A 57,671-nucleotide genomic window follows, 5' to 3' on the forward strand; every position below is an offset into this window, starting at 1 on the left:
ATGCTCGGCAGAGGCTTTACCGGTAACGCCCCAGCCGAGCATGGCTCGGCACTACAGGTATCGTTCGCCACCTGCAGCAACGCCTTTGCAGCATCCCGGGGCGATAATGGGCGCCTGCCCATTGTCGTCGAGGATTCCATGCGCCCATCCCTGCTGACCGCTCTGCTGCTGGCCTGCGCGCCATTCGCCGCCAGTGCCTCCTGCGTCAACGGAGCGGTATTCCTCGACAGCAACGGCAATGGCCAACAAGACGCCGGCGAGAAGCCGCTGGCAGGCATCCGTGTCTCCGATGGCGAGCATATCGTCAGCACCGGCAAGGACGGCCGCTACCAGCTGCCAGCATCCAGCCAGCCCAACATCTTCATCATCAAGCCTGCCGGTTACAGTGCCGCCAAACGTGCAGATGGCCTGCCGGATATCTGGCGGCCACAGGCAGGCGAGGGTGACGCGCAGTGCCGCCCGTTCGCACTGAAGCCGGAAAAGAACGCGCCCAGCAGCTTCCAGGCCCTGTTGCTGGCCGACAGCCAGACCAGCACCGCGCTGGACGTCGGCTACTTCGAGCGCGACATCATCGAGCCGCTGCGTGGCAAGCATCAGGCACGTCTGGGCATGACCCTGGGCGACATCACCAATGACGACCCCAGCCTCTACCCGGCGCTGACCAGGGCGGTCACCTCGCTCGGCGTGCCGTGGCTGCACGTCCCCGGAAACCACGACATGGACCTTGGCGCGAGCAGCGACGCCGACTCGCTGGCCAGCTTCCATCGCCAGCTCGGCCCGGACACCTACGCCTGGGAAGAGGCCTCGATGGTGTTCATCGGCATGGACGACATCATCGCCCAGCCCGGCCAGAAGCCGGCTTATGTCGGCGGCCTGCGTGAGGATCAGTTCGCCTTCCTTGAGGCCTACTTGCCGACCATCCCGAAGGACAAGCTGGTGGTACTGGGCTTCCATATCCCGCTGTTCGACCACGTCTATCGTGCTGGAGACCGTGCGCGCCTGTTCAAGTTGCTGGAACAGGTGCCGCACCCGCTGATCGTCAGTGGCCACACCCACAACCAGAGCCAGGTGTTCTGGGGAGCCGAGCAGGGTTGGAACGGTGTCAAGCCGCTGCACGAATACAACGTCGGCGCCGCGTGTGGTGCGTTCTGGTCGGGGGTGAAGGATGCGCAGGGCATTCCCGATACCACCATGGCCGACGGTACCCCGAACGGCTACGGCCTGCTCAATGTCCGTCCGCAAGGCCAGTACAGCGTTGAATACCGTGTTGCCCGAGCGCCGGCCGATCAACAGATCGCCTTGCATGCGCCGAAGGTGCTGCGGCAAGGCGCGTATCCGGCCTGGGGCATCTACGCCAATGTGTTCATGGGCTACGACGGCCTGCCGGTGGAATTCCGCGTCGACGGCGGCGAATGGCAGCTGATGAAGCAGGTCAAGCAGGCGGATCCGCGCTTGTTGGTGGAGAACATTGCCGACGATCTTGCCGGTGAGTTGCGTGGCTATGACCGTTCGCCTGAAGCCGTGCCATCCAGCCATCTGTGGCGTGCTGCATTGCCGACCAAATTGGCCGAAGGTGAGCACGCGGTCGAGGTGCGCACCACGTTGAATGGTGTGGAATACCGCAGCCAGGCCAGCTACAGGCTGCAGACCGCACAGCCGTAACAGCAAGGGCAGTTGTGGAGCGGCGTGAGCCGCGAAGCAGGTGATGCGTCCCGGCAGGAAATCTCCGGAATCTGATGATGTGCGAGCTTCGCGGCTTACGCCGCTCCCACAAGCCGGTGTACCCGCGGCCGGGGCCTTTGTAGGAGCGGCGTGAGCCGCGAAGCAGACAGTACTTCGCTGTCAGGAATTTCCGCAATCTGACAATGCGCCAGCTTCGCGGCTTACGCCGCTCCTACAAACGACAAAAAGAGGCCTCCCTGTTTCCAGGGAGGCCTCTTTGTATCAATGTGAAGCGATCTCAGGCTTCCGGCTTGGCGTCCCGCAGTTCGCGGCGCAGGATCTTGCCGACGTTGGTCTTGGGCAGCTCCTTGCGGAACTCGACGATGCGCGGGTGCTTGTAGCCGGTCAGGTTGGCGCGGGCGAATTCCTTCACCTGCTCCTCGGTGAGGTTGGGGTCCTTCTTGACGATGACCACCTTCACCACTTCGCCCGACTTCTCGTTGGGGGCACCAACGGCAGCCACTTCCAGAATGCCCGGCATCATTGCCAACACGTCTTCGATTTCATTCGGGTAGACGTTGAAGCCGGACACCAGAATCATGTCCTTCTTGCGATCGACGATGTAGAAGAAACCGTTCTCGTCCATGCGCGCCATGTCGCCGGTATGCAACCAGCCATCGGCGTCCATGACCTTGTCGGTTTCATCCTGACGGTGCCAGTAGCCCTTCATCACCTGCGGGCCACGGACGCACAGTTCGCCGACTTCGCCCGTCGGTACCATCTGCCCATCGTCGGTCTTGACGCAGGCTTCGGTGGACGGGATCGGCAGGCCGATGGCGCCGTTGTATTCCTTCAGATCCAGCGGGTTGATACAGGCAGCCGGTGAAGTTTCGGTCAGGCCGTAGGCTTCCACCAGGGTGACGCCGGTGACCTTCTTCCACTTGTCGGCCACGGCGCGCTGTACCGCCATGCCGCCACCGAGGGCGAACTTCAGATTGGAGAAGTCGACTTCGTCGAAGCCTTCGGTGTTGAGCAGGCCGTTGAACAGCGTGTTGACACCGGTGATGGCAGTGAAACGGTTGTTCTTCAGCTCCTTGATGAAGCCCTTCATGTCACGCGGATTGGTGATCAGGTAGTTCAAACCGCCGAGCTTCATGAAGACCAGGCCGTTCGCCGTCAACGCGAAGATGTGGTACAGCGGGAGCGCGGTGATGATCACTTCTTCGCCCGGCTTGACGCCCGAGGCGCTGATCCAGGCCGAGGCCTGCTGCATGTTGGCGATCAGGTTGCGGTGGGTCAGCATCGCACCCTTGGCTACACCGGTGGTGCCGCCGGTGTACTGCAGGAAGGCGATGTCGTCATGGTCGACCTCGACCACCGGCATGCTGTGGCGCTTGCCCAGCTTCAGCGCATCCTTGAAGCGGATGGCCTTGGGCAGGTCGTAATCCGGCACCATCTTCTTAACGTACTTAAGCACGAAGTTGACGATGGGGCCCTTGGGGAAGCCGAGCATGTCGCCCAGGCCGGTGGTGATGACCTGCTTGACCTGCGTATCGGCGATGACCTGTTGCACGGTATCGCCGAAGTTGTCGACGACCAGCAACACCGAGACACCGGCATCGACCAGCTGGTGCTTGAGCTCGCGTGCGGTGTACAGCGGGTTGACGTTCACCACGGTCAGGCCAGCGCGCAGGATGCCGAAGATGGCGATCGGGTACTGCAGGCAGTTGGGCATCATGATCGCAACGCGATCGCCCTTTTTCAGCTGCAGCTCGCCGAGCAGGTAGGCGGCGAACTGGGTAACCAGAACGTCCGCTTCGCCATAGGTCAGGACCTTGCCGAAGTTGGAATACGCCGGGCGATCACGGAACTTGGCAACCGAGGCATTGAAGACATCGGCGACGGAGTGGAATTCGTTGACGTCGATTTCAGCCGGTACACCAGCCGGGTAGCTCTGCAGCCAAGGACGTTCTTGCGTCATCTTCCCCTCCAGGAAATGGAATGATCTAGTTATCAGGCCCGATCATCGGGCACCGGCGTTATTGTTGCCAGCATACCGTTCCGAATTGAAAAGGCGAAGGGATAGATGATGCGATCAGTCTTCAACTGCATGCTTTGTGCGGCGATCATGCTTTTGCTGGCCGCTTGTGGCCGGGAACCACCGGAGCAACGCCTGCGCGAAAGTTTTGCTGCAATGCAAAAAAGCGTGGAGGCCGGCAAGCCCGGTGGCTTCATGGATGCGGTGGCCGAAGACTTCGTTGGCAACGAAGGTTTGGATCGTGCTGGGATGGATCGATTGCTGCGCGGACAGTTGCTGCTCAACGCCAAGGTTGGCATCCAAACCGGGCCGTTGCGGGTGGAGATGGGCGAGGGCGGAACCGCGACGGTGCGCTTCACTGTACTGCTGACTGGTGGCGGCCAAGGGCTGCTGCCCGAGCGCGGGCAGATGCAGGAAGTGGTTACCGGCTGGCGCGAGCAGGATGGTGAGTGGCAGGTGTACAGCGCGGATTGGGAGCCGGTGGGTGGGGAAGGCTGACCTGCTGGGTTTGCTGGAAGGTTGAAGATTTTGAAGCTCTAGAGCGTAAAGGCACCCCTCCCCAGCCCTCCCCTTGGCTGCGCCAAAGGGAGGGAGGCAAGCGAGGGCTGCTGCTCTGCCCCCTCCCTTTGGCGCAGCCAAGGGGAGGGTTGGGGAGGGGTGCTCTTGCTTCGGCTGCAAAACGTCAGTCAAAAAGAACGCCCCAAAAGGGGCGTTCTTTCCACTCAACAATCAACGCAGCAAATCAAGCAGCCTTCTTGCTCGCCAGCTGCCGCAATACATACTGCAGCAAGCCACCATTGCGGAAGTACTCCACTTCCTTCGGCGTCAGCAGCAGCACTTTGGCGGTGAAGCTCTTCTTGCTGCCATCAGCCTTGGTCGCGGTAACCGTGGCGGTCTTGGCCTTGCCATCCTCCAGGCCGGTCACATCAAACACTTCCGAGCCATCCAGTCCCAGCGTCTGCGCGTTCTCGCCGTCGTGGAACTGCAATGGCAGCACGCCCATGCCAACCAGGTTGGAACGGTGGATGCGCTCGAAGCTCTCGGCGATCACCGCTTTTACGCCCAGCAGGTTTGTGCCCTTGGCCGCCCAGTCGCGCGAGGAGCCGGTGCCGTATTCCTTGCCGGCCAGCACCACCAGCGGCACGCCGTCCGCCTTGTACTTCATTGCCGCGTCGTAGATGGCCAGCTTCTCGCCGGTGTTGCTGCCCGGTGCGTAGTACAGCGTGTTGCCGCCTTCTTCACCGCCGAACACCAGGTTCTTGATGCGGATGTTGGCGAAGGTGCCACGCACCATCACGTCATCATTGCCGCGGCGGCTGCCGTAGCTGTTGAAGTCGGCCGGCTGCACGCCACGCGACTGCAGGAAGCGGCCGGCTGGTGAGTCCTTCTTGATGTTGCCGGCCGGGGAGATATGGTCGGTGGTGATCGAGTCACCAAACAGGCCCATCACCCGTGCGCCATGGATGTCGCTGATGCTGCCGACCTGCATGGTCATGCCATCGAAGTAGGGCGGATTCTTGATATACGTCGAATCGCTGTTCCATTCGTAGGCTTGGCCCTCCGGTGATTCGATCTGCGCCCAGCGGGTGTCGCCCTTGAATACGTCGGCGTAGTTCTGCTTGAACATCTCCGGGCCGACAGTGGCGGCGATGGTGTCACCGATTTCCTTGTTGCTCGGCCAGATGTCGCGCAGATAGACGTCCTGGCCATCGCTGCCCTTGCCCAGCGGCTCCTTGCTCAGGTCGATGCGCACGGTGCCGGCAATGGCATAAGCGACCACCAATGGCGGCGAAGCCAGGTAGTTGGCCTTCACTTCCGGATGCACGCGGCCCTCGAAGTTGCGGTTGCCCGACAGCACCGAGGCTACAACCAGGTCGCCTGCAGCAATGCCCGCGCTGACTTCAGTAGGCAGCGGGCCGGAGTTGCCGATGCAGGTGGTGCAGCCGTAACCGACCACGAAGAAGCCGAGCTTCTCCAGTTCGGTCAGCACGCCGGCCTTTTCCAGATAGTCGGTGACCACGCGCGAGCCCGGTCCAAGCGAGGTCTTTACCCATGGCTTGGCCTTGAGCCCGACCCGTGCGGCGTTGCGCGCGAGCAGGCCGGCGCCCAGCATCACCGCCGGGTTGGAGGTGTTGGTGCAGGAGGTGATGGCGGCGATGACCACCGCGCCATCCTTCAGTCGCATCGCTTGTTGGTTGATCACGATGTCGGCATGGCCTTTGGCCAGCTGCTCGTTGCCAACTGCGGCACCGCCGCCTTCGTTGATGAAGTCTGCAACGTCGCCATTGCGCTGTTCGCGGTGGCTGGTGAGGCCCTTCAGCGCCTCGCTGAAGTTGCTGTGCACGTCTTCCAGTAGCACGCGATCCTGTGGACGCTTTGGACCGGCCATCGACGGCTTGACGTCGGCCATGTCCAGCTCCAGCGTGGCGCTGTACTGCGCATGCGGGCTGTTGGCGTCGTGCCACAGGCCCTGTGCCTTTGCGTAGGCTTCGACTAGGTTGATCTGCGCATCGCTGCGGCCGGACAGACGCAGGTAGTTCAGCGACTCCGCATCGATCGGGAAGATGCCGCAGGTGGCGCCGTATTCCGGCGCCATGTTGGCGATGGTGGCGCGGTCGGCCAGCGGCAGGTGCTGCAGCCCTTCGCCGTAGAACTCGACGAACTTGCCGACCACGCCGAGCTTGCGCAGCATCTGGGTGACTGTCAGCACCAGGTCGGTGGCGGTGGTGCCTTCAGGCAGCTTGCCGGTCAGCTTGAAGCCGACCACCTGCGGGATCAGCATCGACGAGGGCTGGCCCAACATCGCCGCCTCGGCCTCGATACCGCCGACACCCCAGCCCAGCACGCCGATGCCATTGATCATGGTGGTGTGCGAGTCGGTACCGAATACGGTATCCGGGAAGGCCCAGTTGCTGCCGTCGATCTGCCGTTCCATCACCACGCGGGCGAGGTTTTCCAGGTTGACCTGGTGGACGATGCCGGTGTTCGGCGGCACCACCTTGAAGTTCTCGAAGGCTTTCTGGCCCCAGCGCAGGAAGCTGTAGCGTTCCTGGTTGCGCTCGAATTCGATCTTGCCGTTGAGGTCCAGTGCGTCCGGGCGGCCGAATACATCGACCTGTACCGAGTGATCGATGACCAGCTCTGAGGGAATCAGCGGGTTGATCTGCTCGGCATTGCCGCCGAGCTTGGTGACTGCATCGCGCATCGCGGCGAGGTCGACAACGCAGGGTACGCCGGTGAAGTCCTGCAGCACCACACGCGCCGGCATGAAGGCGATTTCGGTATCGGGCTCGGCCTTGGGGTTCCAGCGGGCGACGGCTTCGATGTGGTCCGGGCCGACGGTCTGGCCGCCGTCCTCGTGCCGGAGCAGGTTCTCCAGCAGGATCTTCATCGAGTAGGGAAGGTGGGAGATGTCGAACTTCTGACCGAGCTTGGGAAGGCTGCAGTAGGTGTACTGCTGGCCGCCAACCTCCAGTTGGCTACGGGTGGAGAATGTATCGCTCATACCGCTGACTCCTCTTAGTACAGATGGCTTGCGGCGGCGCCGGGGCGCTGCGCGGGCTTTTCAGAGCCAAGGGCTCTGTCTATGAATGCCAGTCCGAGTATGGACGAAGCACCCTGCATTCGGTTCATGTTTGCTGGCACCAGTTTAGGCAACGGCTTGTTGCGCGCATGTAACGGTTCCGAGGCGCGAGAGTGTGCGCACAGCGCACAGCGCGCTGCACGCTGCACCTGTAGTGCCGAGCCACGCTCGGCAGGGGCGTTACCAGCAGATCCCAGTCGAACAAGGGAATCGGGTCTGTAGGGGCGGCGTAAGCCGCGAAGCCACTGCACCGTCGGCCGGCAAAGAGCTACCCCTCCCCAGCCCTCCCCTTGGCTACGCCAAAGGGAGGGGGTGTAGCGCCGAGCCATGCCCGGCTTAGGCCTTCGCGGTAGAGCCGCTGCCGAGCATGGCGCGGCACTACACGCGTGGCCGGGTTTTGGGTATGTCGGCCGAAGTATGTATAATTCGTACATACTTCATTGGAGGTCCCATGGAAGCCACCGTAGCCGAACGCGGGCAGATCACCTTGCCCAAGGCCGTACGTGATGCGCTGGGCCTGACCAAGGGCACCCAGCTCAAGGTTGAGCTGGATGGCAGCCGTATCATCCTGCGCAAGAGCGTGGACGATGCCATCTCGCGCGCCCGCGGCAAGTTCGCTCTGGACGGGTTTGAGTCGGCCGAGCAGGCCGTGCGTACCGTCCGTGACGAGACCGGCGAGGCATGATGATCGCCGTCGATTCTCCTGTCCTGATCGAACTGCTCAGCGACGGCCCGCGTGCCGACGCAGTGGAAGCCTGCCTGCGGCAGGCGCTGGTCGGCGGCCGGGTGGTCATCTGCGGGACAACCCTGGCCGAGATCTGCGCATCACTGCGCGGCGGCGCCGAGGTGCAGGGCGCGCTGGAAGAAATGGGCGTCCATTTCAATCCGCTGGAAGCCAAATCCGCGCTGCGTGCCGGCGAGATGCATCGCCGCCACCGCCAGCGCAGCGGCGACAATCGCCGCATCGACGATTTCATGATCGGCGCCCACGCACTGCTGCAGTGCGACGGCCTGATCACCTGGAACGACACGTTTTATCGCGACTACTTCAAGGGCCTGAAGCTGATCGTGCCGCAAGCCTGAGAGCCCATCCATTCTTTAACCGTTACACCCGGGAGTTGTCATGTTGGAAGCCTACCGCCACCACGTAGCTGAGCGCGCCGCGCTTGGCATCCCGCCGTTGCCGCTCACTGCACAGCAGACGGCCGACGTCATCGAGCTGCTGAAGAACCCGCCGGCTGGCGAAGCCGAGTTCCTGGTCGATCTGATCACCAACCGCGTGCCGGCCGGTGTCGATGACGCGGCCAAGGTCAAGGCCTCGTACCTGGCCGCCATCGCCTTCGGCAGCGAGAAGAACGCGCTGATCAGCCGTGCGCGCGCCACCGAACTGCTGGGCACCATGCTCGGCGGCTATAACGTCGCGCCGCTGATCCAGCTGCTGGACGACGCCGAAGTCGGCGCCATCGCCGCTGAAGGCCTGAAGCACACCTTGCTGGTGTTCGATGCATTCCACGACGTGCAGGAAAAGGCCAAGGCCGGCAACGCCAATGCACAGGGCGTGCTGCAGAGCTGGGCCGATGCTGAGTGGTTCACCAGCAAGCCGGAAGTGCCGCAGAGCCTGACCATCACCGTGTTCAAGGTGCCGGGCGAAACCAACACCGACGACCTGTCGCCGGCACCGGACGCCACCACCCGTCCTGACATCCCGCTGCACGCCTTGGCGATGCTGAAGAACAAGCGTCCCGACGCGCCGTTCGTGCCGGAAGAAGACGGCAAGCGTGGTCCGATCCAGGAAATCCTGTCGCTGAAGGACAAGGGCCATCTGGTTGCCTACGTCGGCGACGTGGTCGGTACCGGCTCCAGCCGCAAGTCCGCCACCAACTCGGTGCTGTGGTTCACCGGTGAAGACATTCCCTTCATTCCGAACAAGCGTTTCGGCGGCGTGTGCCTGGGTTCCAAGATCGCCCCGATCTTCTACAACACCATGGAAGACGCCGGCGCACTGCCGATCGAGCTGGACGTGTCGCAGATGGAGCACGGCGATGTCGTCGAGCTGCGTCCGTACGACGGCAAGGCACTGAAGAACGGCGAAGTCATCGCCGAATTCCAGGTCAAGAGCGAAGTGCTGTTCGACGAAGTGCGCGCCGGTGGCCGTATTCCGTTGATCATCGGCCGCGGCCTGACCGCCAAGGCGCGTGAAGCGCTGGGTCTGCCGGTCACCGATCTGTTCCGCCTGCCGGTGCAGCCGGCCGATACCGGCAAGGGTTACTCGCTGGCGCAGAAGATGGTTGGCCGCGCCTGTGGCCTGCCGGAAGGGAAGGGCATGCGCCCGGGCACCTACTGCGAACCGAAGATGACCTCGGTGGGCTCGCAGGACACCACCGGTCCGATGACCCGTGACGAGCTGAAGGACCTGGCTTGCCTGGGCTTCTCGGCCGACCTGGTGATGCAGTCGTTCTGCCACACCGCTGCCTACCCGAAGCCGGTGGACGTCAAGACCCACCACACCCTGCCGGAGTTCATCTCCACCCGTGGCGGCGTCTCGCTGCGTCCGGGCGACGGCGTGATCCACAGCTGGCTCAACCGCATGCTGCTGCCGGACACCGTCGGTACCGGTGGTGACTCGCACACCCGTTTCCCGGTCGGCATCTCGTTCCCGGCCGGTTCCGGCCTGGTCGCCTTCGCCGCTGCTACCGGCGTCATGCCGCTGGACATGCCGGAGTCGGTGCTGGTGCGCTTCAAGGGCAAGATGCAGCCGGGCGTGACCCTGCGTGACCTGGTCAACGCGATTCCGCTGTACGCGATCAAGTCCGGTCTGCTGACCGTGGCCAAGGCTGGCAAGAAGAACATCTTCTCCGGCCGCATCCTGGAAATCGAAGGTCTGCCGGATCTGAAGGTCGAGCAGGCGTTCGAACTGTCCGATGCCTCGGCTGAGCGTTCGGCCGCTGGTTGCTCGGTGCACCTGAACAAGGAGCCGATCATCGAGTACCTCACCAGCAACATCACCCTGCTGAAGTGGATGATTGCCGAGGGTTACCAGGACGCCCGTTCGCTGGCCCGCCGCATCGAGAAGATGGAAGCATGGCTGGCCAACCCGGAGCTGCTGCAGGGTGATGCCGACGCTGAGTACGCCGCCGTCATCGAGATCGACCTGGCCGACATCCACGAGCCGATCGTGGCCTGCCCGAACGACCCGGACGACGTGAAGACCCTGTCCGAAGTTGCTGGTGCCAAGATCGACGAAGTGTTCATCGGTTCGTGCATGACCAACATCGGTCACTTCCGTGCTGCTGCCAAGCTGCTGGAAGGCAAGCGCGACATCCCGACCCGTCTGTGGGTTGCACCGCCGACCAAGATGGACGCTTCCGAGCTGACCAAGGAAGGCGTGTACGGCACCTTCGGCGCCGCTGGCGCACGTATGGAAATGCCGGGCTGCTCGCTGTGCATGGGCAACCAGGCGCAGATCCGCGAAGGCTCCACCGCGATGTCGACTTCGACCCGTAACTTCCCGAATCGTCTGGGCCGCAACACCAACGTGTACCTGGGTTCGGCCGAACTGGCTGCGATCTGCTCGCGTCTGGGCCGCATCCCGACCAAGGAAGAGTACATGGCCGACGTTGGTGTGCTGGATTCGGCAGGCAGCGAGATCTACCGCTACATGAACTTCGACCAGATCAGCGATTACAAGGACGTGGCCGATTCGGTCAACGCCTGAGTTGTAGCTGAGTAGTACAGGTTGAACGAGAACCCCGGCGCAAGCCGGGGTTTTTCGTTGCCTGTGAATGCCGGCGTTTGTTGTTGTGGGAGCGGCGTGAGCCGCGAAGCTGATGCGTTGCCAGATTGCAGGATGTGCGGCGTTTCGATGGTCCCGGCTTCGCGGCTTACGCTGCTCCTACAAAATGCTGGGCTGCGTTCGCTCTTGTGGGAGCGGCGTAAGCCGCGAAGCTCCAGTATTCTCAGATTGCAGGATGTGCGGCTTTTCGTTGATCCTGGCTTCGCGGCTTATGCAGCTCCCACAAATGCAAATACCTTGCGTGGCCCGGGCAAGCACAGCGCGGCTGGGAGGTACCGTTCTTGGCGGAAAGTACCTGGGGAGCCCCAGCCGCGCTGCGCTTGCCCGGACCACGCAAGGTGGCACCGGCATTCAATGATCAACGTTGCAGCAATTACCGCTCGCGGAATGCTTCGCGTGCCTTCAGTACGGGTTTGAGCAGATACTCCAGTACGGTCTTCTCACCGGTACGGATTTCCACCGAGGCGATCATGCCCGGGATGATCGGGAGCTCTTTGCCACCGGCTTCCAGAGCGCTCTTGTCGGTGAGCACGGTAACCCGATAATAGGTGCTGTCCGGGCGACCAGCGCCGCCTTTCTCTTCGTCCTTCAAGGTATCTGGACTGATCAGCTCCACCGTGCCGTTCAGGCCACCGTAGATGCCGTAATCATAGGCAGTGATTTTCACCGTTGCCGGCAGGCCGGGCCGCAGGAAGGCGACATCGGACGGGCGGATCTTGCCTTCCACCAGTAGCTGGTCTTCCAGTGGAACGATCTCCAGGATGTGCTCGCCGGGCTGGATGACGCCACCCACGGTATTGACCCGTACGTTCTTTACCGTGCCGCGTACGGGCGCGGTGATGGTGGTGCGCTCAACCACGTCGGCACGGCCGACAAGGTTCTCGCTGGTCTGCGAAAGCTCCATTTCCAGCTTGACCAACTCAGAGTTGGCATCGGAACGGTAACGGTTGCGGCGTTCAACAATCTGCGAGCGGATGTCGTTGGCCTGCCTGCGCATGCGTAGCAGTTCCACATCCGATAGCAGACCCTTGGCAGCCAGCGGCTGGGCAAGGTTGATCTCACGCATGGAAAGCGCATAGCTTTGTTCAAGCGAGGCCACGCCTTCCTCGAGAGCACGACGACGCGCGTTGAACGCCCTGGTCTCGCTGGCAACTTCATCTTCAAACTCACGCACCTGGTCATCGAATACCAGTGCTTCGCCATAGGCTTCGGCGCGAAGACGGACGATCGTGGCCTTGAGCGAGATGACCTTGCTCAAGGCTTCCCGGTAGCTGGCATTGGCGCGGGTAGGGTCAATCTTAAGCAGCACCTGGCCACTCTCGACGACATCACCTTCGTGCACCGACATTTCTGCCAGGATGCCGCCTTCCAGACTCTGGATGACCTGCTCGCGGCTCTTGGAGACGATCTTGGCTTCGCCCTTGGTGATCTCCTCAACACGGGCAAAGTGCGCCCAGGTGATGCCGACCACCATGACCAGCAGCACCATGTAGGTGACGATCCGCGAGCCCGGTGTGGTCTGGGCAAGCAGTGATTCGGAGACATCGTCCATGAAGGCCGCGTCGGCGGCGCTGATGGATGCTGCTTCTTTCTTGGATTTCTTCCAAGGGAACATCACTGAGCCTCCTGCTGTTGCGGTCTGGTTTGGCGCACACGCGTGGGTGCGGACTGAATGGTTGGTGCGGGCGGGGATGTGGAGGCATCGCCGTTTGCAGCTGCGCGGGCAGCCGCGGCTGCAACAGCAGCTGGGCCAGGGGGAGTTGCAACGGCAGTTCCCGGCGCACCGGTGGGTGCCGGTGCCGCAGTTGCCGCCCGAGCCTCGCCATTGGCGTTTGCACCCAGGGCGGTGAGCACGTTGGCCTTGGGGCCATCTGCGACGACGCGGCCGTTGTCCATCACGATCACCCGGTCCACCAGGTTGAGCAGGGAGGGGCGGTGGGTGACCACCACCAGCGTCTGGCCCTGCGTTGCACGATGCAGATGCTCAAGGAACTGTGCTTCGGTCTGTGCGTCCATCGCACTGGTGGGCTCATCCATCAGCAACAGGCGCGGGCGGGCAAGCAGGGTACGGGCCAGCGAAATCAGCTGGCGCTGACCGCCGGACACACCATCACCGTTCTCGCCGATGGGCAGATTGACGCCGCGCGGATGCGAAGCAGCAAACTGGTCCAGGCCGGTCAGGCGCAGCACACGCACAAACTCATCAACGCTGGCATCCGGGCAACCCAGCATCACGTTCTCACGCAGGGTGCCGTGGAACAGACGTGCTTCCTGGTTGACGAAACCAACCGCCTTGCGCCAATCGGCGGGGTCGATCTGGTTGACGTCCAGGCCATCGGTGAAAATCTGCCCCTCTGTCGGTGAGTACAGGCGCGACATCACCCGCAGCAGGGTCGACTTGCCGCTGCCAATGCGGCCCAGAATGGCGATGCGCTCACCCGGTGCGACGGACAGGTTGATATCCGACAGCACCGGCGGATTGGGCTGCATCGGTGGTGCCGGGTAAGCGAAGCCGATCTTTTTCAGCGCAATCTGGCCGCTGAGATTCGGTACCGGCAGGTAATCCTGCTCCGGATCGCGGTCCTGCGGCATTGCCATCAGCTTGTTCAGCGATTCCAGTGCAGCCTTTGCCTGCTGGAAGCGTACGGCAAGACCAATCACCTGACCCAGCGGTGCGGTTGCGCGGCCGGCCAGCATCACGGTGCCGATCAGGGCGCCCATGCTGAGCGTGCCGGCGGTGATCAGATAGACACCAGTGATGACCAGCACCACCGTCTGCAGCTGCTGCAGCAGGGTAACAGTACCTGTGGCAATGCTGGACAGGCGCCGCGACTTCATCGACGTCGCCGATTGCAAGGCACTGAAGTGCTGCCAGCGACGCTGCATGTTGGCGGTACCGCCGGTGGATTTCAGCGTCTCCATGCCCTCGATGGATTCGATCAGCACGCCTTGCTTGAGCGAGGATTCACGCAGGTTCTCCTTCATCACCCGGGCCAGTGGCCACTGGATGCTGACCGAGATGATGATGATCAACGGCAGGATCATCAGTGGGATCCAACCCAGTGGGCCACCAATGGCAAAGATCACGCCGACGAACATCAGCACGAAGGGCAGGTCGGAGATGGCTGCCAAGGTTGCTGAGGTGGCGAAGTCGCGGACCGACTCGAACTCACGCAGCTGGTTGGCGAAACTGCCGGACGAGGCCGGCTTGTGCTCCATCTTCACCGACAATGCCTGCCGGAACAGCATGGCGCCCAGCACCAGGTCGGCCTTCTTTGCGGCAACGTCCAACAGATGTGCACGCACAAAGCGGATGACCGCTTCGAACACCATGGCGATGATCACGCCGATGCCCAACGACCACAGCGTAACGAAGGCCTGGTTGGGCACCACGCGGTCATAGACGTTCATGGTGAAGAAGATGCTCGCCAATGCCAGCACGTTCGCCAGCACCGCGGCAATGGCGGCACTACGGTAGTAGCGGCGGTAGCGCCACAGGGTGCTGAACAGCCAGTGTCCCTTGGCCTGCGGCAGCGCCTCGCCAGCGCGGTTGTCCACATGGGCGCGTGGCTTCACCAGAATGGCGTGGCCGGAATACATTGCGTCCAGGTCTTCGTGCGACAGATCCACCGGCTCTGCTGAAACTTCCGGAAGAATCACCGAGAAGCGCAGATGGCGCTTGTTCTCTTCGTCGCGCACTTCGCGGCGTTCGAGCAGGATGCAGCCGCCTTGACCCTTGCGCAGCAGTATGATAGGCATCACCTGCGCAGGCAGCTGCGCCAGCACCCGCTTGATCACGCCGCCGGTCAGGCCAACATTGCTCAGTGCCTTCAGTGCAAGTGAAGGGGATAGCGTGCCAGTCCACGGCAAACCAGCAACCAGTGCGGCGGGGCTGCGACTCATGTCGTAGTGGTCACACATCCAGGACACGCTTTGCAGCAGCGTGTCTTCGATGCTGGTCTGGTCTTTTGTCATCGCAATGGCTTCGTCAGCCGGTGCAGTTTGGTTGGTCATGGCAGTTCCAGATTGAGCCGCCTGCAACGGCAGGTGGGTTTTTATCCGGGAGTGCAAAGTGCCAACTGCTCCCGACGAGGAGCGGAAGTCTGGGGTCGGCCGGGGGAATGGCGAATAGGATTCGTCCCAAATATGTCGTGTTTGTTTTGGTTTTGCCTTTAATGCCGCCGTTTATGCCTTATGCGGCGCAGAAATGCCCGTCAAGCCGTACAGGGGTTTTGGAAGCGCAAGCTGCGCTGGTGCCGGGTAGCCGGGGCAGATCCTGCTGCGGGGCTGGCGAATCGAGTTTGGTGCGTGCAGACGAATCCATGATTTTCGCTGTTCCCGGGAAAACATAGATGGCAACAGTACGCGTGGTTCGAGTTGGCTTCCACGGCGCTTCCGATCTTTAAGACTATCCCTATGTAAGGTCGCGGGCCTGATGCCTACTGTTATCACATATGAAACCAGTTGCCATTAGCGCAGCGGGTGGCGCCAGTGCGCCTTCCGCAGAGACGTCGCGTCTGGCTGGGTGGAGTGGAGTAGGTGGCGAGTCCCTTTCCGGTTCCCTGAGTGGAACCTCGAGAGCTCGTTGGCCAAGCATCGTGACGCGTAGGGAAATTCTTTTCAGATAGCGGCCAGCCATGCCGGATCGAGAAATTTCCACCAAATCAACAATAACGAGTGAACTGTAATGACGGCAATGGTATCGGTAGTGAGCGGCGGCGCTGTGGTGAATTCCCAGCAGCTCGCGGATGCGAAGAGCGGCAAGGCGGTACGTATCAGCGCGGTCAACGGCGCGCGTTATGTGCTGGCGGAAATGAGCGGCAGCGTTGCTGCGGGCGATATCGCGGTCAAGCGTGTCGGCAAGAATCTGATCATTGAGCAGAACGTTGACGGCGCTGAGCCGGCGTCGCTGATCATCGAAGATTTCTACGGCAGCGAAGGGCAGCTGGTTGGCCTGGGCGCCGATGGTGAGTACCTGGAGTACCTGGCCGCTACCGAAAACGGCGCTACCGATGCGGCGGCAATGGGCGATGGCGCCGCATCGCTGCTTACCTTGGCCGCTGGCCAGCCTGCAGCCATGCCGAGCAGCTTCCAGTTTGCAGAAGGCGGCTCGTCGGTGTTCAGTGGCGCACTGGCCGGTGTGGCAGCGGTTGCCGGTGGCTTTGCGTTGAGCAACAACAATAGCGGCGGCAGCAAGGCGCAGCCTGCGCCGGTCGCTAGTGGCTTCATGCTGGAGGATCAGGCTGCAGGGGCTTCGGTGGTCGAGCCGTCGCCGAGCGCCGTTGAGCCACCCGCATCGGCCGTGGCAGATGAGGTCATCGGCGCGGAACCTGAGCGGTCGCTGCCGAACGATGCCGCTATCAATGATGTGGCTATCAATGCCGACGTTGTGGGCGTAGTTGCTGAAGCTGGCGACGCGGCACTTGACGAGAATGTTGTTCCCGAATCTTCGGTTGTTGCAGAAAACAACCTTGATGTCGAGCTTGCACCTGAAGCAGGCGACAGCAAGAATCGGGTTCGTCCCAGCTCCATGTTGACGGACGGTGCAGTCAAGGCCGCCGGCGCAGTCGCAGCCTACTCCATGGATGCGGTGCCCGTCATTGATGCCATCGTCGACAACTACGGCGTGATCCAGGGCGTTATTGAAAATGGCGGCTACACCGACGATGGCTACCCGACCATCATCGGCAGGGCCGAGCCCGGCGTTAAGGTGCACGTCTATCTTGGTATATACCAGCAGGGTTTCACCGTCGCTGACGCCAATGGCCAGTGGTCATTCAAACCAACGTCCCCGTTCACCACCGGTACGCATACGATCACCATCATTCACGAGTATCCGAACACCGATATCAGTGAAGTGTCCGCACCGTACGTGATCACGGTAGACAAGATCGCCCCGGGTATTCCGCAGATCATCGGCATCCTGGACGATGAAGGCCGTATCACCGGTGCAATCACCGACCAGACCATCACCGATGACAATCGCCCGACCATCACCGGTACGGCGGAAGCCAATGCCAAGCTGATCGTCTATGACAAGGGCAAGGAGATCGGCAGCACCACGGTTGGTGCTGACGGCACGTGGAGCTTCACCCCGGAGGCGCCATTGGCTGATGGCCTGCATATGCTGAGCTACTCGGCAATGGATCGTGCCGGCAACAGCGGTCAGCAGACGGCTGTTACCGAGTTCTTTGTCGATACGCGCCCAGAGAAGGTCAATATTTACCTGGCCGATGACAACGAGGGTAGCATCCAGGGCGAGATGTTCAATGGCAGTGTGACTGATGACAGTACGCCGACGCTGATTGGCAGTGCCACTGCCGGCGGTATCGTCAAGATCTACGAAGGCAACGTTCTGCTGGGCGAGACTATCGCCGACGTCGATGGTACTTGGCAGTTCACCGCGCCGGCATTGAGTGAGGGCGCGCACAGCTTCCACGCCACGGTAACTTTGGTCGCCAAGGGCGAGAGCAATCGCAGCAAGCCGTTCACCCTGAACGTGGACACCGCGCCGCCGGCAAAACCCACCATAGACCAGGTGTTGGACAACGTGGGCGCAGTGCAAGGCCCACTGCAAGACGGCCAAGGCACCGATGACAACACTCCTACTCTGGTGGGCAAAGCCGAAGCCGGCAGCACGGTGAAAATTCACAATGGAAATGATTTGCTTGCCAGCGTGGTGGCCGACGCCAGCGGCAACTGGAGCTTCACTCCAAACGCTTCGCTGAACGACGGCAATTACATCTTCACAGTGATCGCGACGGACAGGGCCGGAAATGCGAGTGTGCCCTCGGACCCGTTCGAGATCACCATCGACACTCTGGCACCAGCCAAGCCGACCATCGATAGCGTGATCGACGATGTCGGGGCTCAGACGGGCGCGATCGCCAATGGCGGCACGACCGATGATGCGCGCCCAGAGATCAGCGGCAGGGCAGAGGCCGGCAGCACCGTGATCATCAAGGACGATGGCGCGGAAATCGGCCGCACGCAAGCCAATTCGGAAGGTGAGTGGACGTTCGTTCCGTCCAAGGGCTTTGTGGACGGTGACCACAAATTGACCGTGGAAGCCGTGGATGCGATGGGCCACATCAGCGAACCGTCCGACCGCTTCGACTTCACTGTCGACACTTATCTTCCAACCGCGATCGTCACGCAGGTGGGCAAGGACAGTGGCTTTGACGGTAAGGACTTCCTGACCAATGACGGCTCCGCCGGACGCCTTATCAAGGGCGTGCTCAGCGATGTGCTGAAGGGCGACCAGAGGATCGAGATCTCCACGGACGGTGGAAAGACATGGTCCGGCGTTGTGATGCGTGATGACCTCGGCTGGATGTTCGTCGATTTCGGCAGTCACGCTGAGAGCTGGGAAGTTCTCACCCGGGTCGCCTCGGACACCGGCTTGACCGGCGAGGCCACGTCGCAGCGGGTGAACATGGACGTTGTGGCTCCGGGGGCACCGACCGCCGTCGCGGTCCATGGTGCTGTCGTGACCGTGACTTTCGAATCGGCCGAAGTAGCTGCGGGAGATCGGATTTACCTCAACCAGGGAACCAGCTACTTCGAGTACCGATTGACCGCGGCTGATGTGGTTGCGGGAACGGCGACGATCACACCCGGATTCCAAGCCTCCAGCCTGACGAAGGCTGCCATCGTCGACCAGGCCGGGAATATCTCGAAGTTCCGGACCACCCTCTCCGAGGGGACGGTTCGCGAGGATTTCTCGAATACCACCGACACGAAGGTCTATACGACGGGCCAGACGCTCGTGCTGGATTCTATGAACGTGAAGGTCCTCCAGGGTCAGACCTTCATTGACAACTACGACGATACTATTGGGTATGGAGAAGGGAATCGCCTCTATTTTGGTTACAGCGGAAAGAGTGGCGATCGTCTTGAGATTTCTTTCGAAGGGGCGTCGAAAGTTACGTTCACAACAGACTACGTCCACGATCCCGCGACGTACGCGTTCTATGACATTCACGGAAATCTTCTCAAGACGCAAAGCTTTGGAGGTGCGCCGGGGGGCTATCGCGTGACCTACACCGCTGACCCGGGCATTCTCATTGGGTCGGTGGTTGCGTACACGACCGAATGGGGCTTTCTCGACAACTTCGAGTTCACCCGATCCGGAGGATCTTCGGTGCTGACCGAGGATGCCCAGACAAAGTATGTGGACAACTCGCGCTTCAGCTACCAGGGCGATGGGCGCGACGAGACGTTTGTGGTTTCGGGCGCTTCCACCAATTCGGCGGCAAGCATCAATGGTAATGGCGGTATCGACACCCTGAGGCTTGTCGGCACGGGGCAGGTCCTGGATATGAAGTTGTGGGGCGACCGGATCAAGTCCATCGAGATCATTGACATGACCCAGGGCTCCAACAATGTCCTCAAGCTGTCCCTGGCGGAGGTCCTGGAGAACGGCGCCGTCAACGGTTTCGTCAGCGACGGCCGTGTACAGATGAAAGTGATGGGCAACGCCGGCGACGTCGTCGAACTGGGCGATGCGCTGGACGGTGCGGGCCTGGGCTTGTGGATCATGCAGGGGCAGGTGACGCTCCAGGGTGTGGTCTATGACGTCTATCAGCACAATGGCCTCCAGGCGGAAATCTTCGTGAAGTCCGGTGTGACGGTGAACATCGGCCTGGGGACCGGTGTCATCGTCGACAGCGTGGGCGGGCACAGCGCCGGCTCGGGCCTGGAGATTAGGGATGGCGCAGCAGGCCAGGTCGTGCTTGGAAAACTCAGTGGCGCACTGGCTTCCGGGATGTACCTGCAAGTCTCGGTCGACGATGGCCAGACCTGGCAGAACGCCGTGGTGCACGGGAAGGGCTGGGCCTTCATCGACACATCGAGCCATGCCGGAAGCTGGACGATCCAGACGCGGATCAGCGATGGTGTGAACCACGTCGTTTCGCCGGTGACGCAGGCCGTGACCCTGGTCGAAGGCCCCGCCGCGCCGACCATCGTGAGCATCCCGGAAGCCGCGAACATCTACACCGCCACGCTGGCGCAGAACGGCTCGGAGATGACGGTTTCGCTCGCGGGCACTGGGGCCAAGGTGGGCGACAAGGTGCACATCCAGTGGGGCACCAGCACCTACGACCAAGTTCTGACGCAGGTGAACATCACCACCGGGTCCGTCACGCTCAACGTGCCGGCGGCAGTGACCTACTCGACGGCCAGCTACAACTACGACTTTGTGGTGACCGCGCAGATCGTCGGCCAGGACGGCGCGATCGGTCCGGCCTCCAAGCCGTACGATGTGGTGGGCACCTACACCCGGGCGCTGGTGAGCGACAACCTGCAACTGGCCCCGGCGAACAACGTGTACACCGGCAGCGGCGTCACGGTGACGACGACGGGCACGATGGCCAAGACGACCCAGACCGCGAACAGCGCGGCGGGCCTGACCTTGAGCGACAGCCTGCAGGCCAATGCGATGTTCACGCTGACCAAACCGGCTGACCAGATCACGCTACGCCTTAGCGGCGCCGACAACGCGCTGGGTGCGAAGATCCGCGTGTACGACGTCAACGGCAACCTGATGCACGAGCAGACGGTTTTCGGCGATGCAACGGCGTACCACTTGTCGACTTTCAGCTGGACCAAGACCGGGCTGATGGATATAGGCTCGTTCACGGTGACGGCGATGAGCGCCAAGGTTACGCTGGATATGTTCAGCCAATACGTAGTGACGCACACCAAGGACACGCGCGATGCGAACCTGATCGATGTGCTTGCCGAGACCTTCTACGGCTCAGGCGGCAGTGACGTGGTGTCAATGTCGCAGTATGCGCAGACCTACTTCGCCCAGGCGACGGCAGCCGTTCACGGCGGCAGCGGCATCGACACACTCAAGCTCTTAGGCGCAGGCCATGCGCTCAACCTGACGACGGCGGGCAGCAAGATCAGCTCGATGGAAGTCATCGACCTCACCGGCAGTGGCAACAACGTGCTGACACTGAATCTGTCGGACGTGTTGCGCAACGGTGGTATCGATTTGTTCTACACCGGTGACAAGAGTCGTGTGCAGATGATGATCACGGGTAACGCCGGAGACAGCGTCAACTTGAGCGACCTGATGACCGGCGGTGTCGATCACGGTGACTGGGTGCTGAAGCCGGTGATCGTGATCGATGGTGTGAACTACAACTCGTACCAGCATTCGTCGCTGGCTGTGGAACTGCTTGTGAAGAAGGCGCTGACCGTCACGGTGACGAACTCGAAGTTGGTAGGGGTTGAGAATGCGCTTGGAACGGAGGGGGGTGCTCATCTGCTGGAAAGTGCTGGAGCGGACCTGTTTGCCTCCGACACGCATGCGCTTGCTGCTGCGGCCGGACAGGAATATGTCAGCTACCAGCAACACAGCTATTCTTCGGAGGTGCTGAGTCTGCAGGAGATCAGGCTGGAAGCTTATTGATCCGACTTGCGGTTGTGCTGGGAGTTTCCGCCATAATCATATTTCATGGTTCTTCTCCCCTCAGGTGCGAGAAGAACCTGTTCTGTACGAATAGATCGCGCATTCTTTCCGAAGTTACCGTCGGTGAAAACAGTTTTGCTGCAGCCTATTTACAAGGGCCGGCATGAGAATTAGCTGGCCCAGGCTGTGCGAACGGCGGCATCGGTAGTGAATCTTGCTGGGAATATATTTCCACTTTTTCTTGCTTCCTGTGCGTCTTGCGTACGTTCTAGTCACAGCCTTACAGGCAACGTCGGGATGCACTTTGCCGCGAAATTTTGTTCGACTGCAGGATATACATCGCTGAAGTATGTCGATCGTTTGTTAGTCATCGTTTCATGTGGTGCGGATATGCGTGGCAGATATTCAAGGATTTCCGTGTGCGAGAGGCGCAAGTTTTTTCTGGCGGTTTTCTGATCATGTCGCTGATGTTTGTGCGTATTTATTGGTTAAAGTGCTGTTCGCGCAGATACTGAATTTCTAGTTTCTAAAAACTCCCTGTCTGCTTGGCTATGCCATACGGACGGGATTTCCTTGTTCAATCAAATCATCCAGGTAGGCAGGTAATGGCAGTGATCATATCGGTGGTAAGCGGCGGCTCGGTTGTTGGTGCTCAACAGCTTGGCTCCGCCAAGCGTGGCGTTTCACGTATCAATGCAATCGAGGGCGCGCGCTACGTGCTTGCCGAGTCGCTGGGCGGCGGCGCCCCGGCCGGTGTGAACGTCAAGCGTGTTGGCAAGAATCTGCTCATCAGCCAGGACGCGAACGGTGCCGAGCAGGACGCACTGATCATCGAAGATTTCTACGGCAGCATTGGTGAGCTGGTCTCGCAAGGCGCCGACGGCCAGTATCAGAGCTACCTGGCCGTTACCGAGCGTGGTGCTGTTGAGTCTGCTGCGCTTGCTGATGGTGAGTCGTCGTCGCTGGCGCTGATCACCGCGCAGCCGGCAAGCACCGAAAGTACTTTCCAATTCTCCGAAGGTGGTTCCTCGTTGTTCAGCAGCGCGCTGGCAAGTGCAGCTGCTGTAGCGGGTGGTATCGCCCTGAGTACTGGTGGCAGCAAAAGCGGCGGTAGCAAGCCGCAAGCGGCGCCTGCCGCCAGCGCCTTTGTGCTCGGCGACGAGGAAGCGGCTGTGTTGCCAGGTGTGCCGGTGCCGGCGACGGCCGAAGCTGCACTCAACGCCGACGTGCAGGAGCTGGCCGTAGCTGTTGAGGCAGACGCTGGCGCTGCTCGTGACGCTGAAGTCGGCGGCACTCTCGCTGCCGCTGCCGCAACCGCTGCCGCAACCGGGCCGTACGGCATCGACGACATTCCCGTCATTGATGCCATCGTCGACAACTACGGCGTGATCCAGGGCGTCATTGAAAATGGCGGCTACACCGATGACGGCTACCCGACCATCATCGGCAAGGCCGAGCCCGGGGTTAAGGTGCACGTCTACCTGGGTAAGTACCTGCAGGGCTTCACCGTCGCTGATGCCAATGGCCAGTGGTCATTCAAACCAACGTCCCCGTTCACCACCGGTACGCATACGATCACCATCATTCACGAGTATCCGAACACCGATATCAGTGAAGTATCCGCACCGTACGTGATCACGGTGGACAAGGTCGCCCCGGGTATTCCGCAGATCATCGGCATGCTGGACGATGAAGGCCGTATCACCGGTGCAATCACCGACCAGACCATCACCGATGACAGTCGGCCGACCATCACCGGTACGGCAGAAGCCAATGCCAAGCTGATCGTCTATGACAAGGGCAAGGAGATTGGCTATACCACGGTTGGTGCTGATGGCACGTGGAGCTTCACGCCGGAGACACCGTTGGCTGATGGCCTGCATATGTTGAGCTATTCGGCAATGGATCGTGCCGGCAATAGCGGTCAGCAGACCGCCGTGACCGAGTTTTTCGTCGATACGCGTCCGGAAAAGGTCAGTATCTACTTCGCCACGGACAACGTAGGCAGTGTGACCGGTGACCTCCTCAGTGGTGGCGTGACCGACGACAACACGCCTACGCTTTTCGGCGCGGCAACGGCCGGTGGCATCGTTAAGATTTACCAAGGGCAGGTGCTGCTTGGCCAGACTGTGGCAGGTGTCGATGGCTCTTGGGAGTTCACTCCGTCAGCAGCCTTGAGCGACGGTGTGCATACGTTTTACGCAACGGTGAATCTGCCGGCCAAGGGCGAGAGCGAGCCCAGCAAGCCTTTCAGCCTTACGGTGAAAGCGATGCCTCCTGACAAGCCCTCCATCGACCAGGTGCTCGATGACGTGGGTGCCGTGCAGGGGCCATTGAAGAACGGAGATTCGACTGACGACACCAGGCCGACCTTGACCGGTAAGGGTGAGCCTGGTGCGACCTTGAATGTGTATGACGGCACCAAGCTGTTGGGCAGCGTTCCGGTCGATGGTGGTGGTAATTGGAGCTTCACGCCCAGCACGCCGCTGGCGGACGGGGGGCATACCTTCACCGCTGTAGCGGTGGACTCGGCAGGAAGGATCAGCGAAAAAAGCAACGCAATCAATGTGACGGTGGATACCACGATCTCTGTCTACAAGCCGCTCGCCGTCGATCTAAATGGAGGCGCACCGCAAGGTCTGACGCAGTGCTACATGATCAAGACGGGTACGGCGCCAGCGCAGACCTACCGGATATACGTGAACGGTAAACTCCAGGAAGAGATTACGCTGGGTAGCTGGGTTACCTGGAACTCCAAGATCTGGTGGACCAATGCGACAACGCAGGTGTTTCGGCTTGTCGTCGTAAAGGCCGGGTATGAAATCGAGGTTGATAGCCACACTGGATCGCAGCTGATGTCCAAGACCAGCGGCCCGGACGGGCATATCATGCTCAATAACCAAGTGGTGAGCTTGCACCCGGCAGCGCGGGGTGCGTCCAGCTTCTTGGCCGGTGGCGAGGAGGTGGCCGGTGATAGCGACGTAGTTGTTGCCGGCAGCGGCTTGGGGAGCAAGGCCGCGGGGGTGGTGACACACTCGGAAGTCGTCGGCATCGCGGTGAACGAGCCGACCATCAGAGGAAACTCGGACGGCGTTGCGGTCGCTCCGAGTGCTGGCAACATTGCCGCAATTGAATCCAACTCGGCGCTGGAAGCAAAAACAACCCACGCCAGTGCTTCGGCTGGCGGACCTGTCATCACTACGGTGTACGCCATCGACGACATTCCCGTCATTGATGCCATCATCGACAACTATGGCGTGATCCAGGGCGTCATTGAAAATGGCGGCTACACAGATGACGGCTACCCGACCATCATCGGCAGGGCCGAGCCCGGCGTTAAGGTGCACGTCTACCTGGGCAAGTACCTGCAGGGCTTCACCGTCGCCGATGCCAATGGCCAGTGGTCATTCAAACCAACGTCCCCGTTCACCACCGGTACGCATACGATCACCATCATTCACGAGTATCCGAACACCGATATCAGTGAAGTGTCCGCACCGTACGTGATCACGGTAGACAAGATCGCCCCGGGTATTCCGCAGATCATCGGCATCCTGGACGATGAAGGCCGTATCACCGGTGCAATCACCGACCAGACCATCACCGATGACAATCGCCCGACCATCACCGGTACGGCGGAAGCCAATGCGAAGCTGATCGTCTATGACAAGGGCAAGGAGATTGGCTACACCACGGTTGGTGCTGACGGCACGTGGAGCTTCACCCCGGATACCCCGTTGGCGGATGGCCTGCATATGTTGAGCTATTCGGCAATGGACCGTGCCGGCAACAGTGGTCAGCAGACCGCCGTGACCGAGTTCTTTGTCGATACGCGTCCGGAGAAGATCAACATCTATTACGCCGATGATGATGTCGGAAGCGTGACCGGTGAGGTCTTCAGTGGCGGTGTAACCGATGACAGCACGCCGACCCTGTTCGGTACTGCGACGGCTGGCGGCATCGTCAAGATCTATGAAGGTAGTGTGTTGCTTGGTCAGGTTACTGCCGATGTCGACGGCACCTGGCAGTTCACTCCGCCGGCGCTGAGCGAGGGCGCGCACAGCTTCCACGCCACGGTGACCCTGGTCGCCAAGGGCGAGAGCGCACCGAGCAAGCTGTTCAATCTCACAGTGGCTTCAACGCCTCTCGGCAAGCCCACCATCGATCAGGTGTTGGACGACGTGGGCACCGTGCAAGAGCCGTTGAAAAACGGAGACTTCACCGATGACAAGACGCCGACCTTGATCGGCAAGGCCGAAGCGGGCAGCACCGTGAAGATCTACGACGACGGCAAGCTGCTGGGCAGCGTGGTGGCCGATGCCAACGGCAAGTGGACCTACACGCCGTCGTTGTCCGATGGCGAACACAAGTTCACGGTGATCGCCACCAATGCGGTTGGCCTGACCAGTCCTCCATCGGATGTGTTTGGCATCACCGTGGATACGGTGCCACCGACGCAGATTGCAACAGTCACCGACATCGGCAAGGACAGCGGTTTCAGCGCGCACGACTCCCTGACCAACGACGGCACAGCCGGGCGCCTGATGACGGGCACTTTGTCCGCGGCGCTGGGTGCCGATGAGAAGTTGCAGGTGTCGACGGACGGTGGCAATTCTTGGGCGACCGCGCTTGTCGAAGGCAATCAGTGGAGCGCGCAGGACGGCAACAGCCATGCGGGCAGCTGGACCATCCAGACACGGGTGATCGACGGCGCAGGCAATGCAGGTCCTGTCAACTCACACGCGGTCGTCCTCGATACGGTGGCACCCAAAGCGCCCACGGGGCTGTTGATCGATGGTTTGACAGTGACCGTCGCTTTTGACAGAACCAACTTGGTCGCAGGAGACAAGCTCTATCTGGCGAACGGCGGCCAGAACTTCGTTTACCAGTTGACGGCAGCTGATATTGCGGCTGGCAGGGTGACGGGCGCACCGGGAACCCCCTTGTCGGAATCCTTGACGGCAGCCATTGTGAATCAGGCAGGTAATAAATCGGCAGACTTGAGTGCCAGGCTCACGAAGGCTTGGGAAGATTTCTCGAATAGTAAAAACATAATGGAGATTGGGGAGTCGCTGGAGTATGAATATTTCACGGCGAAGAATAATTCCGCTGGCCGTATTGTTGATATGCTTAAAATGATACCAAATAATTTATCGCATGGGCTGTGGATTTCCTCGGGAAGAGGGGCGGGTAACAATGATTTGATATTGGATCTTAAAAATCCTACAAAAACGGTATCGTTTTGGCAGTCGCGAAATGAAGGAACCAATTCCGCCACTCCTAGCTGGGTTTCTTATTTGGATGAAGATGGCGTGGTTATGCGTAAGGTTGCGATGAATTCAGGAGGGGCAGGGAAAAAAATTGAATTTACCGCTCCAGAAGGAAAAAGTATCGCCAGTATTGTTTTTGATATTCAGCCAGGTGGTGGCGCCTTTTGGCTTACCCTTTTTGCGTTTGATTCGTACGAAAGAACATATAGCACTTCGGAACTCGTCAATCAGGATGTGACAGGGTTGCATTTTGGGGGCAAGGAAGACAACGTATTTACAGTTGCCAATGTTGCCAAGCTATCCGGTGCCGATGCAGGAGTTCATGGTGGGCAAGGGCTGGATACGCTGAAATTGACCGGCGCAAATCAAACGCTTGATTTGACGGTGCTCGGCGGAAAACTCAGCTCCGTCGAAATCATCGACATCACCGGTACAGGCAACAACATGCTCAAGCTGTCGCTGAACGATGTGCTGGAAAACGGTGCCGTCAATCAATTCGTCGGCAATGGTCGCGTGCAGATGATGGTCAAGGGCAATGCTGGTGACAGTGTCAACCTGAGCGACCTGCTTGCCGGCGGCGGTGATCAGGGTGACTGGGTGCAAAAGGCATCGGTCGTGATCGACGGCATGGCATATGTCTCCTACCAGCATTCCTCGCTGGGTGCCGAGTTGCTGGTGCAGCAGGGCGTGACCGTCGTGCTGGACAACCATGCGCCAGTCAACAGCACCAGCACGCTCGATACCCTGTCTTACTATGCGCTGGGCGATGAGGTTCCGGAGGGTGGTGAAACCCAGAGCTACAGCGCGGACGACGACCTGATCATCGCCAGGCTCGGCTTTGCGGATCGACTGACCGGTGGCCACGGCAACGACACCTTCCTCAACGTGGGCACGGGTGACGTGGTGATCGGTGGCATGGGTGACGACACCGTGCATGTCATGAGCGGCGACTTCGCCCTCCTGAAGGGCGGCGAAGGCATCGACACGCTGGTGATGGACGGCAGGGCGATGCACATCGACCTGTCGGCCATGGGATTGAAGGTGCAGGGCTTCGAGAAGTTCGACCTTGGATCGGGCGGCAATTCGTTGTCGCTGAGCGTGGGTGACGTGCTGGCCGACGGCGCGCGGGAGCTGCTGTCTTCCGATGGAAAGGTGCAGATGCTGGTTGATGGTGTTGACGGCGAAGTGAATCTGCTCGGTGGCCTCGCTGACTGGGCTGAAGGTGGCTCGACGACAGTGAGTGGTGTGACTTACAGCGTCTACACCAATCTCACCGGTACGGCCGAGCTGTTGGTTCAGGACATGGTGCAGGTGACGATGCTCTGAATCAGGCTTATGTAGGCGTCGGCCGGTCAGGCGACGCCCACTGCTTGTGAGCGACCCTGCGAGTCTTCGACTTGCAGGGTTTTTTTTGGAGGCGTTCCGCGTTCGTCTTCCGATACTTCTCGATGTGATGATGAGCTGGCGGTATCACTAGTGAAACTAAACCGCAATAGATGTGCGCTGACTTTAAGACGCGTCCTGTATATCTGACGCCGGTTTGAGCCGCAGACTTACACATGTGAGCGGGATGCTCTTACTCGCGAGATCTTGCTCCACTCCAGGCTTTGAAACGACGAAGGACATCGCTGGTTGATCACCTAGCGCGCATTCAACGCGATGTGGATTGACCCGGTAGGCCTTGCAGGTGTGTCGCGCGTGTGATTCGCGGGCGTTGATGAAAGTTGCGAATGATTTGCGGTTGGCGCTGCTGATTATTCATGTGTGCTCCTTTGAAAAAGGTGCTGTTCGCGCCCGTACCAAATTTCTAGTTTCTAAAATATCCCTGTCTGCATGGCTGTGTCATGCGGGCGGGATGTCCATGTTCATTCAAATCATCCAGGTAGACAGGTAATGGCAGTGATCATATCGGTGGTAAGCGGCGGCTCGCTTGTTGGTGCTCAACAGCTTGGCTCCGCCAAGCGTGGCGTTTCACGTATCAATGCAATCGAGGGCGCGCGCTACGTGCTTGCCGAGTCGCTGGGCGGTGACGCCCCGGCCGGTGTTAACGTCAAGCGTGTTGGCAAGAATCTGCTCATCAGCCAGGACGCAAACGGTGCCGAGCAGGACGCACTGATCATCGAAGATTTCTACGGCAGCAATGGTGAGTTGGTCTCGCAAGGCGCCGATGGCCAGTATCAGAACTACCTGGCCGTTACCGAGCGCGGTGCTGTTGAGTCTGCTGCGCTTGCTGATGGTGAGTCGTCGTCGCTGGCGCTGATCACCGCGCAGCCGGGAAGCACCGAAAGTACTTTCCGGTTCTCCGAAGGTGGCTCCTCGTTGTTCAGTAGCGCGCTGGCAAGTGCAGCTGCTGTAGCGGGTGGTGTCGCCCTGAGTACTGGTGGTAGCAAAAGCGGCGGTAGCAAGCCCCAGGCGGCGCCTGCCGCCAGCGCCTTTGTGCAAGGCAACGAGGAAGCGGCTGTGTTGCCAGGTGTGCCGGTGCCGGCGGTGTCAGCCGAAGCTGCACTCAACGCCGACGTGCAGGAGCTGGCCGTAGCTGTTGAAGCAGATGCTGGCGCTGGTCGTGACGCTGAAGTCGGCGGCACTCCCGCTGCCGCTGCCGCGCCGTACGCCATCGACGACATTCCCGTCATTGATGCCATCGTCGACAACCACGGCGTGATCCAGGGCGTCATTGAAAATGGCGGCTACACCGATGATGGCTACCCGACCATCATCGGCAGGGCCGAGCCCGGCGTTAAGGTGCACGTCTACCTGGGCAAGTATCTGCAGGGCTTCACCGTCGCCGATGCCAATGGTCAGTGGTCATTCAAACCAACGTCCCCGTTCACCACCGGTACGCATACGATCACCATCATTCACGAGTATCCGAACACCGATATCAGTGAAGTGTCCGCGCCGTACGTGATCACGGTAGACAAGGTCGCCCCGGGTATTCCGCAGATCATCGGCATCCTGGACGATGAAGGCCGTATCACCGGTGCAATCACCGACCAGACCATCACCGATGACAATCGCCCGACCATCACCGGTACGGCGGAAGCCAATGCCAAGCTGATCGTCTATGACAAGGGCAAGGAGATCGGCAGCACCACGGTTGGTGCTGACGGCACGTGGAGCTTCACCCCGGAGGCACCATTGGCTGATGGCCTGCATATGCTGAGCTACTCGGCAATGGACCGTGCCGGCAACAGCGGTCAGCAGACGGCTGTTACCGAGTTCTTTGTCGATACGCGCCCGGAGAAGGTCAATATTTACCTGGCCGATGACAACGTGGGTAGCATCCAGGGCGAGATGTTCAATGGCAGTGTGACTGATGACAGTACGCCGACGCTGATTGGCACCGCCACCGCAGGCGGTATCGTCAAGATCTACGAAGGCAACGTTCTGCTGGGCGAGACTATCGCCGACGTCGATGGTACTTGGCAGTTCACTCCGCTGGCTGCACTTGGCGAAGGTGCGCACATGTTCCACGCCACGGTGACATTGGTTGCCAAGGGCGAGAGTGAGCGCAGCAAGGCGTTCAACCTTACCGTGAGTGTAGCGCCGCCTGATATGCCTATCATCGAGTCCATCACTGACAACGTTGGCGATGTCCAGGGTGTCGTGCCCAGTGGTGCCGGCACAGATGACACGACGCCGACGTTGGCGGGCAGGGCTGAGCCCAATGGCACCGTCTATATATATGTGAAGGGTAATGAACTGCTGGGCACTGCGCAGGTTAATGGAGATGGCGAATGGAGCTTTACACCGACCGTCGCGCTGACCAACGATACGTACGAGTTCACCGTAAAGGTCGAAAACAAGGTAGGTAAAGTGAGTGCTGCGTCCGAGCCTTATGTTGTGACCATCGACACTGTGCCGCCGAGCAGGCCGAGCATCGACGGAACTATCGACAACGAAGGTGACGTCACTGGTTTGGTAGTCAATGGTGGATCCACCGATGACACCACGCCGACGCTCTACGGCAAAGCGGAGCCCAATAGTGCGGTGTACATCTACATCAACGAGACGACCTTGCTGGGCAGTGCAATTGTCAACGGTAATGGCGATTGGAGTTTCACACCACCCATGCCGCTGGCCGATGATACCTATGCGTTTACCGTGACCAACAAGGACAACGTTGGTAACGTCAGCGCGCCGTCCGAGCCTTATGTAATAGCTATAGATACGATAGCCCCTGGTAAGCCAACTTTTGCCCTCTTCAATGACGAGTTGCCAGATTTGCCGCAAATCAATAACGGGCAAACTACATTCGATAACACTCCGCTGGTGGTGGGGCAGTCGGAAGCGAACGCCGTCATCGTCATCTACGACAAGGGGTTGGAGATTGGGCGTACAGCAAGTGATGGCGCCGGAAACTGGCGTTTCACGCCTGCAACGCCGTTGAGCGAGGGCGCGCATGATTTCAGCGCCAGCACAATCGACGCTGCGGGAAATGCGGGAGAGGTGGGTAAGGCCATTGCGTTCGTTGTGGATTCTAGAGTTTCGTTCATGGAAGATTGGGAGGATGAGCCGAACTCGACTGTCAACGCCGGGGGCACTCTGGTGAGCAATAGTGGACTGACCATCAAAGCTGTCTCCGGGCAGATGATGAAAACGTACTACACCACCGGTGCAGGCCATTGTGTCTTCATGAAATCTGGCGGCACTTATGTTCTTAACTTCAATCAAGTCGTTTATTCGATGTATTTTGAAATCAGGAATCATGACGTTGCTTGGCGAAAGGTCGAAATGCTTGATGCTGACGGCCGAGTAGTTGACACCATGAACATCTCAGCCCAATACGATTGGGCAAACGTGAGCTATGTCGCAAAGCCAGGCCAATCATTTGTCTCAGTTCGTATTACGAGTGCGCATGAGAACGGTTTAGCTTTGGGCGACAATGGCTGGGGATTGGACAATGTTAAGTGGTCAATCAAGCCTCCAGCTACTGTCGGGCTAGCCTTCTCGGAAGAGTCTACTCACTCGCAGGATCTGCTGGTTGAGGTTGATGCCGATTCAGTTGGGAATAAGGGGTCTGCGGAAACGTTGGGTAGCCGTTCTTGGGAGATTGAGGGTGGTGATGGCGGCGATGTGCTTGTGCTGAAAGGCGAGCATCAATTGGTGGATATCCAATCGGTTCTGGAAATGGGCACCGTTGCACCAATCATCGACATCACTGGCACGGGCGACACCACGCTGAAACTATCAATTTCCGATGTTCTGCAGATCGGAACGGAAAACCTGTTCATCGACGACGGTAATATCCAACTCGTGATCAAGGGCGATTCAGGTGATCGCATTGAGCTGAGCGATCTGTTGGATGCGCAAGGCGCGCCAGGCGATTGGGGCGCTCAAGGCCAGATTGAGAGCGATGGCGTGACGTATGACGTTTACCAGCACTCTGGTGTAGCAGCTGAACTGCTGGTGGAGCTCGGTGTGAGTGTCAATTTTGGCAATCACTTCTAAGGAAGGTCTGAGCAATCGACTCGGCCGCGCTGATTTCCCGTGACCGAGTCGGCACCACGTACTACAAGTCGGAAAGGCAGTAACTTCCAAGTCTATCATTGCGCTGCAGGGCGGGTTTTCCCGTCCTGCAGATGCAACTACAGCGCCTGCGGCAGCAACTGCCGCCGCGCCATCCACAAGATCGACAGCGCGAACAGCGTAAGTACCTGCGACAGGTTCTTGGCCAGGCCGCGATAGCGCACCTTGGTGTAACCAAACTGGCGCTTCACCACCCGAAATGGGAGTTCGACTTTGGCACGTACGCTTCACTGCGGCAGCAAGTGGATACGCAGCATGGTTTCAAGCCGATACGGCTGCCGGCCTGGGCCACCCGTCTTTGGCTAGTGCGGTTCGATCAACGCCAACAGCGCGTTCCACGGCACAAACTTCTCAATCTCCGACAGGAAGATCTCACGCCCCGTGCGCTAGCGTCGGCCTTGTTGTTCGGCGTCGCCAAAGGTCAGCTGCATGGGCCGATCAGGCCCTCAAGTCGTGGAATGCTGTCTGACGGGCTTCGAGGGATGTGTTCAGACCGTCCCAAGTGTTGGCTAATCCTCAGTTTTTTATTCTTTGTGGAAAGCCTACAGGACGGCTCGGCGTCCATTTTTTCTTTCTTAGAAGGGGATACGCAGCGCGCAGCCGATTGCTGCCGTGGAGCTTGCCGTTCTGTCTCCACAGGAGAGAGGCATCATCAAGTGGCACTCCTATGTCTATATGGGGTAACCCCTATACACGCAGTTCTGAGTGGTACGCAGACTCAAAAGGTGGGGAGGAATATCCCACTTTGGCAGTGCGTCATCGGGTGACTGTTGTATGGCGAGGAGATCGAGTTGCGCGCTGATTGTCGATTGTTGGTGATGGATATCAAGCGTCCCGCGCAGCGCTGCGGTGCACGGGAGCTGCGCAGGGGGCCGCAACGAATGCCGTCTGGGTGCTGCCGTGCCGACCACGAGTCCGATCGCTCAATGCGTGTTGCTTGAGAGACTTCTGTCACGTTGATGAGAGCAGTTCCGTTCAATCAAAACTCAAGGTGAACTGATGATGGCAACTTCCATGTTTGTGGTTAGCAACGATTCCGTCATTCATGCTCAGAAACTCAATGAATTGCCGAATGATGAGCCGGTGCGCATCGGCGCAGTGTCTGGTGCGCGCTACGTTCTCGCGGAGCCGCAGGGTGGGGCTGTTGATGAGGTGGCTGTCACCCGCCAGGGGCACGATCTGCTGGTCGGCCATTTGGATAAAGGCGGGCAGACGACAGCGTTGGTCATTGAGAAATTCTACAGGTGCAGCGGTGTTCTGATTGCTCTTGGCGCCGATGGTCGCAATCATGAGTACACGTCTCTCGCTGAGGCAAGTGCAGCAGGTGTAGGCGAAATGCGTGATGGCGCATCATCGGTACTGCGCACAACTTCAATAGAGTCTTCCTTCGAAGAAGGCACAGTGCATTTGTCGGAGAAGGAGGTATCGGAAATCAGGATGGCGATGGCCTCGATGGATGCAGATATCGTGGTGCCTGTGCCGGGACGCGACGGCGAGGGTAATGGGCAGGACAGATCGGCGAGCGTGAGCTACGGGGCGGCTGGCGATACCGGGGCGAACCCAGCGGATTCCGCTGATAAAGGAGCGGGGTCTTCTACGCAGGCCGCTGTGGCCATAGAGGCGGTGGTGGATAACCACGGCATAATCCAAGGCGTCATTGCAAATGGCGGTTATACGGATGATCCTCGGCCGCAGATCATCGGCAAGGCAGAAAGCGGAACACTGGTAAACGTCTTTCGCGAGGGGTACATGATTGGCTCGGTCGTCGCTGATGCGAACGGCGAGTGGCTGTTCCTGCCAGTTGATCCTTTATCCGACGGTACTCATTCAATCACGGTCACTTATGCCTACCCAAATGGCGACATCAGCGACGAATCCCCGCCCTACGTAATCACCGTCGACAAGGTCAGCCCCCTTCCTCCCGTCCTTGTCGAAATTCTGGACGATGAAGGGCGGATTACCGGCGCAATTTCGGACCGCATGATCACTGATGACAGTCGCCCCGCTTTCAACGGTACCTCGGAGCCGTTCGCCATGATCATTGTTTACGACAAGGGTAGGGAGCTTGGTCGGGTAGAAGCTGGGGTCGATGGTAAATGGTCCTTTACGCCGATTTTACCCTTGGCTGATGGATTGCATATTGTGACCTTCGCGGCGCTCGATAAGGCAGGCAATGGAGGTGAGCAATCGGTTGCTACAGAGTTTGTGGTGGATACGCGTCCTGAGCAGATCAGTATTCATGTGGCCCACGATGACGTGGGCGGTGTAACCGGAGCACTTATTTCAGGCAGTACAACGGATGACAGGACGCCATCCCTGAGAGGCTCCGCAACAGCAGGTGGGATCGTCAGCATCTATGAAGGGTCCGTGCTGCTCGGGCAAACAACGGCAGGCTTTAACGGAATCTGGCAGTTCACGCCCGATCAACCGCTCAGTGAAGGTGCACATACCTTGCATGCCACCGTGACCCGCGAAGCGACCGGTGAAAGTGAACCAAGTGAGCCGTTCGAGCTGACGATTGATCTCACGCCACCAGACCAGCCAAGCATTGATTCAGCGCGGGACAACAAGGGCGACATCCAGGGGCTGTTGATGAGCGGCGATGTCACCGACGACGATACGCCTACTTTGATCGGCAAAGCCCCAGCGGGCAGCATCGTGACGATCTACCACGATGGCAGCGTGCTGGGTAATGTTGTTGCTGGCGACAATGGGCGGTGGCGATTCACCCCAGATACTCCGCTGGCTGATGGAACCTATCGCTTTACGGTAACCGCCGCCGATTCAGTAGGAAATGTGAGTGCACCATCGCATACGTTTGAGGTGACCATCGATACATTCGCGCCGTCAAGGCCAAGTATAGATAGCGTTGTTGATGATGTTGGCGCTGTGACCGGTGCGGTCCTGAACGGGGCGACTACTGACGATGCACGCCCGGACATCAGCGGCACGGCCGAGCCAGACAGCATCGTCATCATCAAGGATGATGGCGTGGAAATCGGGCGCACGTTTGCAAACTCTGCCGGTCAGTGGACATTCGTGCCAACCACTGGCCTGATTGATGGAAACCACCGCTTGACCGTTGAAGCGGTGGATGCGGCAGGGCACGTCAGCGTGCCTTCTGAGCGCTTTGATTTCATCGTCGACACTTACCTTCCCTCCGCGGTTGTTACGCAGATTGGACGGGACAGTGGTTTTGATGGCGGAGATTTCGTGACCAATGATGGGTCCGCTGGCCGTGTCATCAAGGGTGTGGTCAGTGACCCGCTGAGAGTTGATCAGCGGGTCGAAGTGTCAACGGATGGGGGCGTGACCTGGTCCAGTGTTGTGATGCGGGACGAATCAAGGTGGGTATTCCTGGATTTCAGTAGCCACGCCAGCAGCTGGGAGGTTCTTACCCGCGTTGCCTCTGATACAGCAATTACTGGAGATGCCATATCACAGCTGGTGCAGCTTGACGTGGTTGCACCGGCAGCGCCGACGGGTATCTCGTTCAGTGGCTCTGCCGTCACTGTGAGTTTTGAGGCTGCCGCGGTGGTTGCCGGTGATCGGATCTATCTTAACGAAGGGACGAAGTACGCCGAGTATCGATTGACCGCTGCAGATGTTGCGGCCGGGCAAGCAACGATTACCCCCGGGTTTGCGATTTCTCACGCTACCAAGGCCGCCATTGTTGACAACGCCGGGAACGTATCGAGCTATCGCTACAGTGATGCAGGAGCGATCAAGGAAGACTTCTCGGGCACCACGGATACGGCCCGGTACGCGGTGGGACAGACACTTGTACTGGACACCATGAGCGTGAAAGTTCTGCAGGGCATGACTACGATTGGTACTTATAGCAACACCCCCGAATTCGGTACCGGGAAGCGGCTCTATTTTGGTTTCTCCAGTAGAGACACGCTGGAGATCTCCTTTGCGCCAGCATCGAAAGTAACCTTCACAACGGACTATCTGCACGATCCGGCGACCTATGCGTTCTACGATACCCACGGCAATCTGCTGCAGATGCAGAGCTTCGCCGCTGCACCCGGTGGGTACCGGGTGAGCTATACCGCTGAGCCGGGTGCTTTGATCGGGTCGGTCGTCGCACATACGACTGAGTGGGGGTTTCTTGACAACTTCGAATTCAGTGTAAAGAGCGCGTCGGGTCTGGTTGAAGATGCAAATACAAGATATGTAAGTGACGCCAACTTCAGTTATCAAGGCGATGGGCGCGACGATATCTTCGTCGTCACTGACGCGTCAGGCAGTCGGGGCGCGAGCATCAACGGAAATGGGGGTGTTGACACACTCCGGTTGCTTGGCACAGGCCAGGTGTTGGACATGAAATCGTGGGGTGACAGGATCAAGTCCATTGAGATCATCGATCTGAACAAGGGCGCCAACACCGTGCTCAAGCTGTCCTTGGCCGAGGTCATGGAGAATGGCGCGGTGAATGTGTTCACCAGCAATGGACGCGTGCAGATGAAGGTGATGGGCGGCAGCGGTGATGTCGTCGAACTCGGGGACTCGCTGGACGGTGTGGACCTGGGCTGGTGGACTGGCCAGGGACAGTTGAAGCTTGCGGGTGTTCTTTACGATGTCTATCAACATAGCGGAGCGATGGCGGACGTTCTGGTGAAGTCCGGCGTAACGGTCAAGCTGGGGCTGGGCGCTGAAGCAACGATCGACAGCGTGGGCAGGGTTGACGACGGGATAGGGCTGGAGGTGGTGGAGGGCGCCGCCGGCCAGCTTGTACGAGGGGTGTTGAGCGTCCCGCTGGCCGAGGGGATAGCACTGCAGGTTTCAGTGGACGGTGGCCTGATTTGGCAGGATGCGGTGGTGAATGGCAGGAACTGGGCATTCCTTGATACCTCCATCCATGTCAGTGATTGGGCCGTGCAGACGCGGATAAGCGATGGTGTGAATCACGTCGACTCAGCTGCTGCGCGCACCGTCACCCTGCTTGAAGGCTACGCAGCGCCCACCATCACCCGCATCCCGGAAGCTGAGCACATATACACAGTGACTCAGGCAAAGGACGGATCGATGATGACGGTGTCCATCGTCGGCACCGGTGCCAAAGCAGGCGACCAGGTGCATGTTCAGTGGGGAAGCAGCACCTTCGATCAGGCGCTGACACAGATGAACATAGACAGTGGCTTCGTGATGTTCAACGTACCAGCTGCGGTTACCAGTGCCGCGCAAGGTTATCGGTACGATTTCTCGGTGACCGCGCAGATCATCGGGCAAAACGGTGTGCTCGGCGCGGTATCAACGCCATACGATGTGGTGGTGGGCTATACCCGTACGCTTGTCGGCGATGGCATGCAGGCACTGCCAACGAACAACGAGTACACCGGCAATGGTTTCTCCGTAACCACCACGGGAAGCATGTCAAAGACGGCGGCGACGGCAAGCAGCGTATCGGGGCTTACCTTGAGTGACACGCAGAACGCCAACGCTACCTTTACGCTGAGCAAGCCGGCGGACCAGTTCTCGCTGCGCTTGAGTGGCGCCAGCAATGCGCAAGGTGCGGATATACGCATCTTTGATGTGAACGGTAACTTGATGTATGAGGAAACGGTTTTCGGCGATGCTACGGCACGGCATCTGAAAACGTTCAGTTGGGCCAAGACGGGGCTGGCAGATATCGGTTCGTTCACAGTAACGGCTTCGGGCGGAAGCGTCACATTGGATGCATTCAGTCAGTATGTGGTGACCCACACCGCCGACTCACGGGATCCGAATCTGATTGACCACCTTGCCGAGACCTTCTATGGCACGGGTGGAGACGACACCGTGTCGCTGTCGCAGTCCGCGGGTATCTATCTGCAGCAGGCAACGGCAGCAATCCATGGAGGTCATGGCATCGACACACTCAAGCTCATGGGTTCGGCGCATACGCTGAACCTGACGGCGGCTGGGGCCAGAGTGAGTTCAATGGAAATCATCGATATCACAGGTACAGGGAATAATTCCCTGGCACTGAATCTTTCGGATGTGCTGCGTAATGGTGCAGTTGATGCGTTTCGTGTTGGTGTTGAAAGTCGGGTCCAGATGATGATCAAGGGCAATGCTGGCGACAAGGTCAATCTAAGTGATCTGATGGTTGACGGTATGGATGCTGGTGACTGGGTGAAGAAAGCCCAAATTTTGATGAGTGACGGAATGTACGAAAGCTACCAGCACTCCGTCTTGGCCGTTGAGCTGCTTGTGCAGCAGGGGGTAGCCGTTGCCGTCTCAAACGTAACGGCGGCTGCTGTCCCGGCTATTTCATCCGCTGAACTGGATATGTCTGGATTGTTGCAGCCAGGTGCCGAGCTGCTGTTGGTTGACGCGCCTGAGCCGACGATTGTTGGTGCAGTGGCACCGGACCACTTTGACTACGGCTGGCAAGCACGCGGTGCGGACGCGTTGCATCTGCATATGCTCGCACTGGAAGCTTGCTGATTGTTCTGAAGCCGGTGGCGGGTCTTGCCCGCCACCGGTTGACGCAACACGCTGGGCGAACGTCCATCTTGGATCAATCTGAATAGATCGATGATCCAGGTCTGATGTTGCGGGGCGCCCTTCGCCTTGGCCGATTGATCGTCATTACGGCAGGTGAAATGACAGAAGGAAACAAGGCGATTCTCATATCTCGAAACGCCGGCTTGCTTCAAGATTCCCACCTTGATACCCAAGGTCCGTTGACTGAGGCGGCTGGGCGATTTCAACTGGAAAAGTAGTGTCGGACGCGGGGCAGGGGCGGGTAGATTCGCTGCCGTTCAGGCGCGGCTCGGGCTTGTCTATTCGGCATATTCAGGCAAATGGGCGTGTCGAGCATTTCGCACTGATACCCCTATGTTTTGGCAGGGTCCTTGAGCTCTCTCCATGTTGTTTCGCTTGGTTATTCGTGGGCATGTGGCGTTGCTGGGAGTGACTTCGAGGCAGGTTGGTCGCATGCATTTAGGACGTGTCCCATGTACTTGGGGGGCGCGTATTTCTACGCTTGCACCCCATCGAAGCTGCGTCGGGTAAGGCAGCTTGTTCCAGGTGGCGCCATTGCAGTGCGTACCTTGGTTATTGACGCGATTGGGTGGCGGCGCTGCGAATCTCAAAACGGGTTCAACGCCAAGCCCCTTGCCGAGTCCCTTGTTTTGCCCGAAACACGGTCTTCCTTGTTCTGGAAGCGAATACTTTTGAGGTTGCGGATGAGCAGTTTCGGTAGGAACCCTGCGTTCCATAAAAAAACTACGGCACGGAGGCCCCTAGCTACCTTCTCGGTTATCGCGTTGGCTTGCATGTCGGTTCTCAGCGGCCAGGCAAGTGCCGATGATGAGCTGCTTCAGTTCGAACAGGTAGCGCCGCGTAGCGCCGTCGGCGACATCGCATCGGGCGCGCAACAGTCAGTCAATGAGCAGGCACGATCTGCCAAGGCGGCGACGCCGTCGGCCGTCGTGCAGTCGGTGCGCGAAAGCTTGGCGTTGCCCGCGCCCGCCAGTGTTGTGGAAGACGTGCTTGTTTTTGAGCGCTTGCCCGTGAATCAGGTTGAGGCGCCGGCTATCTCCAGCGAGATTGCGCCTGCGTTCGCCGACACGGTAGTCGCCCCGGCAATGCAGTTGAGCGTTCCGCAGCCTGTTCCAGGCGGCACCGTTGCGGCCGCACGGATTGCGGGCAAAGGCGAGGTGCCCGAGGCCGAATTGCGCGAGATGTTCCTGATAATGGTGGACGCTGCAGCCGGGCGTAGTCCTGCAGTAGCTGGCGCACTGGCGCAGTACGCCGCTTCCAAGGCCGACATTTCCGAGGCCAAGGGCCAGCGCTATCCGCAGCTGGATATCAGCGCCCGTGGCCTGTCCCGCGAGTTTGGCGCTACCGCTGCGTCGGGCACTGGCGATCCATCGCTGACGTTGGGTATCACCACCACGCTGTTCGATTGGGGCCGCGTTCGCAAAACCATCGAGAGCCGTACGCACTTGGCCGACGCTGCCGACTCTGCGGTACAGGCGCAGCTGGAATCGTCGGCTTACGACGTGACCTCCAACCTGGTTGAACTGGCAAAGCAGCGCATCGTTGTGGAAACCAGCCAGCGCTATGTTGATCGCATGGCCGAACTTGTGAAGATGCTTGAAGGCATCGTTGCCGTTGACTCTGGCCGGGTCAGCGAGCTGACCCAGGCGCGTGCTCGCTTGCTGCAGGCCGAGGCCTCGCGTAGCACCGCGGATTCAAAAACGCGTGATATCGAGATCAATCTGCGCAGGATGGTGGGTGATCGGCCGTTGCCTAGCTTGCCTAGCTCGCAGTACTGGGATTTCCGCTTGCCTGAGCTGAGCTGGCTGTTGGCCGAGTCGCTGCATCACCCGACCGTACTGCAGGCCAAGGCATCGGCGCGGTCTGCTGACATGCAGGCTGATGCGGTGCGCTCTGCGTTGCGTCCGCAGGTCAACTGGGTGGTGAGCAAGAATACGGGGGAAGATGTTTACGGCCGTGAATCAGCTTGGCAGACCGGCTTGACGCTTTCCTGGAGCGCGTTCCGTGGCGGCTCTGGTCGCGCGTCGGAGCAAGCAGCGCGGCAGCGTGCCCAAGCGGGCTGGATGGGTGCCGAGCAGCAGGTTCAGGATCTGGAATATCGCATCCGCGCGGCAAATCAGGATTCCCGCTCGCTGGCGGACCGTGCGGATCTGTATCGCGGTCTGTCATTGGAGTCGGACAAGATTCGCGCAGCATTCTATGAGCAGTGGTATCACCTTGGGCGGCGTACGTTGCTGGATGTTCTCTCCTCGGAGAGCGAGCACTACAACAACCAGATCGGTGAGGTTTCCAGTCGGTTTGATGGCTACCAGGCGATAGTCAGGCAGTACGCAAGCGCCGGTGCGTTGGTGCGCTGGCTGAGCACTGGCAAGTAACTGTTTCGTTTCATATGTGAAGTATTTGGCGTCGGCTGCGCTCTGGTTGATGCCGCGCACCTGCTGATAGCAATTGTCCGTCGCCTGCAGCGGTGCTGCGCACTTTGAGACTTTCCCTATGTATGGAGTCTCGGGTGAAAAACATACTGGTAGCAATGAGGTGGCTGGCTGTTATTCATCGGAGCGTTCCGACGCGACGGCGGGGCAGCTGGTCCTACCTGAGAGTCTTGATAAAGGTGTCCGTTCACCGTGAAAGCGAATCGTTCGTCTTCACGCAGGGTTGCGGGCCGCAGAAACGATATTGAGGAATATGGCATGTCTTTGAATGGAACGATGAAACGTGCAGCAACGGCAGTTGTTGTGGCAACGGCTTCCTTGCTTGTGTACACCGGTGCGCACGCGGCAATTCCTGCGTCTGCGTTTGCAGACCCTTACCAGTCGGTGCCGGCAGTGGCTGCGAATCAGAGCCAGGTGGTGTATTACCGGGATGGCACTCCCGGTCAACTGGCCACCACGGTGCACGTGTATATCGACAACGAGTTTCATACCAGTCTGTTGCCGGGCGGTTTTACGGTGTTCTGCATTGCGCCGGGCGCACACGGACTGAACGCGGTACTGGATGATGCGCCGCGCTATGAAGGCAAGAAGGCGCAGCCGCGTACTACCCTGGAGGGTGGCAAGACCTACTTCCTGAAGGTGAGTGAGGCCGGCGCGGTATTGCCGACGGCGGTGACGCGTGCGGATGCTGAGAACGCACTGGTGCACAGTCCGCGACAGGTGCATGTGCTGTCGCGTGCATCTGCGGTTAAGGCTTGCGACTACACCGGCCCGGCGGAGCCGCAGGTGTACACGCTGTCTGGCGACGTGCTGTTTGCATTCGGCAAGGCTAGCTATGCCGATGTGCGCGAAGACGGGCGACGCGCGGTGGCAGAGATCGTACGTGAACTGCAGAAAGATGGCGTCGCGCTTGATCGAATTGACGTGGTTGGTCACACCGATCCAATCGGTAGCGATGCGGCCAATGAGACGCTGGGACTGATGCGCGCCCAGACTGTGCGGCAGATGCTGATCGAAAGCGGCTTGGCAGTTGGCTCCATTACCGTTCAGTCCAAGGGCCGTCGTGAGCTGTTGGTGGATGATTGCCAGGGTGACCGCGCGCATCTGATTGCGTGCAATTCACCGAACCGCCGCGTCGTCATCCAAGTGTACGCGCGCCGCGAGTAATGCAGAGAGAGTGGGGCAGCGGCATCGCGCCGTTGCTCCGCATTGGTTTTATGTCCCACCACCTTCAGTCGTGTGTGGGCGCTACGGAGTGATATTCAGATGTGCTGCGCGGTAGTTGATCGAATGATAGGTATATCTGCACTGATACTGGTCACTGCAGCCGGCGCATTGTTTGCGGTCGGTCCGGTGGCGGCACAGGATCACCGCACCTTCGGCCGGTCGTACTCGGCAGTAGCGGCGGTGGGGCAGGATCAGGTCCAGGTTGTCTACTACCGCTCCGAGGCCACCGCCGGCGGCATCGTCGCGAATGTCTATCTGGACAGGGAGTTCATCACCGCATTGAGGCCGGGCGGTTACACAGCATTCTGCTTGGCACCGGGCCGGCATATGCTGGGGTCCTACCTTGATGACGCCCCCACCTATTCCGGGAAGAACGAGGAATTGTATGCGGCAACTTTCAAGGGCGGCGCAACCTACTACCTCAAGGTGCGGGAGGAGGGTGGCAATCATCCGTTGCCGGTGACCCGGGCTGTAGCATCTGCCGAGCTGAGTGGGCGAAGGCAACAGGCTCATCTGCTGTCACGTGCCTCAAAGGTCGAGCCATGTCGTCACTACGGTTATCTCGATGCTCCGGCGGTGGTGCTGCGCGAGTACGTGCTTTCCGCTGACTCAGCTTTCAACAGCCGCAACGGCCTGAGCGCGGCAGGTAAGAGCCAGGTCGAATCGCTGCTTGCCGAGCTGCAGCGCGACAATGCGCAGATAACCCGTGTTGAGGTAGAGGGCCATACAGACCCTACGGGTGCCTCGGCAGATAATCAGGTGCTGGGCCAGCGCTGGGCTGACATTGTCCGCGATGCCCTGGTCAGCAGCGGTGTTCCACAGTCAATGGCCTACTCAACCAGCGCGGGTAGCCGGACGTTGGTGAAACATGGTTGCTACGGCAGCGCGGAACAGCAGCGCGCCTGCTATGCGCCCAACCGACGCGTGGTGCTTCGCGTGGAAACGCGGAAGATACCGGCATCTTGAGTGAAAGGTGATGGCCCTTATCGTCCGATTGAGGGCCATTCCCATGCTGGATAAACAGGATGGCCGGTCTAGCTGGTTGCTCGGTTTAGTTGAGAACGCCGACCGGCATGCTGATCGGCATCTGATTCGTTTTGCGGGGTTTTGCAGTGTAGAGGAGTTGATTCGGTGAAATGGTCGATCATGGCGCCACTCCGCGTTGCGGTGTTGGATGACCATTCTTTAATACAGATGGCATTGGAACTGCGTTTGTCGCGTGAGGCAGATCTCAAGGTTGTTGGCGTGTACTCGAACAGCCGGGATCTACTGGCGTCGCTGAGCGGCACTCCAGCAGATCTTCTGGTGCTGGACTACGCACTGGGTGCTAGCGAACTGGATGGCCTGCATTTGATCGGCCTGATACGTCGCCGTTTCCCATCGCTGTGCATACTTGTATCGTCCTCCGCCGAGTCGCCGTCCGTGGTCAACCTGTCGCTCAGTGTTGGTGCAAACGGCTTCTTTGGAAAGTCAGAGAGTGCCGAACTGCTGGTTGAAGCCATTCGCAAGGTGGCCTCAGGCGAGACCTATGTGTCGCCGGGTTTGGCTTACCGCCTTGGGCGCCAGCCAGCACCTGCAGGGCGGGCGTCGCCTGATGTCAAAGGTGGGCAGCGTTTACTGAACGACCCTACGCTCTCACCCAAGGAGCGCGAGGTGTTGCGCTGCTGCCTGGACGGCATGTCCGTTTCGCAGATATCGCGCAAATTCATGCGCAGCATGAAAACCATCAGCGGCCAGAAACAAGCCGCATTTCGGAAACTCGGGGTTCGCACCGATGCGGAGCTGTTCAAGCTCCAGCATAGCCTCGCCACTAGCTGATTCAATCGCTGAGTAAATCAACCATGCCGCAGATTATGTTGAGGCATTGCTTCATGCCTGCGGCATGGCTTGTTTTTGGCCTCCTTTCGCTGATGGCGAGCACCGCCGTTGCCGCGTCCAGTGAAGTCAGGGGCCTGACCTTGCTGGCGCGCACCAATATCCCGAATTCCGTGCTCGAACTGGGCAAGGCGGATAGGGAGTGGGTGCAGGACAAGAAGGTGCTGGTGATGGGGGTCGCCTCGCCCAGCTTCATGCCGTTGGAGGTTTTTTCCGGCAATGATTGCTATGAGGGAATCACTGCGGATGCGCTTGGCGCCATAGGCGAGATGCTGGGTGTCGGACTACGTGTGGTTCGCTATCCGGACCGGACGGCGGCGCTGCGTGCGCTCGAACACGGTGCCGTCGATATGGTCGGCAGTGCCAATAACTATGAACTAGCCGGGCACGCGGTGCGCTTGACCCAACGCTATGTTGAAGACACCCCTGTGCTATACGTGCGCAAGGCCGAACGCAGGCGAATGCCACAGGAATTGACCGGCATGCGCATCGCTGTGGCAGAGGACTATCTGCCGCAGGTGCAGATACGCGAGCTGTATCCGGATGCGATCATTGCCAACTACCGCTCACGCGAGCAGGCACTGGCCGCGTTGGCCTTTGGCAGCGCGGATCTGTATCTGGGCGATACGGTATCCAGCAATTACCTGGTCAACCTCAGCTATTTCAACTACGTGCGGACCGTCGCGGTGCCGCGCATTGACACCGGTGGCTTCGCCTTCGCAGTGCGTGAAGATGCGCTGACGTTGGAGCGTGTCATCAACCTTGCGCTTTCCAAACTGCAGCAGACCCACGGTGCGGAGCTGTTGAAACGTTGGTCCGGCGGTGGTGGCATGGTGCCCGTGGCCCGGATTGAGCTGACCGCCGCCGAGCAGCGCTGGATAGCGGAGAACCCGGTTGTGCGCTTTGTCGCAAGCAATGACACCGCGCCGCTCTCCTATTTTGATACCGATGGGCGCTTCAGCGGGCTGAGTGCTGACATCATGCGAGCGATCGCGCAGCGGACGGGGCTGGAATTCGAACCTGTACGTGTATCGCGGCTTGACCAGCAGATGAAGGCGCTGGAGGACGGTAGCGCCGATCTGACCATGCTGGTACCTACATCTTCGCGCGCGCAGAGGTTCAATTTCTCCCGTCCGTTCGTGCAGACTTCGTATGGAATCATCACCCGCGAAGAGCCTGGTAGCCCGGTAACGCTCAGTGACCTTCGCGGCAAGCGAATTGCGTTGCCGATGCAGCATGCGCTCAAAGAGATGCTGGTTCCGGCAACGGACTATCAGTTCATCGATACCGATACCCTTGCAGCAGCCATGGAATTGGTAAAGGACGGCAAGGCAGATGCGACGATTGCATTCTTACCCATGGCGCTGTACTACACCGCCGTTCTGCACGATGAAAAGTTGCGCGTGTCCGACGTTGTGGAGGATACGCCGGCATGGCTGGCCATCGCCACGCGCAAGGACAAGCCGGAGCTTGCCAGCATCATCGACAAGGCGATGCTGCAGATACCGCCCGACGAAGTAGATATTTTCCAGAACCGTTGGCGGCCGCGGCCTGATGCGTCGCCGGCTACGTGGATGGATTTCCGCTCGCTGATCTACAAGATCACCGCTGGTGCGTTGCTGCTCATCCTGGTGTCGCTGATCTGGAACGTGCATATCAGGTCGCAGTATCGCCGCCGGCAAGTGGCCGAGGACGCGCTCGGCGAGCAGCTGAACTTCATGCGCTCGTTGATCAATGGCACGCCGCACCCGATTTACGTGCGCGATGAGCAGGGGCGGCTGGTCACCTGCAATACCAACTATCTGGACATGCTTTCCGTCACCGAAAAGAAGGTGCTTGGCAAGACCTCGATGGAAGGCGCGAAGATGGATCCGCGTGAGGCGCAGAGCTTCCACGACGACTATCTGTGGGTGATGGCCAACGGCAAGCCGTTGGAGGTCGACCGGACCCTGCATCTGCCTGGTCGGGTGCTGAGCATCTATCATTGGATCTATCCGTATTTTGACTCGCAGGGCGTCGCCAAGGGCGTGGTCTGCGGCTGGATCGATGTCAGCGATCGGCTCCATCTGATGGAGGAGCTACGGCGTGCGCTCAACGCCGCAGATCAGTCGAGCCGGGCAAAGACGACCTTCCTGGCGACGATGAGCCACGAGATCCGCACGCCGATGAGTGCCATCATCGGGATGCTTGAACTTGCCCAGAAACATGCCGATCAGGGGCGTCTTGATAAGTCGGCCATCGCAGTTGCCTATGATTCGGCACATGGCTTGCTTGAGCTTATCGGCGACATCCTGGATGTGGTGCGCATTGAGTCGGGTCACGTCAGCCTCAGTCCCAAGCGAGCCAATCTGCGCGAAATGACCGAGTCGGTTGCGCGTGTGTTCAATGGTCTTGCCCGCCAGAAGACCCTGCACCTGAGGTTGGAACTGGATTCGGGCGTGGATTGCGACGTCTCGATAGATCCAATGCGCTTCAAGCAGGTGCTGTCCAACCTGGTGGGTAATGCCATCAAGTTCACTGATCGCGGCCAGGTCACCATCAGGGTGAGCGCTGTGTCGATGGACGAGGCGAAACTGTGCCTGAAGCTGGAGGTGGCCGATACCGGCATAGGCATCGCTGAGGGTGACATTGCGCGCCTGTTCGATCCGTTCGCGCAGGCCGATCACGGCCATAGCTCGCGCGGGGGTACGGGTTTGGGACTGCCGATCTGCAAGTTCCTGTGCGAGCTGATGGGTGGTGATATCTCCATCCGCAGCACCTTGGGCGAAGGGACGTCGGTGGTATTGAACCTGCCGTTGGAAGTGTTGCCCGCTATCCCCGGTACCGCGGAGGTGCTGCAGACCGTGGATGCCAAGCATCCCAGCATGAAGGTGCTGGTGGTGGATGATCATTCCGCCAACCGTACCTTGCTGACCCAGCAGCTGGCCTTCCTTGGTCAAAGTGTGCGTAGCGCTTCCGATGGGCGCGAAGGCTTGGACTGCTGGCTTGCAGAGGGCGTCGATGTTGTTGTTACCGACTGCAATATGCCGGTGATGAATGGGCATGACATGGCACGGGCCATACGCCGCCATGAGAAGGCCGATGGCCGGGCGCCGTGCGTGATCATCGGCTTTACTGCCAATGCGCAGCCGGAGGAGCGCGCCAAATGCATTGCATCAGGCATGAATGATTGCCTGTTCAAGCCCGTGAGTCTGGGTACCCTGTCCAGTATGTTGGTCACGCTCGGTGAAAAGAACGGTGTTGGCGTGCCGGTGCCACGTCAGGAACAGACACGCGATATCACCGCGGCATTGCGGGAATTGACCGGCGGGGACGCAGCGATGACGCGCAACCTGGTAGCGGAGGCGCACAAGAGTTTCGTGCGTGATCTGACCGAGTTGCAGGCACTGCTACCCGGGTTCGAGCCCCGCGCCATGTCAAATCTGGTGCATAGGATCAATGGAGGTGTGCGCTTGCTGCAGGTGGCTCACTTGATGGATATCTGCGAGCGCGTTGAATTTCTATGCGATCAGCATGAGGTAGAGCTGGACGAGGTGGTTGCCAATGCCCAGTTCATCGCCAGCGAGCTGCCGATGATCATCGCCGTGCTGGCGGCGATGCGCGAGCTCGAAGTGGTCGACTGATCAAGGCACCGCTGCGCTGACCGTGAGGTCAGCTGCGGGCAATGGCAAGGACGCGTTCGGCGATCCTATCCAGCGGCAGTACCTCATCGGCGGCACCCAAACGCACTGCGCTGCCTGGCATGCCCCATACAACCGCACTTGCTTCATCCTGGGCCAAGGTGGCCGCACCGGCCTGTTTCATCTCCAGCAGACCGCGTGCACCGTCTTCGCCCATGCCAGTCAAGATCACCCCGATGGCGTTGGCACCGGCATTCATCGCGACCGAGCGGAACAATACATCGACTGCCGGCTTGTGCAGGTTGACCGGCACGCCGTCGTCCACCCGGCACCGCCAGCGCGCACCGTCGCGTATCACACGCAGATGCTGGCCGCCGGCAGGTAGGTAGGCATGACCAGGCAGGACGGCTTCGCCGTCGCTGGCTTCGCGTACCGACATTGCCGAGTGCCGGTCCAGGCGCTCGGCAAAGGCGGTGCTGAAGCTGGCCGGGAGGTGCTGGGTCATGACAATGGCAGGTGCATCGGCGGGCATCGCTTCCAACACCACGCGCAGGGCCTCGGTGCCACCGGCGGAAGCGCCGATGGCGATCAAGCGGTCGGTGGTGCGGAAGCCGAGGCTGCCGGCGCTGGCCGGGCGCTGTAGCGGCCGACGTGGACCGCCGGCAATTGCCCGCACCCGCGAGCGGGCAGCCATCTTGACCTTGTTGCGGATTTCCTCCGCATACGCATCCAATCCGCGCGCGACGTCGATCTTGGGCTTGGCGACAAAGTCCACCGCGCCCAAGGCCAAGGCTTGCAGGGTGGTGTCTGCGCCGCGCTCGGTCAGTGACGACACCATCACCACCGGTAGCGGGTGCAGACGCATCAGGTTCTCCAGGAAGGCCAGGCCGTCCATGCGCGGCATTTCCACGTCAAGCGTTAGTACGTCCGGGTTGAGCCGTTTGATCTTTTCGCGCGCCAGCAGCGGATCGGCGGCGGTGCCGATGACCTCGATGGCGGGATCGGCGGCCAGTATCTCGGTCAAGATCTGGCGTACCAGGGCCGAGTCGTCGACGATCAGAACACGGCATGGTGCCTGCGGCATCATTCAAACAGCTCCACGCCACCACTGACCGGGGTATGCGACAGGCGGGCGCGGACGGCGGTTTCGGTAGCGACAACTTCGGCATCATGTGCGTGTGGCAAGCGCTGCACTACAACCCGTCCAGTGATCGGGAAGAACCAGATTTTGCGCGGATGAATTCCGCACAGGTCCTCGGCGGCAATCGGAATATGTTCAGCGCGCAGGTACTGGCGCACGAACTCGGCGTTGCGGGTGCCAACCGGGTTGCTCGTGAAACCTTTGAGTACATTGGCGCCGCCGAATACCTTGGCTTCCAGGCGCTTGCGGTGTGCGCCGCGCTTGAGCAGGTCGTTGATCAGCAATTCCATGGCGTAGCTGCCGTAGCGCGCTGGTGCACCGTCGCCCACATTGCCTTCAGGCAGCAGGAAGTGATTCATGCCACCGATGCCGAGAATGGGATCGCGGATGCAGGCTGCCACGCATGAGCCGAGGATTGTGGTCAACGCGGTATCGTCGTCCACCACCAGGTATTGGGTGGGTAGCAGCTTGGCGGCAATCGTCTGGAACCGCGTGTCGCGGTAGCGCATCACCTCATCGGGATGCTGCTGCGGATTTTTCATGCGCCATTCCTGCGGCTGCGGCGGTACAAGGTGCGACCGCAGGGCTGGATCAGGTCGGCAGCATGCAGATAGTTTTCGGAGTGGCCGGTGTAAAGCAGGCTGTCCTCATCCATATGCTGGACAAGCCGCGAGAGGATGCCACGCTGGGTTGGCTTGTCGAAATAGATCATCACGTTGCGGCAGAACAATGCGTCAAACGGACCGCCAACGTCGTAGCGGTTGGACAACAGGTTGAGCGGGCGGAACTCGATCAGGGCGCGCAGGGCGGGTGCCACCCGGCACTTGCCCTCGTTCGGGCCGCTGCCACGCTGGAAATAGCGGCGCTTCATGGCCGGATCCAAGCCGGCGATGCGGTCCATGGCGTAGATGCCCTGGCTGGCAGTGGCCAGCACCTGGGTGTCGACGTCGGTGGCGATGATGCGCACCGGTGGCGTCATCGACGAGAAGGCTTCGCAGGCGGTGATCGCCATGGAGTAGGGCTCCTCACCGGTGGAGGCCGCGCACGACCATAGCTTCAGCGGCGCCTTCGCGGCGCGTGTCTGCAGTTCCTCGCGCAGTTTGTCGAAATGGTGCGGCTCGCGGAAGAACGAAGTGAGGTTGGTAGTCAGGGCATTGGTGAAGGCCTGCCACTCGTCGCCGCCATGCTGTTCCAGCTGATCCAGGTAGTCCTTGAAGGAGTGCAGACCCAGATTGCGCAACCGTCGCGACAGACGCCCATAGACCATGTCGCGTTTGGCTGGGGCCAGCGCGATGCCGGCACGGGCATGGATCAGCTCGCAGACGCGACGGAAGTCACGGTCGTTGAACTCGAAGTCACGCTGGTTGCTGTCGAGATCGATCATGGTGGCGGTCCGCTCAGCTGGCCAGGGCGAGTGCTTGCGGGCGCGTTGCCGCTGCCGGCTGCGCGCTCAGTTGGAATACCGCAACCGCTTGGTCGAGCAGGTTGGCCTGTTCTTCCATCGAACGGGCAGCGGCGGTGGCCTCTTCGACCAGGGCGGCATTCTGTTGGGTGGTCTCGTCCATCTGCATGACGGTCTGGTTGACCTGTTCGATGCCGGCTGACTGCTCCTGCGACGCTGCAGAAATTTCGGCCATGATGTCGGTGACGCGTTGTACCGCGGTAACGATCTCGCCCATGGTAGTGCCGGCCTGCTGTACCAGCTGCGAGCCTTCGTCCACGCGCTCGACCGAGTCCTCGATCAGCGATTTGATCTCTTTGGCCGCGCCCGCCGAGCGCTGGGCAAGGGTGCGGACTTCGGCGGCAACCACCGCAAAACCGCGGCCCTGTTCACCAGCTCGCGCGGCTTCCACTGCGGCGTTCAGCGCAAGGATATTGGTCTGGAACGCAATGCCATCGATCACGCTGATGATGTCGGCGATGCGGCGCGAGGACTGCTGGATCTGGCCCATGGTGGTGACCACTTCTTCCACTACAAGACCACCACGCGACGCTACCCCGGCAGCACCGATGGCGAGCTGGTTGGCCTGGCGGGCGGACTCCGCGTTCTGGCGGACGGTGGAGGTCAGTTCCTCCATTGACGCGGCGGTTTCTTCAAGGTTGGCGGCCTGCATTTCGGTGCGACGCGACAGATCCGCATTGCCGGTAGCGATCTCGCCGGCGGCGAGATTGATGCTGTCCGCCGACTGCTGGATGCCGGAGACAATGCCGGCCAGCTGGCTGACGGTGCTGTTGGCGTCTTCGCGCATGCTGGCGAAGACACCCTGGGCGTCGCCGCTGAGCTTGACGGTGAGGTCGCCCTCCGCAAGCGCCTGCAGTAAACGCGATACCTCGCCGAGGTTGTCGTCGCTGACCTGCATCATGTTGTTCAGCGAGCGCACCATTGCATGGAAGTCGTGCTCGAAGCGGTCTTCATCGCCGCGCTGAGTGAAATCGCCGGCAGCTGCCGCGCTGCCCAGACGTTTGATTTCGCTGTTGATGGCGGCGAGGTTGGTCTTGATTGCGGCCATTGTGTCGGTGATGACACGCTTGTCGCCCGGCAGCAACGGCATGTCCTGGCTGAGATCACCAACCGCATAGCGCTGCGCCAGCGCGATCACCTGCATCTTGACGTCGATGTGGTTGCTGACCAATACGTTGGTTTCTTCCACCATCACCCCGTAGGCGCCGGGGAAGGCGCTGGCGTCGATGCGATAGCGGATCATGCCGGCGTCGTGCTGGCGCGCCATTTCCGCCTGTGCGCCGATCACGGCGCGCAGCTGATCCTGCATGTTTGCCATGCTGCTCAGCAGCTGGCCGGTTTCATCCTTGCTGGGAGCTGCGATGCGGTTGTCCATGCGGCCATTGGCAATGGCGGTGGCCACGGCGGTTGCGCTGCGCAGCGGCAGCACGATGCGATTGCCGATGATCCAGCTCAGGGCCAGGACCAGCAGTACCAGCACGCCGCCGGCTGCCGTCATCACCGCAGTGAACTTCAGCGCCTGGGCCTGCAGGTCGTCCATGTACATGCCGCTGGAAACCACCCAGTTCCACGGTGTGTACATGCCCGCATAGGTGAGTTTGCCGACCATGCCTTCCTTGCCGGGCTTGGCCCAGACGTAAGCGACATAGCCGCCGCCCTTGCGCGCAGCTTCAACCTGGTCGTAGTACAGGCGCACGCCGTCCTGGTCACGGAAGTCCTTCATATCCTTGCCAACCAGGTCGGCGCGGAACGGATGCATCAACAGCACGTAGTTGTTGCTGTAGATGTTGAAATAGTTAACGTCGCCGTCGGAACGCATCTTCTGCAGCGCGGCCATTGCGTACTTCTGAGCATCTTCCAGCGGCATCGCACCGGTTTCCGCTTCCTTGGCGTAATGATCCAGAACGCCGTAGCTCATTTCCACCTGGGCGCGCAGCGCGTCCTTGCGGGTTTCGTACAGGTCCAGATACTGCATGCGCGCCGCTATGACCGACAGAGCGATGACGCCGATGACGATCAGAGCAGTCAGCAGGTTCAGCTTGCGCCTGACCGAAATATTGGAAATGTAGTTGTTCCAGAGCGAAGCGATATTCATCGAATCTGCCGCCAACCTTGCGGTATCGGCGCTGCGTGAGGGGTTACCGGGTTATCGGCCGCAGGGCGCATGAGTTGAGTGGTTTGATGGGGCAGGCCTGATGCGCGACGAGGAGTCGTTCAGATGCGTGCGGTGGTGATGAGGATTGCTGCGTTTCGGCGTTGTGGGAGCGGTGTTAGCCGCGAAGCTAGCAATGCTGGAATAGTCGCCACCTGTGTCATCTGTTGGTGTCTGAGCTTCGCGGCTTACGCCGCTCCCACAAGGGCAAAAAAAAATCCGATGCCAGAGGTCTGGCATCGGATTCCGGGTTGCTCAATGGCTTGGGTGGGCAGCGTTGCCGCCGAGGCCGTTGACGCTATCGCTTAGAACTCCTGCCAGTCCGAATCGGCCATCTCGGCTACTGCGGCCCGGGCGGCGGTACGGCGACGCGGTGCGGGTGCCGGAGCCTGGCTGGCAGGGCGGGGTGCCGGTTCGCGCAAGGGCTTGGGACTGATGGTCTCGATAGCACCATCTTCCAGTTGGAACACGGACACCACGTTTGCCAGGTGGACGGCCTGTTCTTCCATTGACCGGGCGGAGGCGGTGGCTTCTTCCACCAGTGCGGCGTTCTGCTGGGTGGTTTCATCCATCTGCACGATGGTCTGGTTGACCTGCTCGATGCCGGCGGACTGCTCCTGCGAAGCGGCGGAGATCTCGGCCATGATGTCGGTCACGCGCTGTACCGAGGCGACGATCTCACCCATGGTGGTGCCGGCCTTGCGGACCAGCGCCGAGCCATCGGCGACCTTGCCGACCGAGTCGTCGATCAGGCCCTTGATTTCCTTGGCCGCACCGGCCGAACGCTGCGCCAGTGTACGGACTTCCGATGCAACCACGGCAAAGCCGCGGCCCTGTTCGCCGGCACGGGCGGCTTCCACTGCCGCATTCAAGGCCAGGATATTGGTCTGGAAGGCGATGCCGTCGATGACCGAGATGATCTCGGCGATCTTGCGCGAGGACTGCTCGATCTGGGTCATGGTAGTGACTACCTGGCTGACCACGTCTCCGCCCTGCGAGGCAACCGAGGCGGCGCCGATGGCGAGCTGGTTGGCCTGACGCGCCGATTCTGCGTTCTGGCGCACGGTGGAGGTCAATTCCTCCATCGATGCGGCGGTTTCTTCCAGATTGGCGGCCTGCTGCTCGGTACGACGCGACAGGTCGTTGTTGCCGGCAGCGATTTCGGTAGCCGCCGAATTGATCGAGACCGAGGACTGCTTGATGCGGCCAACGATGCCGGTCAGCTGCTCTGCGGTGGCATTGGCGTCGTCACGCATGGTGGCGAACACGCCCTGGTACTCGCCGTGCATGCGTACGGTCAGGTCGCCGCGGGACAGGCCCGACAGCAGGTTGGAGATCTGCTCCAGACTGCTGGCGTTGGCGTCGAGCAGGCCGTTGATCTGGCTGGCCAGCTGCAGGAAGAAGCCGTCCTTGTCGGCTGTGCCGATGCGGCCGCTGAGGTCGCCAGCTGCGGCGGCTTCGATGATGCGCGCCACTTCCTTCTCAACCTGGGCTTCGGTGCTACGGTCGCGCCACTCGACGACATGGCCGACGCGTACATTGTTGTCGTCGCGGATGACCGAGATGGTCTGCGCGAACTCGGCTTCGCCAAAGCGCATTTCGCGCTTGAAGACGCCAGTCCTGTCCAGTGCTTCCAGAACTTTGGCATCTACTTCGCCGCGGTGTTCAAGCACAGTTACCGGCTGGCCGATCAGCGGCTTGCTGGCGTCGAACTGGCTGAGCGCGCCGCTGATCTGCTCTTGATGCTCGTTGAGCTTGTCGAGCAGGGCGCGGTTGGCGTAAACGATCTCCAGATCGTTGTTGGTCAGGAACACGCCGGTCGACGAGTAATCCAGTGCGGTACGGATGCGCAGATTCTCGTTGGCGATGACCTGATCGCGTTCGATGCGTTCACGCAGGTCGCGCTGCATGCGCTGCATGGCACGCAACAGGTCGCCGACCTCGTCGGCGCGGGACAGGTCGATGGTGCCGTCCAACTTGCCGCTCGCAACTTCATTGGCCACATCCACGGCGCCACGCATTGCGTTGACCAGTGAGCGGGCGAACAACCAGATCAGTGCCAGGCCGGCAGCGCCGCCGACCAGCACGGCGATGATGATCAGCAGGGCCGACGCGCGATAGGTTTCCGCAGCTTGTTTGGCGGCCGCCTGGGCGCGGGTATTGTCGCTTGCGGCAAGTGCCTGCAGGGCTGCATAAGCCTTGCGGTGCAGGTTGCGGGTTTCGCCAACGAAGGTATCGATGGCGTCATCCGGCAGGTCCAGCGCCAGCATTTCGCTGACTGCGTCGTAGGAAGCTGCCGTCTTGCCCCAGTCGGCGACAAATGTGTCGAAGAGCTTCTTCTGTTCCGGGCTGTCGATCAGCTTCGGATACGCGGCGATGGTGGTATCAATCTGCATGCGCAGCTCAGTTGCGCGTGATTTCGCGTCGGCTTTTACGTCATCGCTGGCGCGGATCAAACTCTGATAGGACGCGTTGCGGTACTCGCTGACCATGCCACTCAACTCACCGGTGGTGCGGAGGCTGGGGGTACGTTTCTCAGCGAGGTCGGTGGTGGCGTTGTTCAGTGAGTGCAGGCCGCGATACGCGACGATGCCCTGCAACAACATGACGAACAGCACGACGCCGAAAGTCAGCATCAGCTTCGGCTTCAGTTTCAGCGAGTTGATCCACTGCATCTTGCGCGATCTCCGGGAACAGGCCCCGCCATGTCATAGGCGCGGGGTGGCACGCCGGCTGAGCCGGCGTGACGAAAGGCGGATTACTTGATGTTTGCCAGCTTCAGGTTGGCCGGCGATGCCACTTCGATTTCGGCGCGCGATGCGTCGCGCTGGATCTTGCCGATCACGCAGACGGTCTTGCCTTCCAGGGTTTCCAGCGGGAAGCCGAACTTGCTGCGGTTGCTGCCGGCGATACGCGCCGAGAAGGTGTGGCGCGGGAACATGCCGCCCATGTGCAGGAAGGTCGGCTGGCCTTCGGAGCCTTCGGCGTAGCGGGCTTTTTCGACCTTGCCGCAGACCATGCCGTCCTTGCCAGCGAAACGCGCGGCGCTTTCCGGCGGGATCATCTCGGCATCGGCAACTGCGTCGAACGCGACGGTCGCCAGTACGGTGGCAGCAAACAGCGGAAGTACATGCTTGTACATCGGAAACTCCGGGATGGGAAAGTAGGGCCGGTCGGGGAGGACAGGCATGCAATGGCTATCGGCCAGTAGAAGCGGCGCTTGAATTGCATGCATGAAACTGTGATCGACTTTGCGAAATTGCCGCTCAGGCCGCTTCTTCGGTGACACTCGGCTGACCGAGGTCGGCGGTGTCGAGCAGGGTTTCAATATCCAGCAGGATCAGCATGCGATCGTCCTGGGTGCCGATGCCGGAAATGAAGCGGGTATCGACCGCAGCGCCGAACTCCGGGGTCGGGCGGATCTGCTCGGCGTTGAGCGGAATCACGTCGGAGACGCTGTCCACGACGATGCCGACAACGCGGTCTTCGACGTTGAGCACGATCATCACGGTGAAGGCGTCATAGCGGGCCTCGTCCAGGCGCAGCTTCAGGCGTAGGTCGATGACCGGCACGATGGTGCCGCGCAGGTTGATGACACCCTTGATGTAGTCCGGTGCGTCCGGCACGCGGGTGACCGCATCGTAGCCGCGGATTTCCTGCACCTTGAGGATATCCACGCCGTAGTGCTCGTTGCCGAGGGTGAAGCTGAGGTACTCGCCACCGGTGGTGTCGGTGGACGTGCTGCGGGAGTCATTCATGGCGGATCCTGGTCCTGGCGGGCTGCCGTGGCGATGCGGCTGATGCACCGGTATCGGCGTTGCGACGGGGGACTTTAGGAGGCCGGCAGGGAAAGCTCGGGTGCGATTGGGTGTTGAGTTGGAAATGTGCGCGCCATCATATTTGAAGCTGCCATTTTTCCGTCATTTCGTGGCGCGAGGCAGCGCTATTGGGTGCTGGGTGATACGGGTAGTGATGTTGGCTGGCGAAGCTTGGCTTTGGGAGTGGGGTTGGGCTGGGCCTTCGGTTTCAGCCGTTGCTGTTAAGCCGTCATTTCCGCGCAAGCGAGCGTATGGCGACCAGGAGCGAAGCCTGGAAGCCGAAGCAAGAACCGGAACCGGAACAGGAACCGAGAGTGATTCCCGCCTGCGCGGGAATGACGGCTCAACAGCAGTAGCCCAAGTCAAAGCTGGGTGCCCGAAAGGGCTTCCGCCTCAATCGCCGTTGCTACGCGCCTTGCGTAAACGATCAATGCGGAAGATATAGCGCTGGATGCTGTTGTCCGCGCCGCGCGGCAGGTCGTCGAAGCGCAGGCCGATGCGGGTCATCTCCGTGCCATTGGGTTGCTTCTGCTGACGCAGGTTGCAGACCACCAGCGGGGTTGAGATTGGAGCGCTTTCAGGGATCTCCAGCACGCACCTGTAGCGGCTCTGCAGCTTGAGCAGGTTCTGGTCGGGCGGTAGCAGCAGCGCCATACCGCCTGCGCTGATGTCCAATACTCGCCAGCGGCTGGCTTCACCACCGTCCGGGTCGGGCAGCACGCAGTAAGGCGAATCACCGACCGGGGTTTCAAGTCGGTAGAACTCGCGCCGTTGCAGGTGATAGACCTCCTCGGGCAGCGGAATCTCGAAGGCAACGTGGCCGTCACGGTCGATGCGGCGCTGGCCTTCCAGCTGGAAGCGGACCGTGACCTTGTCGACCTGGCCAAAGCACAGCAGGTTGCTGGCGGTCTCTACCGTGCGATTGATCGAGGGCACCGGGCTGGCATCCAGCACCAGCCCATGCATGTCCACGTCCAGCACCGCCGATGGGAAGGCCTGGTCGCGGCCATCCGGGTGCACGTTGATCATCGAGCGCTGATCAATCATGGCCTGCAGCAGGTGCCGCACCTGGTGCGCGTTGCGCACCATGTATCGGTCGTCGGCATACAGGTTGCCGGCGTGCGGGGAGGGCGTCGGTGCGGGCGATTCTT

The 57,671-nt window shown here is 60.2% G+C and carries 26 protein-coding genes and 2 pseudogenes (1 of these 28 running past the window's edge); 14 read left to right on the plus strand and 14 right to left on the minus strand.

The features are described 5' to 3' along the window. Positions 1-138 precede the first annotated feature (138 nt). Positions 139-1,662 (plus strand): calcineurin-like phosphoesterase C-terminal domain-containing protein, encoded by a 1,524-nt coding sequence (locus tag ACVOMB_RS08615; RefSeq protein WP_481530826.1) that lies wholly within the window; start codon positions 139-141, stop codon positions 1,660-1,662. A gap of 298 nt (positions 1,663-1,960) precedes the next feature. Here ACVOMB_RS08615 and ACVOMB_RS08620 read toward each other — a convergent pair whose 3' ends face one another. Then, positions 1,961-3,643: a long-chain fatty acid--CoA ligase gene (locus ACVOMB_RS08620; RefSeq protein WP_481530785.1), complete on the minus strand. Its 1,683-nt coding sequence runs from the start codon at positions 3,641-3,643 to the stop codon at positions 1,961-1,963. A gap of 213 nt (positions 3,644-3,856) precedes the next feature. Between ACVOMB_RS08620 and ACVOMB_RS08625 the strand changes: the two genes are divergently transcribed. Continuing rightward, positions 3,857-4,198: a hypothetical protein gene (locus ACVOMB_RS08625; protein ID WP_481530786.1), complete on the plus strand. Its 342-nt coding sequence runs from the start codon at positions 3,857-3,859 to the stop codon at positions 4,196-4,198. Between the two features lie 244 nt (positions 4,199-4,442). Here the strand turns inward: ACVOMB_RS08625 and acnA are convergent, their stop codons facing one another. Beyond that, positions 4,443-7,205 carry an aconitate hydratase AcnA gene (gene acnA, locus ACVOMB_RS08630; protein ID WP_481530787.1) on the minus strand — a complete coding sequence of 921 codons (2,763 nt, stop codon included), beginning with the start codon at positions 7,203-7,205 and terminating at the stop codon, positions 4,443-4,445. A gap of 529 nt (positions 7,206-7,734) precedes the next feature. Between acnA and ACVOMB_RS08635 the strand changes: the two genes are divergently transcribed. The 3 genes from ACVOMB_RS08635 to acnB are packed head-to-tail and all read left to right on the plus strand — an operon-like array spanning position 7,735 to position 10,998. Further along, on the plus strand, positions 7,735-7,968 hold the full coding sequence (locus ACVOMB_RS08635) for an AbrB/MazE/SpoVT family DNA-binding domain-containing protein (RefSeq protein WP_481530788.1): 234 nt from the start codon (positions 7,735-7,737) through the stop codon (positions 7,966-7,968). Continuing rightward, positions 7,968-8,366, plus strand: a complete 399-nt coding sequence (locus tag ACVOMB_RS08640; protein WP_481530827.1) for a type II toxin-antitoxin system VapC family toxin — start codon at positions 7,968-7,970, stop codon at positions 8,364-8,366. Before ACVOMB_RS08635 ends, ACVOMB_RS08640 begins: the two co-directional genes overlap by 1 nt. 40 nt (positions 8,367-8,406) lie before the next feature. Further along, complete coding sequence (acnB, locus tag ACVOMB_RS08645; protein ID WP_481530789.1) at positions 8,407-10,998, plus strand: bifunctional aconitate hydratase 2/2-methylisocitrate dehydratase; 2,592 nt, start codon at positions 8,407-8,409, stop codon at positions 10,996-10,998. Between the two features lie 451 nt (positions 10,999-11,449). Here acnB and ACVOMB_RS08650 read toward each other — a convergent pair whose 3' ends face one another. Next, on the minus strand, positions 11,450-12,691 hold the full coding sequence (locus tag ACVOMB_RS08650) for an HlyD family type I secretion periplasmic adaptor subunit (RefSeq protein ID WP_481530790.1): 1,242 nt from the start codon (positions 12,689-12,691) through the stop codon (positions 11,450-11,452). Then, complete coding sequence (locus ACVOMB_RS08655) at positions 12,691-15,090, minus strand: type I secretion system permease/ATPase (RefSeq protein WP_481530791.1); 2,400 nt, start codon at positions 15,088-15,090, stop codon at positions 12,691-12,693. The genes ACVOMB_RS08650 and ACVOMB_RS08655 overlap by 1 nt, the downstream gene beginning before the upstream one ends. A gap of 673 nt (positions 15,091-15,763) precedes the next feature. Here ACVOMB_RS08655 and ACVOMB_RS08660 point away from each other — a divergent pair. The 3 genes from ACVOMB_RS08660 (at position 15,764) to ACVOMB_RS08670 (ending at position 32,220) form a co-directional block, all read left to right on the plus strand. Then, positions 15,764-21,499, plus strand: coding sequence for an Ig-like domain-containing protein (locus ACVOMB_RS08660; protein ID WP_481530792.1), 5,736 nt, complete (start codon positions 15,764-15,766; stop codon positions 21,497-21,499). Between the two features lie 605 nt (positions 21,500-22,104). Then, the gene (locus ACVOMB_RS08665) at positions 22,105-28,095 is read left to right on the plus strand and encodes an Ig-like domain-containing protein (protein ID WP_481530793.1); all 5,991 of its coding nucleotides are present in this window, start codon (positions 22,105-22,107) and stop codon (positions 28,093-28,095) included. A gap of 567 nt (positions 28,096-28,662) precedes the next feature. Further along, a complete protein-coding gene (locus tag ACVOMB_RS08670) occupies positions 28,663-32,220 on the plus strand; it encodes an Ig-like domain-containing protein (protein WP_481530794.1) in 3,558 nt (1,185 codons plus the stop codon). Positions 32,221-32,357: 137 nt separating this feature from the next. Here the strand turns inward: ACVOMB_RS08670 and ACVOMB_RS08675 are convergent. Continuing rightward, a pseudogene (locus tag ACVOMB_RS08675) lies at positions 32,358-32,522 on the minus strand (transposase); the annotation flags it as partial. 6 nt (positions 32,523-32,528) lie between these two features. Then, positions 32,529-32,669 (minus strand): annotated as a pseudogene (locus ACVOMB_RS08680) (transposase); the annotation flags it as partial. Positions 32,670-33,300: 631 nt separating this feature from the next. Between ACVOMB_RS08680 and ACVOMB_RS08685 the strand changes: the two are divergent. The 6 genes from ACVOMB_RS08685 to ACVOMB_RS08710 all read left to right on the plus strand — a co-directional run bounded on the left by ACVOMB_RS08685 (position 33,301) and on the right by ACVOMB_RS08710 (position 47,950). Further along, positions 33,301-38,733: an Ig-like domain-containing protein gene (locus ACVOMB_RS08685; protein WP_481530795.1), complete on the plus strand. Its 5,433-nt coding sequence runs from the start codon at positions 33,301-33,303 to the stop codon at positions 38,731-38,733. 833 nt (positions 38,734-39,566) lie between these two features. Beyond that, entirely contained in the window at positions 39,567-41,168 is a 1,602-nt protein-coding gene (locus tag ACVOMB_RS08690) for a TolC family protein (protein ID WP_481530796.1), read from the plus strand. Between the two features lie 315 nt (positions 41,169-41,483). Further along, entirely contained in the window at positions 41,484-42,392 is a 909-nt protein-coding gene (locus tag ACVOMB_RS08695) for an OmpA family protein (RefSeq protein ID WP_481530797.1), read from the plus strand. A gap of 123 nt (positions 42,393-42,515) precedes the next feature. Next, on the plus strand, positions 42,516-43,418 hold the full coding sequence (locus ACVOMB_RS08700; RefSeq protein ID WP_481530798.1) for an OmpA family protein: 903 nt from the start codon (positions 42,516-42,518) through the stop codon (positions 43,416-43,418). A 165-nt stretch (positions 43,419-43,583) separates the two neighbouring features. Then, positions 43,584-44,270: a response regulator gene (locus tag ACVOMB_RS08705; RefSeq protein ID WP_481530799.1), complete on the plus strand. Its 687-nt coding sequence runs from the start codon at positions 43,584-43,586 to the stop codon at positions 44,268-44,270. A gap of 92 nt (positions 44,271-44,362) precedes the next feature. Further along, positions 44,363-47,950, plus strand: a complete 3,588-nt coding sequence (locus ACVOMB_RS08710) for a transporter substrate-binding domain-containing protein (protein WP_481530800.1) — start codon at positions 44,363-44,365, stop codon at positions 47,948-47,950. 28 nt (positions 47,951-47,978) lie between these two features. Here ACVOMB_RS08710 and ACVOMB_RS08715 read toward each other — a convergent pair whose 3' ends face one another. From ACVOMB_RS08715 to ACVOMB_RS08750, 8 genes are all read right to left on the minus strand, one after another. Continuing rightward, the gene (locus tag ACVOMB_RS08715; RefSeq protein WP_481530801.1) at positions 47,979-49,034 is read right to left on the minus strand and encodes a protein-glutamate methylesterase/protein-glutamine glutaminase; all 1,056 of its coding nucleotides are present in this window, start codon (positions 49,032-49,034) and stop codon (positions 47,979-47,981) included. Continuing rightward, entirely contained in the window at positions 49,031-49,630 is a 600-nt protein-coding gene (gene cheD / locus ACVOMB_RS08720) for a chemoreceptor glutamine deamidase CheD (protein ID WP_481530802.1), read from the minus strand. The genes ACVOMB_RS08715 and cheD overlap by 4 nt, the downstream gene beginning before the upstream one ends. After that, a complete protein-coding gene (locus ACVOMB_RS08725) occupies positions 49,627-50,472 on the minus strand; it encodes a CheR family methyltransferase (protein WP_481530803.1) in 846 nt (281 codons plus the stop codon). The genes cheD and ACVOMB_RS08725 overlap by 4 nt, the downstream gene beginning before the upstream one ends. A gap of 13 nt (positions 50,473-50,485) precedes the next feature. Then, positions 50,486-52,645: a methyl-accepting chemotaxis protein gene (locus ACVOMB_RS08730; RefSeq protein ID WP_481530804.1), complete on the minus strand. Its 2,160-nt coding sequence runs from the start codon at positions 52,643-52,645 to the stop codon at positions 50,486-50,488. Positions 52,646-53,007: 362 nt separating this feature from the next. After that, positions 53,008-55,377: a methyl-accepting chemotaxis protein gene (locus ACVOMB_RS08735; protein WP_481530805.1), complete on the minus strand. Its 2,370-nt coding sequence runs from the start codon at positions 55,375-55,377 to the stop codon at positions 53,008-53,010. A gap of 83 nt (positions 55,378-55,460) precedes the next feature. Then, positions 55,461-55,844: a hypothetical protein gene (locus tag ACVOMB_RS08740; protein ID WP_481530806.1), complete on the minus strand. Its 384-nt coding sequence runs from the start codon at positions 55,842-55,844 to the stop codon at positions 55,461-55,463. Between the two features lie 124 nt (positions 55,845-55,968). Continuing rightward, positions 55,969-56,460: a chemotaxis protein CheW gene (locus ACVOMB_RS08745; RefSeq protein ID WP_481530807.1), complete on the minus strand. Its 492-nt coding sequence runs from the start codon at positions 56,458-56,460 to the stop codon at positions 55,969-55,971. 453 nt (positions 56,461-56,913) lie between these two features. Next, a protein-coding gene (locus tag ACVOMB_RS08750) for a flagellar brake protein (RefSeq protein WP_481530808.1) crosses the window boundary here: on the minus strand, positions 56,914-57,671 show its 3' portion. The gene runs 10 nt beyond the window's last position; the window shows 758 of its 768 coding nt (coding positions 11-768); its start codon lies beyond the right edge, outside the window — the gene reads right to left on this strand; its stop codon occupies positions 56,914-56,916.

Source organism: Stenotrophomonas sp. STEN018 (assembly GCF_056760235.1).

Coding starts and splice junctions, on each gene's coding strand:
- ACVOMB_RS08615 (WP_481530826.1), top strand. CDS start 139: ATGCGCCCATCCCTGCTGACCGCTCTGCTGCTGGCCTGCGCGCCATTC.
- ACVOMB_RS08620 (WP_481530785.1), bottom strand. CDS start 3,643: ATGACGCAAGAACGTCCTTGGCTGCAGAGCTACCCGGCTGGTGTACCG.
- ACVOMB_RS08625 (WP_481530786.1), top strand. CDS start 3,857: ATGCAAAAAAGCGTGGAGGCCGGCAAGCCCGGTGGCTTCATGGATGCG.
- acnA (WP_481530787.1), bottom strand. CDS start 7,205: ATGAGCGATACATTCTCCACCCGTAGCCAACTGGAGGTTGGCGGCCAG.
- ACVOMB_RS08635 (WP_481530788.1), top strand. CDS start 7,735: ATGGAAGCCACCGTAGCCGAACGCGGGCAGATCACCTTGCCCAAGGCC.
- ACVOMB_RS08640 (WP_481530827.1), top strand. CDS start 7,968: ATGATCGCCGTCGATTCTCCTGTCCTGATCGAACTGCTCAGCGACGGC.
- acnB (WP_481530789.1), top strand. CDS start 8,407: ATGTTGGAAGCCTACCGCCACCACGTAGCTGAGCGCGCCGCGCTTGGC.
- ACVOMB_RS08650 (WP_481530790.1), bottom strand. CDS start 12,691: ATGTTCCCTTGGAAGAAATCCAAGAAAGAAGCAGCATCCATCAGCGCC.
- ACVOMB_RS08655 (WP_481530791.1), bottom strand. CDS start 15,090: ATGACCAACCAAACTGCACCGGCTGACGAAGCCATTGCGATGACAAAA.
- ACVOMB_RS08660 (WP_481530792.1), top strand. CDS start 15,764: ATGACGGCAATGGTATCGGTAGTGAGCGGCGGCGCTGTGGTGAATTCC.
- ACVOMB_RS08665 (WP_481530793.1), top strand. CDS start 22,105: ATGGCAGTGATCATATCGGTGGTAAGCGGCGGCTCGGTTGTTGGTGCT.
- ACVOMB_RS08670 (WP_481530794.1), top strand. CDS start 28,663: ATGGCAGTGATCATATCGGTGGTAAGCGGCGGCTCGCTTGTTGGTGCT.
- ACVOMB_RS08685 (WP_481530795.1), top strand. CDS start 33,301: ATGGCAACTTCCATGTTTGTGGTTAGCAACGATTCCGTCATTCATGCT.
- ACVOMB_RS08690 (WP_481530796.1), top strand. CDS start 39,567: ATGTCGGTTCTCAGCGGCCAGGCAAGTGCCGATGATGAGCTGCTTCAG.
- ACVOMB_RS08695 (WP_481530797.1), top strand. CDS start 41,484: ATGTCTTTGAATGGAACGATGAAACGTGCAGCAACGGCAGTTGTTGTG.
- ACVOMB_RS08700 (WP_481530798.1), top strand. CDS start 42,516: ATGATAGGTATATCTGCACTGATACTGGTCACTGCAGCCGGCGCATTG.
- ACVOMB_RS08710 (WP_481530800.1), top strand. CDS start 44,363: ATGGCGAGCACCGCCGTTGCCGCGTCCAGTGAAGTCAGGGGCCTGACC.
- ACVOMB_RS08715 (WP_481530801.1), bottom strand. CDS start 49,034: ATGATGCCGCAGGCACCATGCCGTGTTCTGATCGTCGACGACTCGGCC.
- cheD (WP_481530802.1), bottom strand. CDS start 49,630: ATGAAAAATCCGCAGCAGCATCCCGATGAGGTGATGCGCTACCGCGAC.
- ACVOMB_RS08725 (WP_481530803.1), bottom strand. CDS start 50,472: ATGATCGATCTCGACAGCAACCAGCGTGACTTCGAGTTCAACGACCGT.
- ACVOMB_RS08730 (WP_481530804.1), bottom strand. CDS start 52,645: ATGAATATCGCTTCGCTCTGGAACAACTACATTTCCAATATTTCGGTC.
- ACVOMB_RS08735 (WP_481530805.1), bottom strand. CDS start 55,377: ATGCAGTGGATCAACTCGCTGAAACTGAAGCCGAAGCTGATGCTGACT.
- ACVOMB_RS08740 (WP_481530806.1), bottom strand. CDS start 55,844: ATGTACAAGCATGTACTTCCGCTGTTTGCTGCCACCGTACTGGCGACC.
- ACVOMB_RS08745 (WP_481530807.1), bottom strand. CDS start 56,460: ATGAATGACTCCCGCAGCACGTCCACCGACACCACCGGTGGCGAGTAC.